This window comes from Runella sp. R0.1_18 (assembly GCF_057652155.1).
In genome coordinates, this window is sequence record NZ_JBYFCK010000014.1 from 114,639 (window position 1) to 172,309 (window position 57,671).

The following is a 57,671-nucleotide window of genomic DNA, read 5'->3' on the forward strand; positions in this document are numbered from 1 at the left end:
GCTTTGGAGCAGAACCCTCCAAAAAGAAAAAGTAAGCATTAAAACCCATTTTTTTTCTGATACAATAACCGACCCTCTTTTAACCAAAGCCGCCAAGGAATTTGCGTCCTTTTTAGGAAAAGAAATGACGTAAGCCTGTTTATCCCTTCTAATTTCCTCTCATTCATCACACATGCAAGCACCCCAAACAACAACTTTTACATCTTACCAAAAAATTGTTATTGCCCTCTTAGCACTTACTCAATTTACGGTAGTTTTAGATTTTATGGTCATGTCTCCCTTGGGAGATTCATTGATGAAATCCATGAAAATATCTCCAACACAATTTGGGTTTGTCGTCTCAAGTTATGCCTTCAGTGCGGGAATTTCTGGCTTATTGACCGCAGGTTTTGCGGACAAATTTGACCGTAAAAAACTCCTTTTATTTTTCTACACGGGTTTTATTATCGGCACACTTTTTTGTGGATTGGCGCCCACTTACGAAACCATCGTCGCTGCCCGAATCATTACGGGTTTATTTGGTGGCGTTATTGGTTCCATTAGTATGGCTATTATTACCGATTTATTCTCGCTCCAACAACGCGGGCGCGTCATGGGTTTTGTCCAAATGGGATTCGGGACAAGTCAGGTTTTGGGAATCCCCATCAGTTTATATTTGGCCAATGGCTGGGGCTGGCAAGCGCCATTTATTATGATTGTCGGTCTGAGTATTATATTGGCCATTGTCATTCTGAAAATACTTCAGCCTATCACCGCTCACCTGGCCATTCAATCGGAGCGAAATGCCCTGTCTCACTTGTGGCATACCATTACCAAACGTAGCTATCGAATTGGATTTTTGGCCACATCATTATTGGCGATTGGTGGTTATATGATGATGCCTTTTGGTAGTGTTTATGCTGTCAATAATTTAAAAGTAAGCCAACAGCAATTGCCCATTATTTTTATGGTAGCAGGCATTAGTACATTGATTACGATGCCCATGATCGGGCGTTTGAGCGACCGAATAAACAAGTTTAATTTATTCACAATTGCCTCCGTTTGGATGGTAATTATGGTGCTTATTTATACGTGCTTACCCGTTATGCCGCTCTGGACTATTATTATTTTCAACGTTTCAATGATGGCTGGGATTATGAGTAGAATGGTACCCGCTACCACCATGACATCCGCGATTCCCAGCCCACAAGACCGAGGTGCATTTATGAGTGTAAATTCATCTTTGCAGCAAATAGCAGGTGGAATAGCCTCGTTTATTGCGGGTTTAATTGTAGTTCAGCCGACAAATTTTAGCCCGCTTGAACACTACGATACACTCGGAATCGTCACCTCAAGTATTACGCTACTTTGTATAGGAATGATGTATCGGGTCAAATTACTGCTGGATACAAGTAAATAAAAAGCGAAAGCCACCTAAACGGTGGCTTTCGCTTTTTGTACAAAGAAATAACTCGACGAGATTAATCTTCGTCTTCGTCATTCCCTTTTTTGGTGCGAGGTTTCTCGTCAACAAGCTTTGCAAAAAAGCCAGTTCCGATTCCATCCAAATCTATTTTTTTAATTGTAAAATGGAATTCAGTTGTTCTGTAAGCCAATCCCAATTTGATAAAAATACCTTTCAACAACAATGAAAAACCACGGCCGATTTTTACAAGTTCGAAGGCAGTTGGATCACTTTCGTCTGAAGGGATAAGGTAAAGACCAACAAATCCTTTTTTGTTTTGATCTACACCTACTTTAAAACGAGCAGTCAAAGTAGATTCAACGCCCAAAAATTCGAGGGTAGGCAAAGGCAAGCTCAATTTACCATTTGAAGTAATATGTGCTTCTGGAACAAAAACTTCCTCTTTAACTACTCTTGTCTTTTCGACAAAATTATCCTCTTGTGTGAAGAATTTAATTTCTTTCTTTTTCATTGTTATTTTTTAATATATGTTAAGATTACTTTAACCACAAAGGTAAAAAAATAACATTTCAAAGCAATTTTTCTTTAAATTAAAATGGAAAGTCAAAAAAATGACTTTCCATTTTGGAGTTTTTCTAAGAAGGTAGTGTTAATCAAATGAGCCATATAATTGGGCTAAAAATTTCTCTCTTGATGCTTCTAAAACAACTTCCATATTGGGTTTAAGCTTGAGAATATTTGTATGATCTACAATGGTTTGTCCACGGGTGAGCCCTTCGCCCAAAACTACTTCCACGTACAGTTTTTTTATGTCAGTTGCGACGGTTCTATCTAGCGCAACAGCCACGGTTATTGGGTCTGGTAAATCAAAGCCAATTTCCCCTGTTATCTCCGATGTAAAGCGCGCTTTTGCGCCTTGAATATCCACTACAAAATCGGCCAAAGGCTTTTGAATATTCCGTAATTCTTGCGTTGCTTTTTGGTCAAACGCTGCATATTTTATTGAAATATCCCACCCTACCATTGTCATATTCATTCCCGATTGAAACACCATTTGAGCAGCTTCTGGATCGACCCAAATGTTGTATTCCGATACAGGCGTGATATTCCCATATCCAAAACCAACTCCCCCCATAATCACACACGATTTTATTTTAGAGGCAATTTCTGGTGCTTTCGCCAGGGCCAGTGCCATGTTTGTCAACGGCCCTAACGTAATGATTTCTATCTCATTAGGAAACTTATTTACTGTATCAATAATGGCATCTACGGCGTGTCCTTCCAACGGCTTACGGCCTTTTAAATCCAACCCAATGTCGCCCATTCCATCGTCTCCGTGAACAAACTGAGCGGTAAATAAAGGGCGAATCAATGGCTTTTCTGCCCCCAAATATACCTTCGTTTCATACTGACATAAATCAACCATATAAAGCGCATTTTGTAGGGCTTTATCGGCTGGCACATTTCCCGCCACAATCGTTATTACTTCTACCTTTACATCAGGCGATTTCATCGCCATCAGCAACGCAACGGCATCGTCCGAGCCTGTGTCTGTATCAATCAACAAATGTCTCATTGGCTATTTCATTAATATACACTAATCTGATTTTTGTTTGTTTTCATTTTCAAGTAAACTAATGCCCAAATCATCAGCCAATGGTTTCACTTTCTCCAACTTGCTGGCGCCACATGGCGTAATAAAGTCCTTTTTGCGCCAACAAATCGTCGTGATTTCCTGCTTCTACCATCTTCCCTTTTTCAAGCACAAAAATTCGGTCAGCGTGCATAATTGTGCTCAAACGGTGGGCAATAAGAACGGTAATATGCTGTTCATTATTCGACAAATCACGAATTGTTTGCGTGATTTCTTCTTCCGTCAAAGAATCTAAAGCTGACGTAGCTTCATCAAAAATCAACAAATTAGGGTTTCTTAACAACGCCCGCGCAATGGATAAACGTTGCTTTTCTCCGCCCGACACTTTCATTCCTCCTTCTCCAATCACGGTATCTAAGCCATTATCAGCACGGTTTAAAAGCGAATAGGCCGCTGCTTTTTTCAACACATCTAAACAATCGGCATCGGTAGCAGATGGTTTTACAAACTGAAGATTTTCGCGGATTGTACCTGAAAACAGCTGGGCATCTTGTGCCACAAATCCTATTTGTTCTCGAAGCTCATCTTTGTCAATTTCTCGGCTATCTATTCCGTTGTATTTAATGTGTCCTTGCTCGGGATCATACAAGCCTACTAAGAGTTTTATGAGCGTAGTTTTACCACTTCCCGAAGGCCCCGCAAAAGCAATTGTTTCTCCTTTTTTAACCTCAAAACTAACATCTTGTAGGGCTGTTCTCGAAGCGGTCAAATGTTTAAATGAAACGCCCCGAAAATCAATTTTTCCAATTTTTGTCAGCGTTGCAGGTTTGGCAGGTTTTGCCTCAATAGGACGACTCAAAATTTCGCGAAAATTATTTAACGACACCTCGGCTTCTCGGTACAGTTGTATCACATTTCCCAACTCTTGAAGTGGCCCGAATATAAAAAATGAATACAATAACAGTGAAAAATATTGCCCAATCGTCAGTACTTCTTTAAAGATAAGCCAAAGCATCAGCGCAACAATACAGCTGCGCAGAAAATTGATGGTTGTACCTTGAACAAACCCGAGCGTCCGTACAAATTTTACTTTACGAAGTTCTAATGCCAGAATTTTTTCAGTATTTCCATTCAAACGCTTTACTTCTTGGTCGGTAAGTCCCAAGCTTTTTACCAACTCAATATTTCGTAACGATTCTGTGGTACTTCCCGCCAATACCGTCGTTTCGGCCACAATTTTGGTTTGAATTTTCTTGATGCGTTTACTTAGCACTGAGCTCAACCACGCAATGATAGGGATTGTCAAAAAATAAACGGGGGCAATGGGCCAATATACACTCAGGGCGTAAAAAATCACAAACGTAATACCAATCACCGATTGAAAAACAACGTTCACGACCGACGTAATCATGCGTTCGGTATCGGTTTTTACTTTTTGCAACACCCCCAACGTTTGCCCACTTCTTTGGTCTTCAAACACTTGATAAGGCAAGGCCAACGAGTGTTTAATCCCGTCTGTATAAATCTGCGTACCAACACGCTGGGTAATCACACTAATAAAATAATCTTGAAAGTTTTTGGCAATCCGTGAAACCATTGCGGCCCCAACTGCCATTCCAACATATTTTAAAACGCCCCATATATAATCGCTTTCGTTGAAATCCTTGATGTGCGACGCATAACGATCGATGACCAAGCGATAAATGTAGGGATCGAGCAGGGAGAAGATTTGGTTGATAGCAGCCAATGTCAAGGCCACAAAAATAAGTTTCCAATAAGGTCGGAGGTAGCGGTAAAGTATATCCATGGGAGCAAAACACCAACCTAGTCCATTATGTTCCTAAAAACACAAAGAGCGGCTATTCATATAACTGAAGTAGCCGCTCTTTGTGTTACTAAACTTTTTATTGCTGAAAATACTGCACCGCACTAACTGCTTCAATGTACTCAGCGCCTACTTTCATGTGCGCTTGGTGTTCGGGAGAAGCACCGTAAAGAGGCAAGTCCTTCTTATCTCCAAACGTAAAAACATAGACATGCTTTACGTGGGCGGGGTCTTTGGTGTCGTCCACGACACCCCATTCGTACGACCGAACCATTTTTAATTTAGCTAATCCTTTAAAAGATTTATCAACCACGCCGATTTGCGTGTCAGACGTTCCTGACTTGAACGTCACCGTTACTGCATGTTTATACAGTTTTTCGGATTGCTGGTAAGAGGCAAATCCGTACAGGCCGAGCAGCAGTGCTAAGCTTAAAGCAAAAGCAACCACCTGAAAACGAGACGGTTTCATTAGAGTAGAGTAAAACATGGGTTAGAACAAAAGAAAATCAAAATTGCCAACTAATGCTCAACTTGGCATTAAAGGGCGTTCCTGGGGTAAAATGGATTTCTTCCACAGGCTCCGTTTCGTTCTGAAGGCGGCTTTCGGTCGCAAATTGGGTTTCTTTCCATTGGGTATTGAACATATTTTGCACCGATAAACCTACTGAAAAACGATTTTTGGAATAATTCACCAAGGCATCCGTCACAAAGTAGCCCTTGGCCACAATGCTATTGTCCTCATTTGCAGGTCGGTTGCCTATATAACGATAACGTAAACTACCACTAAAACCTTGTTCTGTTTTTAAAGTTAATCCACCTACGCTGGTAAAATTAACGGCCAAAGGTAGATAATTCTGTCCCTCGGCTTCGCCTACGGCGCGTGGTTTGGCCCAGTTGGCATCCAAATCAAAGAACAATTTTTTCGATAACTGATAGCGCATCGACACGTCCACGCCTTTGCGCACCGACTTGCCCGAAGGCTCCACTACACCCGCATCACCTACGTAAACAAACTCTTGATTGAGCCACAAGTACCAATACGAGGCGTTCAAAAGCATTCTTGGGAAAGGCTTCCAAATCGCTCCTAAATCAGAACCATAGGCGGCTGGCAAAATCTCTAAGCCGTTTTGCTCAACCACTGCGCGGGTATCGTTAGAGTGAAATCCTTTGCCGAGGTTTACGTACAATTGCACGTTGGGGTTGTAGGTATAATATACGTTCAATTTGGGCGAAACGATGGCGGCGTTGGCTTTAAATTTGGTATTATTTTGAAGTTTGTCGAGGTATTGGTTATTAAAATAATCAAAACGAACCCCTGCCGTTGCCGACAAACGTGGGCTTAACTGGATGGTTTCGTCCACATACACGCCTACATTGGCTTCGTTAACATCGCCTAATTTGATGGCTTCCAATAGTTGCATGCGGTCTTTTGTCCGCGACAATTCCGAACCGTTGGTAAGGTCGTGGCGGTAATTAAGTCCCGCATTAAAGGTGGCTTGTTTGTCGCCAATGGCGTGACCTATGGAATAATTGGAGTTGTAACCCCACAAATTTCTGCCTTCTTTTTGACGAATTTGATCACCATTTACGGGGTCAACCAAGAAGAATGTGAAGTTGGAATAAAGTTCAAAATTGTAGTTCGAGTAAAAAAATTGGTTCTTCCAAACGTGGTTGCGCTTGGTTAATGTCACCAATTCGGCATTCACATTCGTGCGGCTTGTTTCTCCACCTTCATTAGGGTCGATTGCCCCATAAAAACCAATGGAGCCATCGGCCACTGAGCGGTCAGGGATTTGCCCCGAAGCATTCCACTTGCTCCAAAAAGTCGAAGCCGTCAGCGTCAGGTTGGTATTTTGGGTTAAATGCCCGTGGTATTTTCCCAACAAATTGATTCGGTTGAAATTCTGAGGTGCTTCAAAATACGCATCCGAGTAGTTGTATTCACCCGCAAGATAGACATTGTGCTGGTTTGTTTTCAGCACATTAACCCCCGACACCACCCGATAGGTGTTAAACTGACCTATTTCAGCTTTGGCAAAACTGCGTTCTAAAGTCGTTTTGGTACGAAAATTGGCCCAGCCCGCCGTGGCAAAATTTCCTTTGTCGGTATCGTATAGTCCCTTTTTGAAATCCACCCCTTCAATCAATTCTGGAATGATAAAGTGCGCATCGGCATACCCTTGGCCGTGCGCGTGCGACACCATATTGATAGGTACACCGTCCACCGTCAGGCGAATATCAGTTCCGTGGTCGATGTCAAAGCCACGCAAGAAAATTTGTTCGGCTTTGCCTCCGCCCGCGTGTTGACCAATGACCAGCCCAGGCACAATCCGAAGTACTTCTTGGGAATTATTGATGGGTCGGGTTTGAATGTCAAGGCTAGAAATCACTTGTTGGTGCTGCGGATTCGAGGCCGACACTTTCACTTCACTCAATTGCACTTGCGATTCGGACAATCCAAATTCCAAGTTTATACTCACGTCTTCTTTTACTGTTACTAACTGACTTTGAGCCGAATACCCCACGAAAGAAACTTCAATTCGATACGTATTGGGTTCTAAGTTATTGATTTGAAAAAAACCTGTCGCGTCCGTAGTTGCTCCTTTTTTAGAATCTGCCACCACGATGGTAGCTCCTACAATAGGTTGTTTGGTCGATTTATCGATGACCCTTCCGACCACGCTTCCAAGGTGAGCAAATGCGACGTAAATACTTAAATGAAGAACAAGTAGTGTGGAAATGGTTTGTTTCATGTGTATGAAATAATAGTGTTTGTAAATTAATTCGGCAAAGTTAGCTACTGAAGATGTTACTTTTTATACTTAGCATTGTTTTTAGAAAATATTTTCTAAAAACAATGCTAAGTATAACCCAATACTACAAACGAGCCAAGCATTCAGTCACAAAATTGGGACTTTCCTGTATTCGTTCCACCATCCAGGCAAATGCCAAAATCATCATCATAACTGCCCCCACAGTACGTATAGGGCCGTAAAAGGAGGTTTGGGCCAATAAAAACAACAGGGGAAATGCCACCACAATTAGGGCTAGTTGCATCAATTCAATGCCTATATTGAACCCTAAAATGCTCAGTACCATTTGAGTAGTCGATAAATCAAGATTAGTGAGTGTTTCGGCAAACGCTAACCCATGAACCAAGCCAAACAAACCCGCAATGATGACTTCACGTTTAGGATAAATCGGTTTCAACGCATGAAATGCCGACACCAAAATCGTGATAGCGATAAGTACTTCAACAGGTTTAGCAGGAAAATGCAGCCATTGAAGCGACCCAATGAGTAAAGTCAGCGAATGGCCAACGGTAAACGCCGTGATAATTTTTAGAAGGTTCAATAAGCTGGTTTTCAACTCCATGCGTTTACGCCAACGCCCCTCCGAAGCAATCAGCATCGCAGGAAAAAGGAGCGTTAAAACAAACAAAAAGTGGTCGGTGCCTTCGGCGATGTGGTCGATGCCCAAATGCACCATGTTGGTAAATCCTTTCCAGCGGCTTCCTTCCGCTAAACTCACCAAAAAGGGATTCAATTTATTATTGACTACGTCCCACTCAATGACCCCAATCTGTTGGGTCAGGGTATCTTCCCGTACCAACCCCTGCGCCCAATCTTGCTTGACGTGAATCAGGGCTTTGTGGCTCGCCACTTGGTGCAGAATGACGTCATAATCAAAGAAAAAATTGCGCAGGTCGTAGCCCAATGGAGGCACCATGTCAAACTGAACGACCAATTCTTTGTAAGTGCCTACGATGGGGTCGGTACTTTCCAATAGCTGCATCGAGCCAATCCTAACCGTCCAAGGCATTCCCTCAAAACTCTTGGGACGTATATGTTTCACTAAATACCTCCGAAGCGAGTCTCCCAAACGCTCTACGAGGCGTTCTGAATGGTCGTTGACACGCATTCCAATCGCCGATTGAAGTTCGCTTAAAGGCATTAAGACCTCACCTGAAATGTGCTTTTCGTGAATGTTTAATACGACCATAGAACTGGGCATGGGGTGGGCAAAGAGATAGCCCCCTGGCCCCCATTGGAGGAACAATAATGCTAACACCAAAAGCCCCCTGGCCCCTAACGGGGGGAAAATACAAGTTCGCGACTTAGTAAAAAAATCCCCCCATTGGGAGCCAGGGGGCAGGGCTTTAGTTTCCGCCATAATCTGATTTTCTATCTCTCCAAACAGAATGAGGGTGAACGCCATTTCTAATGATGATTCCACTTTGCATCGACCATTCAATCCACACGCTTGGGCCATCAATCAACAAATAATCGCCTTGGGCGGCCATGGTTGTACCTCCGTAGTAAGAAACGTAGGTTTCGTCTAACTCGGATTTGTATTTGGCCAATACTGCCGCCGCCGCTTTATCATCCAAATCATCGACATACGTTTTAATCGCAGCCAACAATAAGTCTTTCTGTGCAGTGGTCAAGTTTCCAGCCTTTACCCCCGTTTTAGTAGTTGGGAAACTACCATCTTTTTGAGGGCCAACAATCAAATCATTTTGCGCCGCCGAACGCTTTGCCGTAGCTAGTTCCGTGGTACTCAAGCTTTTCATGAAATTAGCAAAAGCGGCGGTTTCTTGCACCAAAGGTTGTATAGTTTTGCTCGTATTGGTCGATGTCCACGTTGGATACGGCTCTGTCGAACGAAACGAAGGAGTTCCACCTGTCATTTTGCCTCCACTGTAGGTATAAATAATAGTGCCGTGGTGGCCTCCAATTTGCAAACACCACAAACCTGTTGTACTTGGCGTACCTAAAAGCCCAATGTAGTAATTGCCTGACCCATAGCCACTATCGCCTCCGTTGGCTCTTAGGTAATCGTCAGCATCAATAATCCCTGCATATTCTTCACTTCCTTCGTTGGCACCTGTTCCCGTCGCTACTTTTAACAAGTTATAAAAAGCAGTCCATTGCGCAGTTGAAAACGTACTTGACGCCAACCCAACGCGTCCCCTGTACAAAGATTGGGGCAAATTACTCCAAAGTTTAGCCTGCGCGACGGTATAGGTATATTGTGCTGAGGCCAACTGCGAAGAGGTCAAAGTAGCTTTAAAAGCCTCGGCAGCTGCCACAATCGCAGCTATATCGGTATCCATTGACCAAACCGTACCTGTGCCCGACGACGAACTTGCGGCCGATACAGTCAGCGACAACGTACACGATTGGCCACCTAATGATATGGAAAATGACGCCGTCCCGCTGGCTGAGGGAGTCCCTGAAATGGCATAGGTCACATAACCTGCTCCCGACGCCAACGTTCCTGCTGCTAACGTGGCGGTCAAGCCTGTTACACCCGTAGAGGCAATTCCCGAACCTGCCGAATATGCCACCCCGTTGCCTCCCGTATAGGGCACGGTGGCCGTTCCCGTAAAAGCAGCATTGGCTTGTGGCGTTCCTGAAAAAGTCACCGAAGCACAGGTAAGGGTCGTAACCGTCGCCGTTGAAGTCGTAGGTGTCGGGTCATCGGTTGACTTGTTACAGGCAATCAGAAGTACAATCGTACTTACAAATACACTTGCGAGAAAATGATTCATTTTCATACTAACTTATTGAATTTGGTTTCAATTGCTTAGACGCAACGTTTCTCGTAGGTGTTGAGTAAAAAGGGTAGTTTTGAAGTGAAACGGAAAAAACGGCAGGTGAATCGTCGTTCTTTAATTTTGTTCAAACCATCGCTTGAAGGGCGTCACTTTTTCTTTGCTGATGATAATCGGGAAACTCGCTTCGGGCTGCACTTTTACGTTGACTCGGCTATTAAAGTGCGATTCTATTTCAACTATGCTTTCCCGTGAGAGAATGTATTGACGATTGGCGCGGGTAAATTCTTCGGGGTCAAGCTGCCCTTCCAAGTCCTCCAACTTAAAATCAACCACCAGTTTGCGTCCGTCGTACAACTGACCGTACACCAGCCCATTATCAATAAAAAAGTAAGCAAATTCTTCGGTCTTAATGGGCAAGAGCTTATCTCTAAATTTCACCAAAAAGCTTTTACGGTAAGCTTTGGGCATAAACACCTGCTTCTGAATCAGTTCGTTCAGGCGTTCTTTTTGCATCAACTGTTGGTTTTGAAACTTCTCAATCGAAAAACGCAACGAGTCTTCGTCGATAGGTTTCAACAAATAATCTACACTGTTGTGCTTAAACGCCCGAATGGCGTATTCATCAAAGGCCGTCGTAAAAATGATGGGCGTTTTGATCTGAACTTGCTCGTAGATTTCAAACGAAATGCCGTCGGCCAATTGAATGTCCGAGAAAATTAAGTCGGGATTTGGGTTGGAAGTAAACCATTTTATTCCGTCGGCCACGCTTTCAATTACGGCTACAATAGCATGTAAAACGCCTATCTCTTGCATTAAGAACTTCAACTGACTAACCGCCGCTGGTTCATCTTCAACAATCACTATATTCATGGTATCAGTGGTAAAACTACACAAAACGTTTCGCCTTGTTGGATTTCGATTTCTTGATTGGAAAGTAGTTTAAACCGTTGGTTCAAATTGGCCAAGCCAATCCCTGTCCCCGCCGAATTTGGCCTTAGATTCAACGAATTGCGCACTAACAAACTTCTACTATCTGACTGATAATCAACAAAAATACTCAAGGGAAACGCCGACGAAATGACGTTGTGTTTAATGGCATTTTCAATCAGCAGTTGAATCGAAAGAGGTGGGATTTTTACGGGCGCCTGCTCATCCACGTTTTTATAAATTTTGAGGTTATCACCAAACCGCATTTGTAAGAGAAAAATATAGCTATCCACCAAATCTATTTCTTCTTTGAGCGTCACCAGCGACTGTTCTTGCATCGTCAACGAATAGCGAAGTACTTGCGAAAGTTTCTGTAAATAACGCTGACTTTTGGTTTTGTCTTCGTTGATAAGCCAACTAAGGGTATTGAGAGAATTAAACAAAAAATGCGGGTTGAGTTGATTTTTAAGGGAGTTAAGTTGTACCAATATATTTTCGTGTTTAAGCTGTTCGTTTTCCAGCAAAACCTCGTTTTTCTTTTCCGCTTCGGTCATAAAACGGCTAAAAAAGTAAGCAATAATCGCCATCAATACGCCGCGAACAACCACCGTCCCTCCCGTTTTGAGGGGCAAACCAATGATAAAATAGTTGGCCAATGTCAACCCAACACTATATACCAATAGTATAACCCCCGCTCCTACCCACTGCCTAGTTACGGCTTCGTTTTTCTTTGTCGCTTCGTAAATCCATTGAATAAAACCCATGGCAAAGGCAACACTGAATGCTACTTGCAAAAAAATATCCAGTTGAACGATAGGACGGTTCAAACGAGGAAGGTTAATGAATACGACGGGAAAATTGACAAACGATGCCACAAACAGGGCGATTCCCCACACAAATCTTTTCTTCGTCATTATAAAATATAAAGCCTTTAGCTATAAACTCAAATGTACTATTTCTTATTCTAGCCACGGAAACAAATAAACGTGAAAAGGAAAAATTTGCCAGTGAATCTAATTACGGGGCTGTCCAAAAAGTCTGGTATCACCAAATTATCTTCGGCCTCTGTTCAACCTCACCCCCTAAATCCCCCTCTCCTTTCTGGAGAGGGGGACTTTTAAAGCCCTTCTCATGGAAGGACAGGGCCGCCTGAGCGGAAGGGTTGGGATGAGGTTGAAACCAAAGAATATTTTGTGGCCTGTTACTTTTTAGACAACCCTTCGCACAAAGGGCTATTTTCTAAACTTCGTCACGCGGGCATCTTTAATCACCCCTTTCCAGTTGAGGCCGAAACCAAAATTATAGACATTTCCGTCAGTATCTTTATGGCACACCAAATCGTAAGGCACGTCCTCTGCCTGTTTTTCGACGGTCGTCATGTCCAGCGGCATTTGCATTGGCAACAAAGCCGATGGCTCTGATTTACCCGCAATGGTTTCGATGATGGCCTGGTCTTGTACGCCAAAACTCAACAAAATGGCACTTGCTGAAGGCTCGATTTCCGAAAACACCATCGGATTGGTGGTATTGACCGATACAATCACAGGTTTCCCTTTCATCTTTGTCTTGGTATCTTGTACCAATTTCATATCAGTGTTGTTGGGCGTTTTTGCTGTTTTTCCCTTGTACGACCGATTGGTGAAATTTTCCAGTGCATCGCCTCCCGCAATACTCACTTCGCGAGCGTCGGTAGCCGTATAGTCATTGTACTGCAAACTGATTGGGACATAGCCATTGCCTCCTTTGGTTACATCTTCCTTGTCATAACCAATGTTTGCTTTTGGGTTTTCGATAAAAACAAGGGCAAAGTCGGCCTCGTCGGCATTATCAGTGACATTAAAGTACTTTTTAACAATCTCCATGTTCACAGGATAATCTTCAGAAGCAGGCGTTTCCATTCCTAAGAAATTGCGGCTCGCGGCCACAAATCGTTTGGGTACATACACTGTTTTTTTGGTGGTAATCGGCAACGCCTGTCCGTGGTTTTTCAACAAAACAATCGACTTTAACTGTGCTTCGTAGCCAGCTTTCATAAACTCAGGCTTTCCAACTATGGCTTTTGTTTGTTCGGGATTGAGGTAAGGATTTTCAAACACACCTACTTGGAAAATATTTCTCAACAAACGCACCGCCGATTGCTCCATCCGTGCCCTGATTTTGGCCTCACCGTGTTCTTTTATACCCAATTGGTACGCCTCCAAAATGGGTTTCATGTCGTTGACCCCGCCGTACTGATCAACGCCTGCCATCAAGGCTTTATAGTGGAGTTCGGCCAACGTTAGGTTTTCAACACCCCACGATTTCCCGTCCATAAACGAGTCCATCGACGTGTGCAGTTTGGTTACATTCCAGTCGGTACACACCACGCCATCATAGCCGTATTTGGTACGAAGCAAGTCGGTAATGAGGTATTTATTGTAATTATTGGCCACGTTTTCGTGATTTTTCTTGTCTTGGTTCCACGAAATGGTGTAGTAAGGCATCACCGCCGACGCCATTTTGGTTTTTCCCTTCAACTTAAACGCTCCCTCCGTAAACGGTATCAAATGAGCGTCGAAGTTATTACCAGGATACACCGCAAATTTTCCATTGGCGTAGTGTGCATCGCGGCCTGCTTCACCCGAACCTCCTCCTGGCCAGTGTTTTACCATGGCATTAACGCTCATCAAGCCCCAATCAGCCGACTGAAAACCTTCGCAGTACGCTTGTCCCAAAGCAGCAGAAAGTAAAGGACTTTCTCCAAAAGTACCGTTGAAACGCGACCAGCGAGGCTCGGTAGCAATATCGACTTGCGGTGAAAGGGCAGTGGTAATGCCCAAAGCACGGTATTCGGCCGCCGCAATTTTACCAAATTTTTCAACCAACATCGGATCAAACGTAGCCGCCATTCCTAACGAACTAGGCCACATCGAAATTTCTCCTCCCGATGCCGCATCGTACTCAGCGCGCGAACGGGTATTGTGCCTTGGGTCAGAGCTGTTATTGGCAGGAATCCCCAGTCCAACACCTTCGCAAAACGCCTGCATTTTGTTGTTCCATTTTGCTGCAATTTCAGGACTTTGGACGGTCGTAATCAATACGTGTCGGAGGTTATCGTCGGCCAAAAATTTCTTTTGCTGGTCAGTCAGGTCAGTTGGGTCAGTTTCGCCCGCTTTAAATGGCTTTCCGTTGTAAGTCCCCGAAAAATACCCGCCAGCACGGGCAGGTATCGACTGATGCGAAGAATACAGCATCAGTCCTGCAATTTGCTCCACGGTCAATTTTGAGGCTAAATCCTTGGCGCGGGCATCGTCCGACAAACGCCAATCTTCGTACTTATCGAGTTTTCCGTTTTTGTTTAAGTCTTTGAAAGCCAAACCATCAACCGTCAAAAGTTTCACTCCCGATACAGGAGCATAGCCCAGTGATTTACCTCCCTGATTTTGAACAAGGGTAAAGCCAACTTGAGAAGTTTCCGACCATTTTTGTTGGGCAAAAGTGGTGGTAATGATGCCTAAAAATAAGCAACCTGAAAGGGTAATTTTATTCATTGTTGTTAGGTCAATTTGAATGTATCATTTCGATACAATGATAATTTATATTCTCCAAAAAGCACAATTCTATAATTGGTAAATCCATGATTTGGGGGGATGAATCGGCAGATGGGGCAATTGACTCGACGAGTCTATTCTACTAAAAAGTCGGGTTTTGAGAAACCCTTTGCACAAAGAATCGGGTTTTGAAAAACCTTTGCACAAAGAATCGGGTTGTGAGCACCCCTCAGCCCTGTCACACGGTCACGACAATCTTGCTTTCGTCCCCGCTCGCAGCTTTTTCCAAAGCTGTTTGGAGTCCATCCAACGGAACAAAACTTGATATAATGTTGCTGGGAGTAACCACTTTTCGTTGTATCAATCTGATTGTTCGTTTAAAATCAGTAGGATGATGGTAGATAATCGAGGGTACAAACGTAATTCCTTCGCGCGCTATCCGTAAGGGCGTAAACTCCGCAGGGCGTTCTGACAGCCCCACCAATATCATTTCCGAACCACGCGGTGCCGCCGACGCTGCCAACGTTGCTGTAGCAGCCGAACCCGCACATTCAAACACCGCAACTACCTCATTGTCAGTCCATGTAGAAAACAACATTTCGGCATCACCATTGGCAGAAATTGCCCCTTCTTGCGTAGCTTTTTGTAATTTTTGCGGGTTAATTTCAGTAACAAAAACCCGATAACCCAATCGAATTGCTAAATGACTAAGCAGTAAGCCAATCGCCCCAAGCCCGATGATTGCAATGGCATCGCCAGGTTTGGCTGAAGCGGTAAAAAGGGCATGAACACCCACAGCCATGGGTTCGATACAAACGGCGTCAAGGTCAGAAATATCGTCGGGAACAGCCCACGCAAAGTCTGAAGGAATGCACACATATTCGGCAAAACAACCGTTTTCAAGCAAACCCACTACGCGTTTATTGGAACAAATATACCCTCGCCCACTTTGACAGAAACCACACCGATGACAGGGAATATTGGGCTCTACCACTACGCGCTCTCCTATTTTTCGGCCAACGACGCCTTCCCCCAACTTATCAATCACGCCCAACCCTTCGTGACCGATGACGGTGGGTTTTGTTAGCTTTCGGTGCCCTAAAAACAAGTGAACATCCGATCCGCAAATGCCTACATTGGTGAGTTTTATCCGAACCTCTCCCGCTTTGGGCTCAGGAGTATCAATAGCCCGATGTACAATCTTTCTCGGTTCTTCTAAAAATGCTGCTTTCATTACTTTAATTTATCTGACTTTATGGCCCAAATACAAGCTCCCATGACCAATAATGGAACAGAGAACGCTACAAACAAAGCATTAATGCTCATGCCAGCGTCGGAAAAATAGCCAAAAAGAAGTGGCCCTAAAATTGCCCCTACTCGACCTATTCCAACGGTATATCCGACACCTGTGGCGCGGAGGTGGGTGTCGTAGAGGCGGGATAGCGTTGGCCAAATACCATTAAAACCTCCTTGCACAAAAAAGCCAATCAGGAGTACCAAACCAAAAACCAACCCCGTTGTAAGGGTTGAAAACGCATAGACTTGCATTACCGCAAAAGCAATTAACATAAACATCAGAATGGTTTGACGAAGTCCCAAACGGCTACCAATTCCACCCACGGAGGCCGACCCAAAAGCAGCCCCAATGTTGAGCATAATTCCCACCCAAGTCGCCAATTCAAACGGTAAACCCGAATCTTTGGCGATGGTTGGCACCCAACTCATCAGGGTATAAAGTGTTAGAAAACCAAAGAATGCCGCCACCCACACTTTTATGGTACTATCCTTATAATGAGGCAAAAACAACGCTTTTACTCCCACGTTTTCTTGATTTTTGACGACAACAGGCAGCGCTTCTAAGTTCGGAAGCCGCATTCGTTTCAGCAGTTGATTAACGGAAGGTAACGTGTCCTTAGATGGATTTTGGAGCATGTAGTCAATGGAGTCGGTCATGTAAAAATACACCAATACCCACATCAGCAATGAAATAATACCTGCCACCAAAAAAGCTGTATGCCAGCCGTAAACTGGAATGTATTTTGCACAAAAAAGCCCCGTCAGAATTGCCCCAATGGGCCATCCTGCTTGCACCAATCCTACGTTAAAATCACGGTATTTTTGGTTGGAAAACTCAGCAGCCGTAGCCGCCATGGTGGGTAAAATCCCTCCAATGCCCAGCCCCGTTATGAATCGAAACAAGAGCATAAGGCCATATTGATGACCCAGCCCCACCCCAAACATACCAATCGTAATCATCCCTACCGAAAGGAGAAAAATCAGACGGCGCCCGTGTTTATCGGCCAAAGGAGCAATCAAAAAACAACCCAACGTCATCCCTGCCAAACCCGCGCTAAAGATATACCCCATTTCGACCTTGGAAAGTCCCCATTCCTTGATAATTTCAGTACTGGAAAAGGAGACAATCAGTACGTCGATGCCATCATTGAAATTTAAAATAAAACAAATCGCCACCATGAGCCACTGAAAAGAGGACATAGGGCGCAATGAAAGTTCCTGATTTGGGTTCATATATTCTTTTATTGAGGCAAGCGGCTGAGTAACCTATTCTACAAAGCCAGCTTTTGCTTTTTGACCTGATTTCACCCAAGCCCGTAACTCGTCAAACGCCAGTCCTGTTTGTTTGTCAGTAAAATTGCAGTGACCTTGTCCATTGGTATATTTTACGGTAAAATAAGCCTGTTTCCCTTGCTTTTGAAGCATATTTTCATAGCTCACAATCGCCAAATCAGCAGGGATTAATTGATCGTACATGGTATGCAACGCCAACGCAGGTTTGTTGATGTTGCCCGTTCGGTCGTATTTTTCAAATAACGTATTCTGACTAACGGTAGCGGCTAATCGTTCGGCTTTTTGATTAACTTCTAACGCATTAGGAAAACGGCCATAAACGGTATTCGTATTGTCGTACGGGTTTCCGCCTGCTTTTTGAGCAACGTCACGCAAAACTCCTTCACCAAACGCCAAAGCAAAGGCAAGGTCGTCGGGCTTCATGTCAAAGTGTTTGGCAAATTCCACAGCAAGCAATGAATCCTTAGCGAAAATGGCTTTTTTCATTATGGCTGCTTTCCGAAATGCCGCAAACATAGGCATCGGCTCCTTCGGTTTTGAGACATCAAAAATTTCGTTCAATGAGGTCGCAATGCCAGGAAAAAGGCCATTGAACGTAGCAAACATGTCAAATTCTTTGCGGGTTTGGAGGTAAATTCTTCCCGCCAACGGGCACATGGGAAGCCCCCCTTGGTAGTTTTGGCCAAAATTTTCGAGGGTCGCTAACGTAATTCCTCCCCCCATCGAATGCCCCGCCATAAAGGTCGAGTCAGGCTGACCGTAGTTTTTGACAAAATACTGACGCAAAGCTTCGGTATCGTCCACCCCTTGCGCCAAAGCCAACCCCTGAATTTTATAATCAGAAGCCGCTACCGCATAGCCACGTTCTAAAAAAGGAGTCATTCGCTTGGGCCAAGCAGGGTCTTGACTTTGGCGAGGTTTTGTGCCCATAAATTCGTAGCCATGGGCGTACATGACGAGTTTTCCTTTCCAATTTTCAGGAAAAAGAATACGGTAACGCGCACCGTCGATGGCACCTGAGTCGATTTTGGAGATATTTTGAGCCCCCAAAACTCCTGATAAAAGAAATATGAAGGGAAGTAATAGTTTTTTCATTTTGGTAAATAGTTTTTGAGACGCAAACTTTGTGCTACTCTGTGTCCAGCCTATTTGATAATAACCCCAGCATTTTTATTGCATTTTCTTTGAGAATCAACGGCTTTACTTCTTCTTTAAAACCCGCATCCACAAAGTCTTTCATCCAACGTTCGGGCGTAATCAACGGAAAATCTGTTCCAAACAACATTCGGTCTTTCAACAAGGTATTGGCGTACTGAATGAGTTGTTTGGGGAAATATTTGGGCGACCAGCCACTCAAATCAATATAGACATTGGGCTTGTGCATGGCCACCGACAAGGCTTCATCTTGCCAAGGCCAACTTGGGTGCGCAATGATGATGGGGCAATCAGGAAAATCAATGGCCACGTCGTCGAGGTGCATGGGGTTGGAATACTCCAGTCGCAAGCCACCACCGCCTCTTACGCCACTTCCAAAACCAGAATGGCCGCTGTGAAAAAGCATGGGAAGTTTATATTCGGCAATCACTTCGTACAAATGGTACGCCATTTTATCTTGCGGGTAAAAACCCTGTACCGTAGGGTGAAATTTAAAGCCTTTGACGCCATAATTTTCAATTAAATCGCGGGCTTCGCGGGCGCCCATACGGCCTTTGTGCGGGTCAATGCTCGCAAAGGCAATCATCACGTCATCGTTTTTGAGTGCGGCTTCAGCCACCTCAACATTTGGAATTCGCCGTTTGCCCACATTATGCTCTGAGTCAACCGTAAACATCACAAACGCCAGGTTATTCTCCCGATAAAAATCGGCCGTTTCTTGAATCGTCGGACGTTTGTCTGACTTAAAATACTTCGCAAATGCCTCGTCCAACTCGGGTCGATAGTCATCATGCGGCTGACAACACGACACTTCGGCGTGTGTGTGTACATCAATAGCGATTACTTTCTGAATATCTATCATATCAACCTCGCAGCGGCAAACCGCCCTAGCCCCCAATGGGGATTTTTTTAATTTAGGTTTATATCATCTAAAACTCAGCGCTGTCCCCCAATTCAAATTGGGGGACACACTGGATTCGCGTCTCTGACGCCTTTAGGCCGTTCCCCACACTTTAATAGCCGTATTTACGACCAACTCCATTTTACGCCATTGGTCGTCGTGGGTCATGTCGTTGCCGTGGTGGGTCGATGAAAAACCACACTGTGGACTCACGCACATCTGCTCCAACGGCATGTACTGCGCCGCTTCGTCGATGCGTTTGGCTAGGTCATCAATGCTTTCCAAGGCTTTTACTTTGGAAGAAATAATGCCGAGCACCACCATTTTATCTTTGGGAACAAAACGCAACGGGGCAAAATCGCCCGAACGTTCGTCGTCGTACTCCAAGAAATAGGCGTCCACGTTGATACTATTAAATAAAATATCGGCTACAGGCTCATAGCCCCCTTCGGCAAACCATGTACTGCGATAATTGCCTCGACAAAGGTGAATACCCACCGTCAGGTCTTTGGGACGTCCATCAATGACCGAATTAATCAAAGCCGCATAAGTACGGGGCAATTCATTGGGGTCTTCACCACGCTCAACGGCCGCTGCCCGCATTTTAGGGTCGCAGAGGTAAGCCAAGTTGGTATCATCCAACTGCAAATACCGCAAACCTGCTTTATACAAATGATCAATTTCTTGGCGATAGGCCGCCGCCAAATCGTGAAAAAATTCGTCCATATCTGGGTACGAATTGATGTCGATGGACTTGCGACCTCCCCTAAAATGCACCATCGTTGGTGAAGGGATTGAAACTTTGGGCGTCTGGCTTACGACCGATTTGAGGTAGTTAAAATCCGCTACTTGAATGTCTCTCACATGCTTTAATTTGCCCGTCACACTCAATTTTGGTGGGGTAAAACCATCTTCGGCTACTTTAGCGTTAGGATTGGCTTCAATTCCACCCGTTACGGTAACACCGTCCAGTTCTTTCAAAAAATCGAGGTGAAAATAATCCCGACGAAACTCGCCGTCAGTGATGGCTTTCATCCCCGTAGCTTCCAATTTTTTTACCGTTTCAGCAATTCCTGCATCTTCAATAGCACGGAGTTCCTCGGCCGAGATTTCGCCTTTTTTCCACTTTAAGCGGTTTTCTTTAACTGCTGGCGTACGCAACAAACTACCGACGTGATCGGCTCTGAAAGGAGGGTTCATAGTTGTATAGCCCCCCGCCCCCAATGGGGGAGTTTTTTGTTAAAAATAGCCCCCATTGGGGGTTAGGGGGCTTGTTATTTTGCAGCCATACGAATGGCACCGTCGAGGCGAATTACCTCTCCGTTAAGCATTTGATTTTCAATAATGTGTTTTGCCAAAGCAGCATACTCATGCGGCTGTCCCAACCTCGACGGGAATGGTACTTGTTGCCCCAAGGAGGCCTTTACGTCGTCGGGCATTCCCATCAACAGTGGCGTTTCAAAGATGCCAGGCGCAATGGTCATCACGCGAATACCCATCTTGGCCAACTCACGAGCAATGGGCAAGGTCATTCCGACAATGCCACCCTTAGAAGCCGAATACGCTGCTTGCCCGATTTGCCCGTCAAAAGCAGCGACAGAAGCCGTATTGATGATGACTCCCCGCTCGCCGCTTTCGCCAGGTTCGTTTTGTTGCATCGCCGCCGCCGCCAATCGGATGACATTGAAGGTGCCAACTAGGTTGATTTGAATAACTTTTGAAAATAGATCAAGTGTATGTGGCCCGTTTTTTCCTACGACCCGCTGAGCTGGGCCAATCCCCGCGCAGTTGGCTACTCCATTAATACTTCCGAAAGTCGTGATAGCCAATGCAATGGCCGCTTGTACCTGTTCCTCGTTACTAACATCGGTTTTCACAAAGCGAGCATTGACACCTAGTTGTTCTTGTGCCTTCTGTCCTGCTTCTTCGTTGACATCTAGTAAAACGGCATTTCCACCGTTTTCGACAATCATTTTGGCCGTTGCCAGCCCAAGGCCCGAAGCTCCACCTGTTACGAGAAAAGTTTTTTGTTGTATGTTCATGGTTATACAATTTTTTGGAACGCGGATAACGCGGATTCTTACGAAACGCAGATATGCACAGATTCTTATCCTTATTTCAATTATCAGTTCGTTTCAATTTCTTTCTAGAATTTTCAAAAACCTTCCTTCTAAATTCAGGCTTTTTCCCAAAATTCAATAAAAGACCAACTTCTTTATTAACCTTTATGACTGATACAATTTTTCCACCAAGTTAGCTCGATATTTCAAAACTGCGCGTTGATTCAATGAACCTTTATCGGTGATTTCACCCAAATCAATCGAGGGTGGATCAATGGCGATGATGTACTTTACTACGCGACTAGCACTACCCGTCGCTTGATGTTCAAGCCGTACGAGCATTTCATCCAAATAATTCCGAACACTCACATGATTAAAAGCCTCTTCATTGTTAGACGTTGGCGATAAGCCCGCTAACCCACGACAAGCCTCTGGATTTAAAAACAAAATCGCTCCAACATATTCTCGATTTAACCCCGTCAAAACCACATCTTGCACAATGGGCGAGCCTGCCGTCAACACTTTTGCTTTTAAAACACCTACATTCACCCATGTTCCTGTCGAGAGCTTGAAATCTTCACCGATACGTCCGTCAAAAATGAGTCCTTTATCGGGGTTATTTTCATCTAAAAATTTGACACCATCCCCCGTTTTGTAATACCCTTCTTCGTCAAAAGACATCGCCGTCACTTCGGGATTTCGCCAATACCCAGGGGTTACGTTGGGAGCTTTGTAACGTGCCTCTAGTTTGTCGCCATCGGGTACTAGTTTCACTTTCATCCCTGCGACAGGAACGCCCAACAAACCCGAAAAACTTCCTCCCCAATTGGCAAACATCGCCGAAGGTCCCGATTCCGTACAGCCCAACCCCGTAATGATAGGTACTATTTCACCCGTGTTTTCGACGGCTAATTCCTCCCAACGGTTCCAAACAGGCTGCGCCAGCGAAGCCCCTGCGTAAAACAGAATTTGTAACTTCTTAAAAAAGGTCGCTCGAAGCTGAGGCTCACGATCAAAATACGGAATCAACATCTCAAACCCTTTTGGCACGTTGAAATAAGCCGTTGGAGAAATCTCGCGGAGGTTTTGAACTGTCGTTTCAATGCCTTGGGGCGTTGGCTTTCCTTCGTCGATATACAGCGTCCCTCCGTTGTAAAGAGCCAATCCAAAATTATGATTTCCTCCAAACGTATGATTCCAAGGTAGCCAATCAATAAACACGGGCGGCTCGGTTTTCAAAAAAGGAAATGCCTGCGTTATCTGCTGTAAATTAGCACACCACATTCGTTGGGTATTAATCACCCCTTTGGGCAAGCCCGTTGAGCCTGAGGTAAAAAGCACTTTGGCAACGGTATCGGCATCAACTTTCTCAAACGCTTGCTGCACCTGCAAAGTTGGTTCAACAGAAAGTATCTGTGCAAAATCAACTCCTTTGCTTCCATCGACGGTTACAAAAGTAGCCTCAGGAAAAAGAGCCTCTGCCCACTCCAAGGCTTTGGCATAAATTCGTCCGTTTTGAGCAAAAATCAGCCCTGGGGTCATCAATTGGAGCGTATGACGGAGCTTTCCAAAATCATCTGACACCAACGAATAAGGGGGAGAAATCGGCGAATAAGGGATTCCCACGTGTACGGCGGACAAGGCTAAAAGTGCATGTTCAAGGCTGTTTTCGGACAAAATCACCAAGGTTCTTTCTTCCGACAGCTCTAAATTCAGTAAATACTGCGCAATACGCTCTACTTTTTGGAGGGTTTCGGCATAGGTTAATTTCACCCAAACTCCGTCTTCATTTCGCCTTGCAATGAAGACAGATTCAGGCTTTTCTATCGCCCAATAGCGCAGTTTCTCCGTTAGTTTTACAGGATATTCTTCTAAAGGAGCCAAAAGTTCAAACTCAACAATGCCGTCTGAATAAACGTTTTTTCGAGTTTGATTGGGGCCAAAATGGACGTTTTTAAACTGCATCATTCCCCCACTTTTTTAGCTCGTCCTTCCAAAAAATCGCGCAATCTTTCTTTGGCTTCGGGGGCACTCTGGGCAATGGCGGCCATCAGTGATTCCATCAGCAACCCTTGTTCTGGCGAAGCATCCACAATTCTTGGCAGCACCTGTACCAAGGCAAAATTGGTCATTCCTGCGTTAGAAGCGACTTTTTCTGCCAATTCAAGGGCTTTTTCTAGGCTTTTTCCTGTTTCTACTAAATATTGAGCAAGTCCAATTCGCTCACCTTCTTCGGCAGAATATACACGCCCTGTGAGCATCATATCGGTCATACGTGCCAGGCCAATCAACTTGGGTACACGCACCGAAGCGCCTCCACCGACAAATATTCCCCGCTGTCCTTCGGGCAAGGCATACATGGTGGTAGCATCCGCAACTCGTAAGTGACAGGCACTCGCAAGTTCCAAACCTCCGCCCACGACCGCCCCATGTAAGGCTGCAATCACGGGCACAGCCCCAAATTGCACTTTGTCCAATACCCGATGCCACATTCGGGAATGGTACACCCCTTGGGATGCGTTGCGTTCTTTGAGTTCGGATAAATCAAGTCCTGCGGAAAAATGTTTTCCTTCGCCGTAAATAACCATGCACCTAATAGACGCAGGAATGGCATCCATCACTTTTTCTAGGTCTAGCAGCAGAGCATCGTTAAAAGCATTACGTTTTTCGGGTCGGTTGAGTCCTACCAAAAGTGTACTTTCTACGACGCTTATTTTTAGAAGTTCTGAGGGAGAAGGGAAGTCAATCATTATTCAGCTTTGAATTGATTTATTTCAACACAAAATTGAACAATAAAAAGAAATTAAAATAGGAAAAATGCAGGCATTAGTATGCAATATCAATCTTTTTCTAATTTAGCAACCATATAAGAACATATAGAGTCTTTTATAATCCCTTATTTGTCCTAATATGGTTGCACAAAAAAGCAAGAAATTATTTCTTAAAAATACGGTACAAACGACCTTGGTCAGTCACGGCGTAGATAGCCCCGTCTTTGCCTTGTGTTACGTCGCGGAAACGTTGGTATTCTTGCGAAAGAAGACGCTCTTCGCCTACCACTTTGTTGTTTTCAATCACCAAACGCGCAATGTGCATCCCGCTCAAACACCCCACAAACAAGTTGTTTTTCCACTCAGGCATCATGTCTCCACTGTAAAACGTCATTCCGCTTGGTGATACCGATGGATCCCAATAATAAACAGGTTGCTCCATACCTTCTTTTTGCTGAATCACCTCCCCAATCTGTTTGCCACTGTATTCGATTCCGTAAGTAATCACAGGCCAACCGTAGTTTTTACCCGATTGCACGCGGTTGATTTCGTCGCCGCCTCTTGGGCCAAATTCATTCGACCATAAATCGCCCGAAACAGGGTTAAATGTAAGCCCTTGCACGTTGCGGTGTCCGTACGAATACAACTCTGGTTTGGCTCCCGCTGTGCTGGCAAATGGCCCATTGGCAACGGGTTTTCCATCGGTAGTGATGTGGACAATTTTTCCTAAACTAGAGTTCAATTGTTGCGCTTGAGGGCGGGTTACCATATCCGAGCGCTCGCCTGTACTCACAAACAAATCGCCTTTTTTATCAAACAAAATACGACCTCCGTAGTGAAGATTTCCCTTGTGGGCAGGCGTGGCACGGTAAATGACCGTCGCACCTTCAATCTTTGTCTCATCGGCCGAAAGTTTTCCTTTCGCTACCGAAGTAAGCGTTCCACCGTCAAAATTTTCGGCGAACGTCCAATATATCATTCGGTTTTTGTCAAAATTAGGGTCGATGGTAATTCCCAAAAGTCCACCCTGACCACTGGTATTTACGGCAGGAAGCCCCGTAATGGGCTTACTCAATTCGCCGTTGGCTTTGGCGATACGTAAATTCCCCGCTTTTTCGGTAATAATCAAACGTCCGTCTGGCAAGCTTTTTACGCCCCAAGGAAACGTCAAGCCTTCCGAGAGAACCTTAAATTCGTACGGTGTTTGGGTTTTTACGCCGCCAATTCGGGTTTGTCCAGCAAAGGCCGATTTGTAGGTCGAATTGGGAGCTTTTGTTTCAACTGGTTCAGTTTGACCCCACGAAGCGTACGCCAATGAGCCAAATACCATCGAAAAAAGTGCTGTTTTTTTCATTTTAGAATCGTTTGTCTTTTGTTTAAAAAGTTAAAATTAGAACACTGATTGAACTGATAATCAGCGATTAAAATCCGCCAAAATCTGTTTTATCCGTTCTATCTGTGTTCTATTAAATATTAGCCTAAAATCTGATTAATTTTCTGTAATTCTTCCGCTGAAAACTCCTTATTTTCAAGGCATTTCAACGAATCTGTGAGTTGCTCTGGTTTACTTACCCCCAAAATAACCGACGTAATACGCGGGTCTTTCAGTATCCACGCCAACGCCATTTGGGCTAAGTTTTGCCCTCTTTGTTGGGCAATTTCGTTCAATTGAAGTACTTGATTAAGTTTCTCTTCAGTGATACGGCCACTTTCCAACGCCCCATTTCCGCGTCCCGACGCCGCTCTTGAGTCAGACGGAATGCCCTTTAAGTACTTATTGGACAACAACCCTTGTGCCAATGGCGAAAACGCAACGCACCCTGCGCCGTTTTGTTCCAACACATCGAGGAGGCCACCTTCCACCCAGCGTTCAAACATCGAATATTTCGGCTGGTGCACCAAGCAAGGTGTACCCATTTCCCGTAACATCTTTACGGCCCTTTCGGTTTCGGCGGCGTTGTAATTTGAGATACCCACATAAAGCGCTTTCCCCTGGCGAACAATCAAATCCAAGGCTGCCATGGTTTCTTCTAAAGGCGTTTCGGGGTCGGGGCGGTGGTGATAAAAAATATCCACGTAGTCTAAGCCCATGCGTTTCAGGCTTTGGTCGAGGCTCGATACCAAGTATTTTTTAGAACCCCATTCGCCGTATGGGCCTTGCCACATATAATAGCCTGCTTTGGTGGTGACAATCATTTCGTCGCGGTAAGGCAGCAGGTCTTTTTTCAAAATGCGACCAAAGGTTTCCTCGGCCGATCCCGCAGGCGGTCCATAATTGTTGGCCAAATCAAAATGGGTAATGCCTTTATCAAACGCCATCGTGATCATGTTTCGAGCATTTTCGAACTGGTCGATTCCCCCAAAATTGTGCCACAAGCCCAACGAAAGGGCAGGAAGTTTAATGCCACTTTTGCCGCATCGGCGGTATTCCATGGCGTCGTAACGCTGCGGAGAAGGTAAAAAAGCCATAGTATGTTATTTTTGCGTTGATTTTAAAAACGATGCGCAAAAGTCGGGGTTATAAATCAAATAAAAATTGAACTGGAACAAGAAGTTTTATTCCATCCACTTTTTTATAACACAAAGTACCGCAGAGGTTTTCACAGAGTTACTCAAAGTTTTTCCCCTGTCAAACTCTGGGCTAACTCAGTGCAACTCTGTGACACCAATTTTTGTACTGATACTAAAAGTAAAAATGCACGCTCAACTCCAACAATATATTTCTCGCTTTGTCCAACTTACGGAAGAAGAAACGCAAGTAGTCGCCGACTGTTTGAAATGGAAAACTTTTCCCAAAAAAACGGTGCTGCTGCAAGCGGGCGATGTCTGCCATTTTGAAGCCTACGTCATTAAAGGTTGCATTCGAGAATATTTTACTGACAAAGACGGCACTGAACTCACCCTTGAATTTGCCGTTGAAGATTGGTGGGTGAGCGATATTAGTAGTTTTGAACACCAAACTCCCAGCAGGATGACGATTGAGACGCTCGAAGACTGTGAGCTATTGGTACTATCTCGGGAATCTAAAGACGAATTGCTCCGACGCGTCCCTAAACTCGAACGTATGTTTCGCCTGATGATTCAACGTCACTTGGCCGTTATTCAAGCCCGGTTGCTCCGCACAGTCTCTTATTCGGCCATGGAGCAATTAGAGGAATTTTTGAAACGCTATCCAACCCTTCCCAACCGCGTGCCACAGCAGTACATTGCGTCGTATTTGGGAATTACACCCGAGTTTCTTAGCAAATTAAGAAAGCGGCAAATGATGGGTAAAAGCTGATTTTACGCTGTAATAAACGGCAAGTTCCAAAGCTCAGGATAACTCCCATATGATTGGGAATAAGCCGCTCAATCAACGTTTTTTCAATTGTCCTATCAATATCCATTTTTGTTAATTTCTTCAGTATAATGACAAAATTAATAAAAAAACATTCAGTATAATGAATAAATTAACTCTATATACCTAAAAAAACCCTTGCAAGAGTCAGACTCCTACAAGGGAAATAAATCGGGGTTACGTGAAGGCGTTTTGCTTGTCGGCTATTCGTATAATTCAAACATTGCTTCAATTTCTACGGGAATGTTGTCGGGTAACGTGCCCATTCCAACCGCGCTCCTTACGCCAATGCCATTTTCAGTGCCCCACACTTGGGCAAATAACTCACTGCATCCATTGATGACGTACGGATGGCGCAAAAAATCGGACGTGCAATTCACCATTCCTAATACTTTCATTACCCGCTTTACTCGGTCCAACGAACCTACGTGGGTTTTGATGGTTGAAAGCATGGTAAGCCCCACTTGACGGGCCGCTAACTTGGCTTGCTCTATGTCTAACTCCTCGCCTACTCGCCCAATTATCAAGCTTTTATCGTCTTGTACTGGCCCGTGCCCCGAGAGAAACAAGTACTTCCCATCAATCAAATAAGGCTTATAGACCCCAAGCGGTGCGGGTGCAGGAGGTAACGATAATTCGAGGGCTGCAAACGCCTCTTCGGGGCTCAATGTTTCAATCACTGTCATGTTGTTGATTACTTTTGTGAATTATTGCTTATCCCACCAAACGCGTGTCAACAAATCGTCCGCTCCTTGGCGTTGAACGGCTTCATTGTACGAAGCTCGGTTGAGGGTTTGTTCTAAAACTGGGTACAAGAAACGACGGAAAATTTTTCCACCCGTGGCGTTTCCAGGATATACGTTTGGCACCAACGCAGGGTAGCCAGTACGACGGTAGTTGTTGTAAACCTCCTGAGCATCAGGAAAAATACCTGCCCAAAACTGGTAATAAATTTGTTCGGTTTGCTCGGCCACCGTTCCCGACGTTTTCAACGCATGGGCTGTGATATAGCTATCAATGCGGGCTTTGTCGATGACGTTGGTGACGCCACTGATTAAATCCCACTGCTGCATGGCGGCACGAATACCTGTTTCGTACAAAGCAGAAGCCGTTTCGGTTTTGTACCAACCTTTGATGGCTGCCTCCGCCAACAAGAAGTTGGACTCTGCCACCGTGAAGAGCAACAAAGGCGCATCTACTTTAAGTACGGTAGTTTGTTTGGGTTCTGAGTAGGTTATAAAGTCGGAAGGTTTGGTACCGTTGATGGTCGCAGGTAGTCCTTTTTGAATGCTCTCATCCGAACTTGCCACTCCATTGACATACACCACCGACAACACCCCTAAACGCGGGTCTTTGTTGGTTTTCAATGAGTTAATAAACACATCTTGGTATTTTCCGCCTTCAGTATTGTTTGTTCCGTCAGCACGAAGGTAATTGTCGTTCAACAACTGCCACGCAATTGGGTTTTTGTTGATATTTTGTCCTGAAGCCAAATAGCTTACCTTGGCAATGTCGGCATAGTCACGAATAACTCCGCCCGCGATGGCTTTTGTCACCCAGTTCTGAGACGCAGCCGCGTCCACTTTCGACAAACGCATTCCCAAACGTAGCATGAGTGAGTAGGCAAATTTTTTCCATTTCGTACTATTGCCGTGATAAATCAAATCTGAATTACCGAAAGTCGTGGTGTTTGAGGCATCAAACGAATTCGCCGCCGTTTCCAACTCCTTCAACATATCGGCATAAATCGCACTTTGAGCGTCGTATTTGGGCTGAAATATCGAAAGATTGTATCCCTGTGCTGCTTCTGAATACGGAATATCACCGTATAAATCCGTCAGGCGACTATAACAAAACACGCGCCAAATACGCGCTGCGGCGTAAAGGTTTACTTTGGAGGGGTCATCTTTCACTGCTTTGATGACCTCTCCGATTTGATTGATTTGAGTAGGGTAAGAATTGGAAAAAACACCACCCGTGGCATTTACTTGCGACGCGGTATATTTCGAGCCGAAGCCCTCTACGTCGTTGTAGCTGGTGGTATATTGCATCAGTCCAAACAACAAACTGCCTTTGTTTCCGCTGTTGGCAGCACCGTCGTAGATGGCCTTGCTAAAAATGTAAGGGGTTGTCGGTACCGAAACCGCATTAGGGTTGGTGTTGATTTCAACAAAATCTTTATCGCACGAGGCAAGGATAGCCATGCTACTCAATGCAAAAACGGGAAGTTTATATCTTGACAATAACTGTTTCATTTTCTTGTGCTTGGGTTAAAATTTCAGGTTCAAGTTAATCCCGTACGAGCGTGTACGTGGCAAACCAATCGACTCAATCCCTTGAGCAGAACCATTGGTCAATCCTTGTTCGGGATCAAAATTGTCGGTCTTTTTGAAGAGAATCAACAAGTTACGACCCACCAACGACACGCTTGCCGATTTTACGCCCACTGCTTTCAGCAGCCCCGCAGGCAAGTTGTACGATACGATGATTTGACGTAGCTTCACAAAGCTTGCATCGTGGACAAACAGCTCGGTGTAGCGGTTTAAGTTGTTGTAGTAAGCACTACGTAGATTGGCAACAGGCACGGTATAAGAATAGGCGTCTCCTTTGGCCGTTACCCCCGTCAACAACAACCCGTTTTCGCGTCCTGGCAGCGTCGATTTCATCAATCCCAAACGCGTAGCATACACTTCCATTACAGAGAAAATACTCCCGCCAAATTTTCCATCCACCAAGGCATCGAACGTAAAGTTTTTGTACTTAAAAGTGTTATTTAATCCCATCGTATAAGGATGTACGCCATTTCCTAAGTACTGATTGTTGTCGGTTTGCAACGGAAGGTTAGAATTGGTATCATAAATGATGTTTCCTGCGGCATCCTTCTTCATGCGATAACCGTAAATTCCACCAAAAGGCATTCCTACTTGGTTGTTGATAAACGCATTTCCATTGGCTGAGTTTCCGATGGAAAAGGTCGAAATTCCGTCAGCCAATTTTAAGACTTCACTTTTGTTATACGCAAAATTGAAGCTTGAATTCCACGAAAAGTCGGTTGTTTTGATAGGAGTTCCTTCAATCAATAACTCAACCCCTTTGTTGCTCAACTCCCCCGAATTTAAAATGGCACTCGTATAACCCGAAGCCCCCGAAATAGGCACACTTACGATGTCATTGGTTGATTTTTTGTTGTAAACAGCCGCGTCAATGTTGATTCGTCCGCCAAACAAACGCGTGGTAAAACCAAACTCAGCCGTGGTAGAAGTAAACGGTTTAAGCTCGGCATTGGTGATGGAATTTGAGCTTACGTTTTGCAACGGTACCGAACTAGCACTTGGCACGCTACTGTAGGCAAGGTTGATAGCGTAAGGATCAGGGCCACCACCACCTACTTGCGCCCACGAAGCCCGCAATTTTAAGAAATCCACCGCATCGGGCATTTTAACAATATCCGAAAGCATCAAACTTGTCCCAACGCTTGGGTAAAAAATTCGGTTGTTTTTAGGACTCAAGGTCGAAAACCAGTCTTGACGCCCCGACAAAGTCACAAACCAGCTATTTTTCAAATCCAAATCCACCGATCCAAACACCGAATTTGTCTTGATTTTACTAGCAACAGGCGTGGCAATGGACGTTGCTAAATTTGAATAACTGTAGAAATACGGAATCGTATAACCTTGGCCAAAGAAATCGAACTGGTTGTTTTCAAATTGGCGGGTATTGGCTCCCGCCAACGCCGATAAGCCAATCAATTCTCCAAAACGGGTATTGTAAGATGCCGTAACCATGCTATTGGTTTCTGATACATCCGACTTAATACCATCATACTGCCCTTGCGGAATATACTGTCCGCCCGTTGGCATGATACTCGTAAAATTATAATTGTAAAAATCGCGCGTAGTCGTTGCCTTCAGCGTGAGGTTTTTTAAGAGGTCGTACGACACCGACGCTTGTCCAATAAAGCGGTCTTTGGTATCGGTCTGTTTGAACTTATTGATAAAGAAATACCCGTTGGTCACAATCCCTGCGTCATTCCAGAAAATTTCGTTTCCGTTGGCATCATGGCCTGGATCCAACCAACGCACATCCACCGTATTGGCCACTTCATAAGCCATCCAGTTGGGGTTTCCGAGGGCATCCCCCGCAATCGGGCGGTTATGGCCCTGTTCGCGATTATACTGCATCACGGCCTCTGCACGAAGTCGGCTACTCAAATTGGCAGAGATACTCAAATTGGCCGATTTACGGTTATACGTATTGGATGGCAAAACGCTTTTAGCGTCCAAATCAGACACCGATAAACGATACACAACGGCATCGTTTCCGCCAGATAGCGCAATAGAGTTGGTGAGGTTAATGCCCGTTTGGTAGAAATTTTTCAAATTATTTTTTTGGGCAACATAAGGGTGCGTTTTTCCGTCGGCAGCTACATAATCCGTGGAACCATCAATTTTTGAGCCAAACGAACGGCGACCTGTGGCCTGTGCCTGAGCGAGCGTTGTAGGTTTTACGCCACCATCGCCTTGGCCATATTCGTACTGAAAATCAGGGAATACCGATACGTTTTCCATCGTAAACGTTCCGTTATACTCTACTCCCACTCCCTTTTGAGATTTCCCTTTTTTAGTAGTAATCAAAATAACCCCATTGGCACCACGAGAACCATAAAGCGCCGCAGCAGCGCCGCCTTTGAGCACCGTCATCGACTCAATATCATCGGGGTTGATGGCCGCAATCCCATCCCCACGGTCGGTACCTGCTTTTGTTCCTAATCCATTGACCAGCGAGCTTCCACCTGGTACGCTGTTGTCAATCGGCATCCCGTTGATAACGTACAAAGGCTGACTATTGCCTGTCAATGAGCCATTTCCACGAATCACCACACGACTAGACCCGCCAGGCCCCGTTGAAAGTCCCGTCGCATTTACCCCCGCAATTTTACCCGTCAAGGCATTGGCAACGTTGTTTTCACGCGCTTGGGTAAAACCCGTCCCTGCAATTTCGGTGACTGAATACGACACCGCTTTTTTGTCCTTTTTAATGCCAAGAGCAGTGACGACAACTTCGGCAAGTTCTTGCGCACTTTCTTTTAGTTGCACCGTAACAGACGTTTGCGAAGGACTGAGGGTTAGTTCGTAGGGTTCATAACCAATAAAACTCACCACAATTGTTACGTTTGTCGCACTTAGTGATTCGGGAAGGGTCAATTTAAAGTTACCCTCTGCATCCGTACTTGTACCAATTCGCTGATTTCCTTTCACAATGACCGAAGCACCCACCACAGGCATTGCATCTTTTGCGGACACAACAGTGCCCTTTAGCTCGCCAATAGCCGCAAATTTTGCAGCATTTTGCAAATTCACCCTTCCTCTCCCATGTGCATCAGAAGGGAAAAAAGGGCTAAAAGTCAAGCACCCTGCCAGCGAAAGCCACAGATAGCGTTGATTTTGCTTAATAAGTCGATTTTTTTTCATATAGAGTTAAAACAGTTTGATAAGAACAAGGTGTTGGTAGTAACAGCGCTAAATATTTGCAATATTTGCACAATGTTAAAAGATTATTATTTATTTACCGCAAAATTTGCAATTAAATTTTATTAAACCCCGCATAGTGCGTATTTTTACTTAATAATTTTGCTGTTTTTGCAATATTCTAGTTAAAGCTTTAGTAGCCATTTAGAATTTTACTTATCTTTGTATCGTACAATCGTTTGTTAATTTTTTGCAATAAAATGCCTGTCAATCTGCTTAAAAAAGAGCGGAAGGACCTGATTTTGAAAGAAATCAACGTCCATACGCGTATTTCATTAAATGAGTTAGTGGATAAACTCAATGTCTCGGAGGATACTGTTAGAAGAGACATCAATGAGCTTTCGGAAGAGGGAGAAATCATTAAGATTCGGGGAGGCGCCATGTCAAAGGCATACCACCATACCTCCAATCTCAAAGAAACCTACGCACATTCTCAGAAGGAAATTATTGGCCGCAAAACGCTCAATTTACTGAAGGAAGGAATGCTGGTCATCATCGGTGGCGGAACCACCATCCGCGAATTTGTCAAGCTCATCCCCGATGATTTTTCGGCAACGTTTATGACGGTTAACCCGCTGACTGCTGTAGAGTTGCTGGATAAACCTAACCTTGAAATTATCTTAATTGGGGGTCAATTGTCACGCTACAGCCAAATGTCGGTTGGTGGTGAAGTACACCATCGGCTATCAGAAATGAAAGCCGACCTTTGTATTATTGGTACCAACGCCATTGATGTACAAACGGGTTTAACCGATTCGGATTGGGAGACCGTGCAAGTGAAGAAAGCCATGATGAAAGCCTCTGATAAGGTGGCGATTTTGGCAATTTCTGAGAAATTAAATTCGGTAATGAAGATGAAAATCGCCGATTTAGACGAAATTGATTACCTCATTACCGAACTTCCCGCCGATGCTGCGATGATGGCATCGTACCAAAATAGCAAATTGAACGTGTTGTAGAAGGGGGAGTTTTAGGCTATATTTTAGATAAACAAAGATGGTATTCCATCATTCTCTATCAATTTTATACATTCTTCCCCCGTCGGTAATCGCATAAAGCGCACCATCCGTTCCTTGGGCAAGGTCCCGAAACCGTTGTCCTTCAGAAGTAAGAAGCCGCTCTTCTCCCGTGACTTTGTTGTTGGTAATAACCAGCCTTGCAATGTGTTGACCACTCAACGCAGCTACAAAAAGATTATTTTGCCATTCGGGAATGCGATTTCCTTGGTAGAAAGTCATCCCGCTGGGAGATATGACAGGATCCCAATAATAAACGGGCTGTTCCATTCCATTTTGTTGTTGAATGCCCGAACCAATGGTTTGCCCACCGTATTCAATACCGTACGTAATGGTAGGCCAACCGTAGTTTGCTCCTGGCAGCACCCGATTGATTTCATCCCCGCCCCGAGGACCGTGTTCGCTTTGCCACAACTCTCCCGTAGTTGGATGCAGTGCAATGCCTTGCGGGTTTCGGTGCCCGATGCTAAACAACTCAGGGAGGGTACCTGTTCCATTAAATGTAGGATTGCCAGAGGCAGGGCCACCATCGGTCGTGATGCGAACGATTTTCCCCAAAGCTCCCGAAACCGATTGTGACAGCGGACGAGTAGCTAAGTTGGAGCGTTCGCCCGTACTGACGAGTAAATGTCCCGTTTTATCAAACAAAATACGACCACCGTAATGCAAGGTGCTGTTGGCCGCAGGACTGGCTCGGTATATGACGGTTGCATTTTCAATGGCCGTCTCACCCGTCGCTAATTTTCCTTTGGCTACTGCGGTGACTGTTCCCCCCGTTACATTTTCCGAGAATACCCAATAGACCATTCGATCGGTTGCAAACGACGGCGAAACGCAAACGCCAAGCAAGCCACCCTGCCCGCCTGCGTTGACGGTTGGGATACCCGTGATAGGCGCGCTCACCGTTCCTGAAGCCGTAATGATACGCATTCTTCCTGACTTTTCGGTGACCAACAATCGTCCATCGGGCAGCGAAGTGATGCCCCACGGCGCGCTAAGCGAAGACGTGAGAAGGGTAACTTTATATAGCGTAGAGGTTTTCACTCCTCCAACCCGAGTTTGCCCCGAAAAAGCTGGTTTGTAGCTCGTATTGGCAGGATTGGTTTCAACGGGTTGCGCAGCTACGGGAAGTTCGGGCTCGGGTACGGTCGTAGTGCTTCCGTCTTCATTTTGTTTTTCGGTGCAAGCACCTAATAAACTGAGGGTTACAATAATGATAGCAAGAGGTGTGGTCTTTTTCATGTTCGTTAATTTTAAAGTAAAACCAGAATCATGTTTTGGTATATTAACGATAGTAACGATGAGCTTGTTTGATTTAGTGGTTGAAAACGGGGAAAATTACAAGATTTCAATCATTCTTTCACCTCAAAACGCACCTTCACATCCCCCACCCCAAGGGCTGTGGCTAGTCCATTGACGTCATCAATTTTACCAATTTTAGTGTAACTATAAGAGGTAGAAAACGCTTTGTAAAAAAGCACTAACGTACTTGACCCGTACATCATCAAATCCCCCGTTTGAATACTCGCAGGCACTGATGCGTTGGTAGGTACACTTTTGGGCAGTTGAGCATATTTTTCGTTGTTATTGAGTTCGTTCATAGTTAACGTCAACGGCAATTGCGCTACAAAAGCCTTTGCAGCAGGAGTATCGGTAAGGGTCGCAGAAAAGGCATTGTTTCCTATTTTAATGCTTATTTTATTGGTGGTTGTTTCAGGTTGTAGTGACTCAGTCATTGGAAGTTCAACTTGATTAGTGATTTGTTCGGTTTTACAAGCAATTGAGACAATTACTGTTACAAAAAGTGAGAATGTTATGTTTTTCATTTTCATCGTTGCTTACATGGTTCTTGAAGTATTTTTCACAATCATTTTTACAAAAGGTTAGCCCGTTAATTCAACTTTTTCAGGTTTTTACTAAAATTGTAACTCACGCCTATGTTCCACATAAACACCTTGTTTCCAGGCACATCAGCTTTAATCGTTTGGTTAATGGTAGAACTTAGGCTAATGGGAAGTTTCTTATGGGCTAGAACTGTAGTTAGCATAACATAATCTCCTGTGTAGCCATCGGTATGTAAGAAAAATGCCGATGGAAAAAGGCTGAGTCGAACATTTTTTGATAGCCCCAAATCAGTCAAAGCCGTATTTAGGAACAAGACATTGGTAAACTGTGGCCCCCACTTTTGAAAGGCATGGCCTTGTAAATACACGGCGCTTATTCCAAATCTCTTGCTAAATTGATAACTTGGCACAATCTCAAACGCTCCGAAGCGAAGCATTTCAGTAATTTCTTTGGTAATTCCTGGTTCGGTATCTTCTCGGCGAATTAAATTGAAAGCGGGGTGTACGCCCACTCTCAAACCAAACCTTTTAGCATCAATTACCTTGTAGCGAAGCCAAAGAAGAATACCACCTTTACTGGCGTTGGGTACCAAGCGAATATCTGGCTCGAAACTCAATCGTTTTTTACGCCAAGATAGGTTCGTAATGAATGCTGGGCTATTGAGCGAAAACGAAGGAATAATCGAAAAACCATTGTTGGTAATGCCCACCGAACCCGAAAATTTGGTTATATTTTTTGTACTGTCAGCCGTTTGAGCTGAGACGATTTGGGTTAAAAAAGTAAAAAGACTGGGAAGAACAAGTCGGTTTAAAAACTTCATTGATAGGCAGTTAAAGTAGATACGGAAGAATTATTTTGCAAAATTACTTCAGCCCCTACTTACTCCTTTTATACATTTTACAGTTTTACCTACCATTTTCACCGACGCTTTTTCAATTTGTGTTTGAAGGTGGTAGTTTTGAAAAAAAGCCCATGTTAATCTTCGATACCATCAAAACCTACAGCGAATTTTTTAAAAATAAAACGCTGCATCCACTCATCAACTATGTCGATTTGAATAAATCGGATATGATTCCGAGGCACAAAGCTCGTATTGATTTTTATGCCATCATCACCAAAGAAACGCTTTGCGGTGAGTTCAGGTACGGCAATAAATCGTATGATTATTCTGACGGTTCAATGATTTTTATCGGGCCTAATCAGATTGTGGGCAGCGAACCCGAAGGCGAGATACATCAACCCTACGGCAAGGCATTGGTATTTCATCCTGACCTCATTAAGGGGACGAGTTTGGGGAAGCAAATTCATGAATATACCTTTTTCAGTTATGAGCTACATGAATCGTTACACCTATCGGACAGAGAAAGGGAAATTGTGGATCACTGCTACACAAATATCATCACAGAAATCAGTCAGAATATTGATAAACACAGTAAAAAACTGATTGTAGCCAATTTAGAGTTATTGTTGAAATACTGTTCTCGTTTTTATGATCGCCAGTTTATCACGCGCGAGCACGTCAATCATGGCCTGATTGAACAGTTTGAACATAAGATTAACGATTACTTGTGGAGTGAGCAATTGAAGAGCGACGGTTTACCAAATGTAGCTTACTTTGCTGACGAGCTACACCTTTCGGCCAATTATTTTGGTGATTTAGTCAAAAAAGAAACGGGAAAATCTGCTTTAGAATTTATTCATTTGAAACTCCTCGAAGTGGCGAAAGAACGAGTGCTTGATTCGACCAAATCAATCAGCGAGGTATCGTACGAACTTGGTTTCAAATACCCCCAGCATTTCACTCGATTTTTCAAGCAAAAAGTGGGGATAAGCCCGTTGGAATATCGAGGAGTGAATTGAGATTAACGAAAGTCGAATAAAAACTGCTGCAACGTGAGGTGATGGATTCCTTTGTACGTATTGGTCGTAGCAAAGCTATTTTGACTAATAACGTATTTCGGGTAGTTATCGTTGATAAGCAGTAGATTGCCAAATTCTCGGTCGATAGTCGCTTGTTCATGAAGCAAGTACGCCACTTGAAAATTTGTATTTGTTGTGACTTGAGATAATCACTGATTTTTTTGGCAGAAAGCTGACTACCTACGTTGTCGGCGATGTAATTGACCAAATTCTCTAAAAAAGCGACGTTTCGTATCTGATTGCGCTTAATAATGTCTCTGTACAAAATCGAATTGTAGATATTTTGCAAATATTCGCGCTTTACTTTGTCGTCGTCTGGTAGTATTAAAAGGCCCGCTAATCCACCAAATTGCAAGAATTTTTGAAAATTAGCTTCATTATTTTCGACTTCGTTAAGCTCTAAAAACTCTCGATAATCCAACGGGAATACTTCTACCTCGATGAAGCGCCCACTGAGCAAGGTAGCCAATTCGCCCGAAAGTAGATTAGCATTGCTTCCCGTGACGTAAATATCGTCTAAGTATTTTCATTATACTGAAATTTTACTGTAAAAATAGACATACTTTCAGTATGATGAAAATACCTGCAAATTCGTATTAAAATACTCCCATTTTCAAGCAAAAAGTGGGGGTAAGTCTGTTGGAGTATCGGGGAGTGAAGTGAAGTTACACTTCAATCACAGGCACATCGCCTTCCACAATCAGTTTTCCTTCTGTCACTGACTGAACATATTCGATGGTGATGCCTGGGGCAATTTCTAATAATTTGAAGCCTCCTTCGGGTACTACCTCAAATACACCCAATTCGGTCACAATTTTTTTGACACAGCCAATACCCGTCAGCGGCAACGTACAGCGTTTGAGAAGTTTAGACTCGCCCGCTTTGTTGACGTGCTGCATGGCTACGATGATGTTTTTGGCCGATGCCACCAAATCCATTGCACCGCCCATGCCTTTCACCATCTTACCAGGGATTTTCCAGTTGGCGATGTCTCCATTTTCAGCCACTTCCATGGCACCCAAAATCGTTAAATCGACGTGCTCGCCGCGAATCATGGCAAAACTCTCGGCCGAACTAAACAACGACGAACCCTCTTGCATCGTTACGGTTTGTTTGCCCGCGTTGATGAGATCCGCGTCCACGTTGTCTTCGGTCGGGAACGGCCCAATACCTAACAATCCATTCTCCGATTGAAGCACTACGTTGATACCTTCGGGGATATAATTGGCAACTAAGGTGGGTATTCCAATCCCTAAATTGACGTAATATCCATCGCGGAGTTCTTTAGCAATGCGCTTGGCGATGCCAAATTTGTCGAGCCCTCCAGCCCCCGATGGGGGAGTAATGGCCTTAGCTCCCCCATTGGGGGTTAGGGGGCTGCTTACTGTCCGCTGCTCAATGCGTTTTTCGTAATTTTTTCCTTCAAAAATGCGCTGAACGTAGATGCCTGGTACATGAATTTCGTTGGGGTCGAGAGTGCCCGCAGGAACTAATTCTTCCACTTCGGCAATACAAATCTTACCCGCTGCGGCCATCATTGGGTTGAAGTTTCGAGCGGTGCCTCTAAAGACTAAATTTCCAGAAGTATCCCCTTTCCAAGCCTTTACAATAGAAAAATCGGCACGTAGCCACGATTCCAGCAAGTATTTTTTCCCATTAAATTCACGCGTTTCCTTTCCTTCGGCTACCTCAGTTCCAACACCCGCAGGGGTAAAAAATGCGGGAATACCTGCTCCTCCAGCCCGTACACGTTCGGCCAATGTCCCTTGGGGAATCAGTTCCACTTCCAACTCACCTGAAAGCAACTGCCGTTCAAATTCTTTATTTTCACCGACATACGACGAAATCATCTTTTTGACTTGGCGCTGTTGGAGCATCAAGCCAATCCCAAAGGTATCGACTCCTGCGTTGTTAGAAATACAGGTCAGTTCTTTCACTCCTTTCTCTACCAATGCTGAAATGCAGTTTTCGGGAATACCGCATAGGCCAAATCCTCCAAGCATTAGTATCGCTCCATCTTGTATATCGGCCACGGCCTCAACCGCGCCACTTACAACTTTATTTATCATTGTTTATTGTCTGTTAATCTGTTTCTGGATACAATCGAGTCTGACTATCGTCTGGGATGTAATCGGGTCTGACTATCGTCTGGGATGCAATCGGGTCTGACTATCGTCTGACCCTGTCCCCTGCCTTGGCTCACGGTCAGACGGTAGTCAGACCGATACCATTGCTTGTAAAACGACCCACGAATGGCTTTAGTTTATTTTATACACCTGAATCAGCACTTTATCGGGCTTGCGAATCCCCGTTGCGACAAACACCGATTGCGACAGCCATACATACTTTGGGTCGGCGGTTTCAAAAATAGGAATCGAGCGAAAATAATACTCCGACGGATCTACATCTTTGCCTTCGGACAGTCGTTTCATCACCTCAGCAGGGCCACGCCGAAGTCCTTGATTAACAATCGTAATCAAAGCACCATCATCGGTTTGAAGTACGTAACGAGCGTCCAATTCTGCCACGCCATCAGGGCGAATTACCTGCCAATCGTACCCTCCTGCTTGAACCTTTCCTTTGATTGCAGGTCCTTCAAACGTACCTCCCGTGATTGGAATCATACGACGATTGCCACGGTGGGTGTCGCCCATAAACTGTATTTCTGCGACCTCTACCCGCAACTCAAATGCAAATTCTAATTCCATCATTGATTTCTTATTTAAAGTCACCCTCATACCCTCCATTCATTCACTTTTTCAGTTTTAAATTTATGGGTTTTGCCGTTTTACGGTTCATTTACTTCTTTTGATTGAGCGTCTGCACATCAAAGCCCGCAATTTTTTTATAATGCTCCATCACGTTTGCCAATTCTTCGTGGGGAATTTCGTCAGGCGTAAACCCTTGTGGAAAACGTTCCTCCATCAAATCCATGATTTGGTCGGGGCCTTTGGCTCGGTTTTGCAGCACCACTTTTGCCGCGGCAGGAACCCGCTCCTGGTCGTAAGCCTCAAACGCCTCCAATGGATTTTCAAATTTGACCAAACATTCCATCAAATAATCAGCATCTAAAATCGCTTGCGATGCCCCGTTTGAGCCGATTGGGTACATCGGGTGTGCTGCATCGCCCAAAAGTGTTACTCGTCCAAACGTCCAGCGGTCGAGCGGGTTACGGTCCGACATAGGAAACTCATACACTGCCTTCGCTCCGTTAATCATGGCGGGAACGTCCAACCAATCAAACGTCCAATCTTTGTAAACTTCCACCAATCGTGCTTTGTCAGCTTCGCGGTTCCAATCACGTGCAGTGAGTTTCGATTTTCCTTCTTTCAAATTTCCCACCCAATTAATAAGATAATCTCCATTTTCGTCGGGCGTAGCATCAATGGGATACACTACCATTTTTTGCTGCATACTTCCAATCATCGCCATCGAAGTACCGTTCAAAAATGGTTTCATACGAGTCGTACCTCGATAAAGTACGTTTTCGGAATAAACAGGTGGGCCTTCGTTGGGGTACAATTGTTGACGAACAACAGAGTTAATACCGTCAGCACCAATCAGCATATCACCCGTTTCTTGGCGAATAATTTCACCCGTTTCCCGATTGATAAAAATTGCTTTTACCTCCGCTTCATTTTGCTCAAAATGCGATAAATGGTGATTTGAAATGAGCTTATCCTCACCGAGCACTCGTTTCGCCTCCTCCCACAAAATCATTTGTAAAGTACCTCGGTGAATGGAGAATTGAGGCCATTTATATCCTGCAAAACGTCCGCGAGGCTCCGTCCAAAACTGCTGTCCAAACTTATTAAAATACACCAAATCAGTGGTTTCAATGGCATTTTTTGCCATCGTTTCTTGCAAACCAAGGTGGGTGAGTACTCGTACCGAATGAGGCAGCGTATTGATTCCTACACCAAGGGGTTTTACGTCTTTGACCGATTCAAAAACATGGACATCAAACCCTGCTTTGTGCAGACAGAGGGCAGTAGTAAGTCCTCCAATTCCTCCGCCGATTATAATAATTTTCATCTTAATTTTTAAAATAAGGCAGTCTGATTTTTAAACAGCATAAAAAATTAATGATCTCCCGCGAAAACAGTTTCGTCATTTTTGTCGAATGTCTGAATTTGATTAGCACCAAACCATAATCCCAACAACCCTATAAATGCCACCCCTGCCATGACGCCAACCATAGGCATTGCAGTTCCGTTGTCAAAATAACTACAAATAGCAGAAGCCACAGCCCCCGCCCCCATCTGAAAACTCCCCAACAATGCTGTGGCCGAACCTACATTTTTGGAAAAAGGGCGAATCGCCAAGGCCATCGCATTTGCGCCAATCATGCCTAAACAGAGCGTATAAACGGCCACTAGGCCCATCAACGAGCCCAACGAAAGGTACGAAAATGCCACGACCATCACCAAAGCAACTCCCATTACCGCTTGTACCAGCAGCCCTCTTTTGGCAATGGTTTCGCTGGAATGGTATTTCAATAACCAACGATTAAGCTGACTTCCGACCACAAAAGAGGCGGCATTGAGACCAAATACCCAGCCAAAAGTTTGTTCGTTGAGCCCAAGCAATTTCATATAAACAAAAGGTGCGTTGGCAATAAAGGCAAAAATCCCCGCCGTGTTCATGGCAGCGACTAAGGTGAAGCCTAAAAACGCGCGGTTTTGAAAAATGGAATAAAAGTCCGTTAGAACGGCTTTGGGTTTCAGTGATACGCTTCGGTCTTTTCCGCGTGATTCGGGCAAAAAGAGATAAACCAAAACCAAAATGAGGCTAGCAAAAGCTGCCAATACCCAGAAAATAGCCCGCCAACCCATACCAACCACGACGAATCCACCCACTGAAGGCGCAATGATGGGGGCAATGCCCATCACCAACGTCATGGTAGAAAAGACCTGTGCCAAGCGGTTGGCAGGAAACACATCCCGAACAATGGCGCGATTAGCCACCATTCCCATGCTTCCACCAATGGCTTGAAAAAAGCGCAGGATAATCAATCCCTCGACGGTATCTACCATGGAACACCCAACACTCGCTATGATATAAACGCCTAACATCAGCAATAATGGGGTTTTACGCCCAAAACGGTCAATGAGAGGGCCGTTGAGAAGCTGTCCCAAGCAAATTCCAACGAAGTAACTACTCATCGAATAAGCGACTTCAGCGATGGTTACGTTCAGTTCTTGGGCAATGGTAGGGAATGCCGCCAAGTACATATCGGTCGAGAAAGGCCCGATACCTTGCAAAGCTCCTAATAATAAAATGATGTTTTGTTCTTGTTTTTTTGTCATGAAGAAGGGGTTGCAAACCTATGAGGTTTCGTACTCGTTTAATTTTCAAACCTCATAGGTTTATTTAAACCAAAATTGACTAATTATTGGAATAGTGCAAATTTCCAATAATTAGTCAAAAAATGGATAGGCGAAATACGTTTTATTTTATGCAGAATCAATCAACAACTTACTCAAAAGCCTCCTTAATGATTTCAATTAATGCTTTTTTAGTAACAACGCTCTCCTCAGATCTGTCAAAATAAGGAGTTGTAAAAACCTCATTTTTCATTCGCTATTTCCCTTTTTTTTCTTTCTCAGGCAAATGAGTGTAAAGTTCGTATAAGGCGTGTGCTTGTGACATGATTTTTGAATGTTAACATTCAAAAATTCAAACCTCACCTTTTTTCCCCTACACCCGCTCAATCACAACCGCGTACCCCATTCCTACGCCTACGCACATGGAAGCCAAGGCATAACGCTGATTAGCACGAATAAGCTGATTTACTGCTGCTTGCACAATACGCGTCCCCGACATACCGAGCGGATGCCCAAGGGCAATGGCTCCTCCGTTGGGATTGATACGGGCGTCGTCATCGGCTAATCCAAGGTTGCGAGACACAGCCAAACATTGAGCCGAAAACGCTTCGTTAAACTCAATGACAGCCATATCATCGAGCGTCAATCCTGCTTTACGAAGGGCTTTTTGCGAAGCACTTACGGGGCCAATTCCCATAATTCGAGGCTCAACGCCTACCACCGCCGAGCTAACAATTCGCGCTTTGGGGCTGAGATTATAGCTTTTTACGGCCTCTTCCGACGCAATAAACATGGCAGCAGCACCGTCGTTTAAGCCTGAAGCATTGCCCGCCGTGACCGTTCCACCTTCTTTTTTGAAGGCAGGTTTTAGCTTGGCTAACCCTTCCAAAGTGGTATTTGGCTTGATAAATTCGTCTTTGTCAAAAACAGTTACGTTGCCTTTGAGGTCGGTCATTTCAACGGGAATAATTTCTTCCGCTAAAATCCCATTTTGCTGTGCTGCTGTTGCTTTTTGTTGAGAACGCAACGCAAACAAATCTTGGTCTTCGCGGCTAATGTTGTACATTTCAGCCAAATTTTCAGCCGTTACGCCCATGGCATCGGTGCCGTACATTTTTTGCATTTTTGGGTTAACAAAACGCCAGCCAAAACTCGAATCAAACATTTGAGCGTCGTTCCCAAAGGGTTTTGAGGTCTTTGAAATCACCCAAGGCCCACGCGTCATGTGCTCCATTCCTCCAGCAATAAACACCTCACCATCACCTGCTTTGATGGCGCGGTTGGCGTGCACTACCGCCGACATCCCTGACGAACACAGTCGGTTAACGGTTTCGCCTGGAACTGTGTAGGGAAGTCCTGCCAAGAGTAGTGCCATACGCGCTACGTTGCGATTGTCCTCCCCCGCTTGATTATGGCATCCCAAAATGACGTCTTCAATCACCTCAGTTGGAATCGAAGGGTTTCTTTTTATCAATTCAATGATTGGTAGGGCCGCTAAATCATCGGCTCTTACGGGTGACAAACTGCCACCAAAGCTACCAATCGGAGTACGAATGGCATCTATGATAAATGCGTCTTTCATATAACTATACGATTGTTCTTATAATGAGATAAAAAACCGAAGGACACAACAAACATCCTAGTCCCGTGTAAAATGTAGCAGTGAGTGCGCCATAAGGCACCAATTTGGGATCAGTAGCGGCTAATCCAGCCATTACTCCTGCATTTGTTCCCATAATCCCCCCAAATACCATGGCAGTGTGCGGATTGTCTAAGCCTATACGCTTGGCAAGCAGCGGAGTGGCAATCGCTACCACTGTCGCTTTTACAACGCCCGTGGCGATGCTCAACGCAATCACTTCCGAACTCGCGCCAATCGCAGCTCCCGTCACAGGGCCAACAATGTACGTACAGGCACCTGCCCCAATGGTGGTGAGGCTGACGGCGTCGTGGTAGCCCATGACCCACGCAACACTCAGTCCGACAGCAAAAGCAACGATAATTCCTATAATCAACGAAATAGCTCCGACTATACCCGATTTTTTCATGAGCAAAATACTTGCCCCAAATGCCGTGGAAACAATGGCAAAATCACGAAACATAGAACCTCCCAATTGACCCATTCCCGAAAGAAGTTTCACATCGGCAATGCCCTTTTCACCTCCCGAAATTGTTCCACCTACGTAGGCCAATAATAGTCCAAAAACAATGGCAACCGCTGGGGTCGGCACTTTTTTATTGAGCAATCGCTTGGATACGTTATCAGCCACCAAAATCATCAACCCAACCACCAAAAACGCAACGACTAACCCATTTTTTTCCAAAAACTTGAGAAAGATTTCCATGTTATTGTTCCGTTGAAGGTTTAAAGGCTTTCGTTAAATAAGGGATGATAAAGTAACAAACCGCAACGGGCAACGCCCCTGCCAACAAGGCCACCGCTCCACTCGAAACGGCGAGTTTGACGTTTTGGGTAGAGGCCATCGCCACGATAATAGGGATATACATTTGGTTCCAAAACTGAATACCAGATTGCGTTAAGTTATCCAGTTTACCCTGCTTTTCTAACCAACTGTTGACGACAATCAGCAAAAGCATGGCAAAACCAACGCCACCCACGTTGGCCTCTACACCGAGCCAACTACCGAGGTATTCGCCGAAAATTTGTCCGACGAGGTAACAAAATGCAAGAAGGGCTACGCCGTAAATGACCATGGAATAATTGTTTTGTTAATCGTTATCTGTTAATCGTTAACAAGATGAAAAATCTCTTTTAACTCCAGCCTTCAGGCTGGAGTTAAAAGAATGACGACTTTTTACCTCTCACAAAAACAAAGGCTTCAAGTCATTTTTGGTCACTTTGCCCATGGCATTTCGCGGAAACTCATCCACCACTTTGTACTGACGAGGGGTTTTGTAGGCTGGCATTTTTTCACGAATCCACGTATTTAATTCCTTCATATCGACCGCTACGCCATCAGTTATGATAGCAGCTACGACCAACTCTCCCCATTCTTCGTTGGGAATGCCAATCACGCTGCAATCTTTGATGGCAGCGTGGGTTCGGAGCACTTCTTCGATTTCGAGCGCTGAAATTTTATATCCACCCGACTTGATAATATCAATCGAATCGCGACCCAAAATACGGTAATAGCCTTTTTCTTTAACGGCTACATCTCCCGTTTTGAACCAACCATCTTCGGTGAAGGCTTTTTGGGTCGCTTCGGAACGACGCCAATATTCCAGAAAAACGTTATTGCCTTTTATTTGAATTTCGCCCGGGGCACGGCCTTTTACTTCGTTTCCTTCATCGTCCACCAACCGAACTTTCACCCCCGCCAACGGTTTTCCGATGTAGCCCGCTTTCCGTTCACCGTCGTAAGGATTGCTAATTCCCATGCCAATTTCGGTCATACCGTAGCGTTCCAAAAGCGTGTGCGTGCTTATCGTTTTCCACTTTTCCATCACCGTCACTGGCAATGCCGCCGAACCCGAAACCATCAAACGGAACTTCGATAGGGCTTCAGTGATTTCTTGTTGGCGTTCAGCAGGCAACCCTTCCCAGTACGAAATGAGTTTGAAATAGATTGTCGGGACGGCCATAAACAAGTTGACTTTCCCTGCCAAAAAAAGCGTAAACAAGGCTTCTGCGGAAAACGAAGGCAAAAACTGCACCGTCGCTCTCGACCATAATGCACATGAAACGACATTGATAATCCCGTGAACATGGTGCAGCGGCAACACACATACGATGTGGTCGTTTTCGCTCCACTTCCAAGATTTTATTAAGGTTGAAATCTGGGCTTCGAGGTTTGCGTGGGTCGTCACTACACCTTTGGGAAGGCTTGTCGTTCCGCTGGTGTATAAAATCATCGCTCGACGACTTTTCTCCAACGTTGGTAGCCCTACTGGTGAGTCATTTACCTCTTTTTCATCGCCCAAAACAATGAATCGAAGCCCTTTTTCCAAGACCCAGTCTTTCAATAAAGCAACGTATTCAGGGCCAACGACGACTATTTCGGCTTGAGTATCTTCAATGACGTACTGCAACGATGGCAGCGGATAGGTAATACACAGTGGCGCCGCGACGCCCCCCGCCAACCAGATTCCCCACTGTACACGCACGTAATCGAAGCCAGGCGATACCATAAAAGCGACACGAGTTTCGTTGAGGTCAGCGGATGCTTGAAGTAGTTCATGCGCAAACGCCCTTGCTGAATCAATGAGCGATTGATACGTATAACTTTTTTCCTCAGCGAGAATGGCTATTTTTTCGGGAGATTTTAGCGCATTTTTCGTAATTTTCAACATTTGAGTTTTGGCTTTAGGTATCTTTTATTTTTTGTGTAAAAATAGAACGCAGATGACACAGATACTACCGTAACGCTGATTATCACGGATTTGTAATATCTAGTCCTCCTCATCACTTATCTCTCCTCTCTCATCACTTATATCTTATCTCTCTAAGAAAGTTTTATCTCAAAAGCAGCACTTGTTTTGGCAACTACTTCTTCGAGGATGACGTTTGGCATTAAGCCTGTCAAAGTAAGTTTACCATTTGGAAATTCAAATACAGCCAATTCTGTAATCACCATGTCCACCACGCCTGATGCCGTGAGAGGCAATGTACATTGGGGTACAATTTTAGAAGAGCCATCGGGGTTGGTGTGGGTCATGGTAATGATAAGTTTTTTGGCACCTTTAGCCAAATCCATCGCCCCTCCCACGCCCAACAACGGCTTTCCAGGCACGGCCCAGTTGGCCAAATTGGCGGCTTCGTCCACCTCTAATCCTCCCATAATAGCCACGTCGATGTGCCCTCCGCGAATCATGGCAAAGGAATCAGCACTGTCAAAATAGCTACTTCCTTTTAAGGCTGTGACAGGAATTTTCCCTGCGTTGACAGGGTACTCCATCGCTCCGCCGCCGTCGGTAGGCACGGGACCAACGCCCAACATTCCGTTCTCGGTGTGCAAAATAACCCCATGTTCTTCGGTAATTAAATCGGCTACCAACGTTGGTATCCCAATACCCAAATTGACAACATTTCCTTTCTGGAGTTCGGCCAATGCGCGTTTGGCCATGTTCATACGGCTTTCGTCCACTTTCTTGGACGACGAAACCGAGGCAGAACTGCCCAAATCTTCCAACGTAAGTTTTGCCTCCACAAGGTAATCGACAAAACAGCCAGGTGTATGTACATTTTCGGGCGCAATTTCACCCACAGGAACTACTTCCTCCACCTCCACAATCACCAAATCCGCAGCAGTTGCCATCGCTTTGTTGAAGTTATTTTCCGTCATACGATACTGCAAATTACCTGCGGTATCGGCTCTCCACGCTCGAATAAACGCTACGTTTCCCCGTAGAGCTTTGATAAACACCTGTTCTTCACCGTCTATGACCTTGGTTTCACGCCCTTGGGCGATAAGCGTCCCCGCCGACGTAGGTGTATAAAACCCACCAATACCTGCTCCACCTGCTCGAAGCGCCTCAGCCAAAGTTCCTTGCGGAAGTAACTCATACTCCACCGCCCCCGATTGAGCTGCCTTAACGGCATCAGGATTGGAAGTAAAAAAAGAACCTATCATTTTTTTGAGTTGGCCATTACGAAGCAAACGCCCTCCTCCCAGCCCAGGTTCTCCTGTATTGTTGCCAATAAATGTCAGATTTTTGGTTCCAATTTCGGCCAAAGCGTGCATCAAATGCACGGGATTGCCCGTCATGCCAAAACCTCCTTGGAGCAAAATATCACCTTCTTTGACCATACTAGCCGCAGTATGAAGGTCTATTATCGGTACTTGTTTCATTTCGTTATGCGAGAACTTTGTATATTCGTAAAAAAAACAGACTATGATTACGCTACGCCCAATTGACGAAGTGATTGACTTTATTACTTCATTTCCAGAACCACAGCAAATCCTTGATTATAAAGCCTCCCCTGCTTTACAAGAGCGTGTAGAAGACTTAGTTTATAAAAAGAAAACTTCTGAACTTAGTTCAGAGGAAACACTCGAATTAGAACGGTACCTCTTACTTCAGCATATCATGATTATGGCTAAAAAACGAGCCCAAAAGCAACTAAATTCATGAGCCGTTACATTCCTGATTCACTCAAGAAACAAGTAATAGAAAGGGCTAACTATCGTTGCGAATATTGTTTACAGCCCGATTTATTTGCTTACATCGCCCATCAAATTGACCACATTATCAGTATAAAACATGGAGGCCAAAACAATTTAGACAATTTGGCTTATGCTTGTTTTCAGTGCAATATCAATAAGGGTAGCGATATTGGAACTATGCTTCTCCCTGATAGAACTTTTATTAGACTCTTCAATCCCAGAGAAGATAATTGGCACGACCACTTTGAAATCGACAACGGCGTTATTTATGCTAAAACTACCATTGGGCAAGCCACTACCAAAGTACTAAACCTTAACGACCTTAACCGAATCATTGAACGTAACGATTAATTAATTTCTCATCCACTAATTCCCCCACTGGGACGGGTGGTGCGCCACTGCGACGCCGCGCGGGTTAGGGGGCTAAACGCTTCAAAAGGCAGCCCTACGTAGTTTTCAGCGATCATAGTAGCATACGCTTTCGATATGCTGATGTAATCAAATTTCGCTTTTTGTAAGTGGTACTGAAACGACCCGTGTGCATCTTGTTTGTGGAAAAGTGTCGTCATAAAGTTAGAGAAATCTTGCGCTCTCCAAATTCTTTTCAACGCAATCTCCGAATACGCATCCAACAGCTTCATGGAGTTGTTTTTATAAAAATCCACAAAGCCATCCACCAAATGTTTTACGTCGGCTACGGCCAAATTAAGCCCTTTTCCGCCCGTAGGTGGCACAATGTGCGCCGCATCTCCCGCCAAAAACAATCGCCCCGCTTGCATGTTATCGGTAAAGAAACTACGCATCGGAGTAATACTTTTCTCAAAAATGGATCCCGATTTCAGCGTCCAACCCTCCGTTCCCAAGCGTAGCGAAAGTTCTTCCCAAATACGATCATCTGACCAGTTATCGACGTGGTCATTGTTGTCAACCTGAATATACAAACGACTTACTTTTTCCGAACGAAGACTGTGCAAGGCAAAGCCATTTTGGTGGTAGGCGTAAATCAGTTCTTCCGAAGATGGAGCCACGTGTGCCAAAATCCCTAACCAACTGAATGGATACGTAATGGAAAATTCATTAAAGGTATTTTTCGGTAACGTTTTACGACCTACACCGTGGAAACCATCGCAAGCGGCTACAAAATCACACTCAATCACTCCTGCTTGTTCTTCGTGCACAAAGTGGATTTTGGGCGAAGGAGTGTCAAAACCTTCAATTTGAGTGGCCGTTGCTTCAAAATACAGCTCACCTCCACCCGCCAACCACGCATCGGTCAGGTCTTTAACCACTTCTTGTTGGCCGTAGATAGTGATATTTCGTCCATTGGTATATTCTCCAAATGGTACCCGAATGCGGTTTCCATCAAAACTCAAATACACACCATGGTGCTCTTGTCCTTCTCGAACGAGTCGGTCGGCCAAGCCCAATTGTTTGTAAATATCAACGGTATTTTGCTCCAGCAATCCCGCACGAACACGAGCTTGAACGTATTCACGACTTCGGTTTTCGATAATCACCGACTCAATGCCGTGTTTTCGGAGCCAATGGGCAAGCGTTAAACCCGCTGGCCCTGCGCCAATAATACCGACTTGGGTTTTAGCCCCCTTGCCCCCAATGGGGGAATTTATCTTTGCCATAATTTTGATTCAAACAAATATATTAAAATGGTAAAGTTTAATACTTACTCTACCTTTACCCCATTGGGTCGGGCCCTCGCAGGGTTAGGGGGCTATTTAACACCTCTTCTGCCGTATGAAAGGCTTCATTGGCAGCGGGTAAACCACAGTACAACGCGGAGTGCATAATGACCTCTTTGATTTCGGTCACCGTAACGCCATTGTTCAAGGCCGCTTTGACGTGCATTTTGAACTCGGCTTTGCGATTGAGAGCTATCAACATTGCCATCGTAATCAAGCTCCGATTATGCTTCGACAAATCGGGGCGAGTCCAAATTTCACTCCACGCATAACGAGTAATAAAATCCTGAAAATCAGCATTAAAATCATTGATTTTGGCCGTTGCACGGTCAACGTGCTCATCGCCAAGCACCGTTCGACGAACGTGAAGTCCCCTAGCCCCCAATGGGGAAAAATTAGTGTTACTGGTAAAAAAAGAAATCAATGTCTCAGCATATTCTTTAGGTAATTCGGTGCTAGCTAAATGACGCGCATGGAGGATGTAAAGCGTGGCGTTGGGAATATGATTGACCAGAAACTGCGCTTGTTCGACGTTAGTAACAGGGTCTTCGTCACCCGTTATGACGAGTGTTTCAACCAGCATTTTATCGAGTTGTTCGCGAAAATCGGCATCACGAATTGCTTCACAACACTTCGAGTAACTTTTGATGTTGCTCCGTAAAAACATCGCTTTGGTTTCAGCGACACGGGTTGGATTAGTCTGCCGAAAGGATTCCGTAAACCACCGCTCCATCGTATCCTCAACGATGGCCTGCATTCCATTTTTGGCGATGGTCTCAATTCGACCATTCCAACGTTCGTCGTTGCCGATTTTGGCTCCTGTATTGCTCAAAACTATTTTTTTGAAACGCTGTGGATAATGTATTCCCAACCATTGGCCAATCAAACCGCCCATCGAAAGCCCACAGTAATAGGCTGTTTCAATGTTCAACTCATCCATCAATTGAATGACTTGTTCCCCTAACTCATCAATGGTACAGGAAGTAGCTTCATCATACGTGTCTGGGGGGCTGGTATGGTAGCGTAACACCCTAAAATAAGGCAGCAAATACGGCACAAGTTCGTCCCACATCATCATTTCTGACCCTAGCGAGTTCGAAAATATCAAAACAGGGCTGTTGGGCGTGCCTTCCAGTTGGTAGTTGGTGTTCATTTTCTTACATGGGTTGTTTTTTCTCACAAATGTTCTGTGTGGATTTAATCCGCCTTTATTTGTGTGCAACAGTTACACTTGTCGAAGCACTTCATCAATAAGTTCTAAACTCAATCCAATTGAATTTTCTGGCTTAAAAAGTTCCTCTAAATCAGGCAAATCCAATTGGAGTTCAAGCAGGATTTCTTTTAAATGTTTCTGTTGTTGAATAGCCGTTTTGCACGCCTTTTCTACCAATTCGTGGGCCTGCATTTTGCCCATTTTGGGCGCTAAAGCCAAAGACACATTTTCGGCATAAATCAGCCCTTTGGTCACTTCTAAGTTGGTCAGCATTCGTTTTTCATCCACTTCCAAACCACTCACCAATTCCAAAGCACGTTCGACCGAACCCGCCGTTAGCGTCATCAACTCCACCAAAACCTCCCACTCAGAATGCCACAACCCTGCCGAGCGCTCGTGTTCTTGGGGCATGGCCGAAAGAATCGTCGCCACCAAGTGAGGAGTTCGAGTAGCATTGGCTAATAAGGCGGCGCAGGTCACAGGATTTCGTTTGTGAGGCATGGTGCTTGAGCCTCCTTTTCCCTCTCCAGCTCCCTCCAGCACTTCTCCTACTTCGGTTTGCATGAGGAGAGAAACGTCTTTCGCAATTTTCCCAAGACTTCCCACCAAAACCCCCAGCAACCCTGCCCACTCGGCGAAGCTATCACGCTGGGTTTGCCACGAAAAACTAGGCGTTAAACCTAACTCCTGGGCCATTGTCTGGTGAACTTCTTGACTGATAGACGCATTTCCGCTGCCCACGGCTCCGCTTAATTGTAGCTTCAACAAGCGAGGCAGAATCTCACTTAGGCGGTTTTGTGAACGTACAATTCCCTCCAACCACCCTGCGGTTTTTAGCCCAAACGTAATCGGACGGGCTTGCTGAAGTAAAGTTCGACCAATCATCAAGGTCGAACGGTGTTTTTGAGTTAAAGCGACCAACAGCTGACGTAATTGATTGAGTTTTGACTCCAACCACACTAAAAACGCTTTGATTTGAAGCACCATTGCCGTATCAACAACATCCTGACTGGTGGCTCCTAAATGTACCATTTTCGAGGCTTCTACATCGTTGTTTTTGACGATACGGGTCAATTGTTTCACCAGCGGAATAGCCGCGTTTCCTCCAAGTTTGACTTCTACTTTAAGCTTCTCTATGTCAATTAGGTACGAATCGCAACAATCGACAATAATGGCGGCGGAGGTTTCCGAAACAATCCCATTTTTAGCTTGGGCTTGGGCCAAAGCAGCCTCAAAACGCAGCATCTCTGCAATGGTGTTTCTGTCAGAAAACAATCCATTGATTTCGGTCGAGTAAAATATTTCGGAATATAGAGACATACCTACAATGACCCAAAGGGCTAAATATCAAAAAATACGGTTTCTTTTTCGCCTTGCATCCAAATGTCAAATTCGTAGCCTGACGGTGTTTTTTGAGCAATTAGAGTAGTGCGACGTTCTTCGGGGACTAGGTTCAGAACCTCATCGGTTGCGTTTAATTCGGTTTCATCAGAAAAATACAGGCGGGTATATGAGTGTATCAGCTGCCCACGCATAAACACGATGATACTCAAATGAGGTGCTTGCCCATTGACCGATGCAGGCTTTTTGGTATAAAAAACAAAGCGATTTTGTGGGTCTGTTCCTGTACCAAAGCGGCCAAAAAGCTGTTGTTGTCCATCGTTTTGCCATACTTCAATCATCGCATCAGGAATAACAACTCCCTCTCCGTCAAACACTTTGCCTGTGATGGTGATTACTTCTTTTTCGTCAATGGGGCTTACCATTTGATTCCCTACCAACTGTTTAAAATCGTATAAATATTGCTCGGGCGAAAGGCCGTAGGCAAAATAAGGGCCAACCGTTTGAGAGGGAGTCTGAAAAACAGCCCCCCTGCCCTGCGAGGGTCCGACCCCAATGGGGGAGTTATTTTTTTGTTGAAATGTATTTTGTTCCATTTGCGTAACTTTTTATTGGTAAATATCTCCCCGTCGGGGTTAGGGGGCTTGGACGTTTTGATTGTGACCTCTTAACACAAAATCAAAACGATAGCCCAAAGCAAAATGCGGTTCCGTAATGCTCAAATCAAATTGAGAAATAAGCAACTCCCGACCTTTGGGTGGCACCCCCAAGAAAATAGGGTCGTATTGTAACAATGGGTCTCCTGGAAAATACATTTGTGTTACCAAACGATTGGTAATATTAGCGCCAAACAACGAAAAATGGATGTGGTTAGGCCGCCATGCGTTGTAGTGATTTCCCCAAGGATACGCGCCTGGCTTAATGGTATAAAATTTATAATTTCCGTCTTTGTCCGTCATACATCGACCCGCGCCTAAGAAATTGGGATCAAGCGGGGCATCGTGTTGATCCACTTTGTGTACGTAACGACCCGCAGCGTTGGCTTGCCAAATTTCAATGAGTGTTTGCGGAATCGGCTGACCGTTTTCGTTTACAACCCGACCATGTACCACAATTCGTTCTCCCAAAGGTTGCCCATTGACCATCGAATTTTTGGTTAAATCATGGTCGAGGGGGCCTAAATTAAAATCACCAAAAAGCGGCCCTGTCAATTCACTAAGCGACTGCTTCACTACAATCAAAGGCTTGGTAGGAGCCCGAAGGACGGTAGATTTGTAGTCGGGAGATAAACGTGGAGGGTGTACCTCTTCATCAAATCGGTTATAAATAATATTGCTCATGTTGTGCAACGATTGGGAAAATATCTGCTTAAATGACACAACAAAAGTAGCGGGAAGGTGAAAGATTATCTTGGATAAATCAAAATATAACTTGTACAAAACAAACATTTTTTCTTCCTTCAAAATTTACTTTTTACAATTATTTTCCAAGAAGCTTGAATCCATTTGAGTAAAAAGTCCCAGAATCATCAAGAATTAGGCAAAAAGTATTAGCACACGGATGAAACGGGTGTTCCATCACGGATTTTAACGATTTCATTAGCGAAGATTAGCATTTTCAAAGAAACTTGAGTTATCCCAAGTTTTATTTTCTAAAGTTCTCTAAAACATATGTTATCATTTTATAGTCTTTCTGCGGCAGTTTGTGTAAAAATCTGTGCAATTCTGTGTAAAATTGTTTTCTAAAACTGTTCTTTTGTAAGCTAAAATCACCAATTTTATACTAGCAATTTTCAAACATCCATGATGCAAAAGGCATTAGTCCATTTTAAAGGGCTTTACGGCGACAACCCTCATTCTCTTTTACCCAACTTTATCCATTTTGAAGCCCTCGAAACTCGTAGTAAAATATACGATTGGGAAATCAAGGAACACTTGCACACGGATTTATTTCAGGTGTTTTTGATTAAAAGTGGGGAAGGTTTGCTTGTTTCTGAACAAAAAGAATGGGCGCTCACGGGACCTTGCATTGCGACTATTCCCGCGCATAGCCTTCACGGTTTTGTGTTTCAACCCAACATCAACGGTGAAGTGCTGACATTTTCTGACTCTTTTTTGGAGGGGTTATTAAAAATCTCGCCCAAAACATTACTAGAAATCAATCATTTACGAGTACTTTCATTTGATGAAGATTTTGAAACATTTGAACGACTCATGGGATTTAAAAACCTCATTATCAAAGAGCTATACGAAGACTTTACCGAAAAACAGGTGGTTTTACAGTCGTTATTTCAACTCTTTTTTACGCATCTTTACCGTTTTTCCCTTCGACTAAGCAACGCTTCTACTTCGTCCGATAATCGGACATTACGTTATTTTCAGCTTTTTCAGAAAAGCATTCGGAAGTCGTTGCAAGAATCAAAGTCTATTCGTGAATATGCCAAAGAGTTAAATATCACGCCTGTCCACTTGAATCGCATTTGTCAGGCGGTTGTCCAAAAATCGGCTTTGCAAATTGTCCATGAACATCTGATTAATGAAGCAAAAAAATACCTCCTTAATACGAACTACTCAATTTCGGAGGTTTCTTATTTTCTAAATTTCAAAGACCCTGCGTATTTTACACGGCTTTTCAAAAAAGTAACGGGGGTTTCTCCGAGTGAGTTTCGGAAAAATTAGCGCGCTTCATTTTTTGAACCATATAAGACATATAAGGGCATATAAGTGTTTCCAGATGCCGCCTTAACTAACCCGTTTTGAAGAAATATACATCGTAATCACACCCGCAATGACGGTCGGGACGGAAAAAATCAAGAAATTAACCGTCATTGAAAGTCCCATTCCAATGAGGACACCTCCTAAAAGCGGCCCAATGATGCCGCCCAAGCGTCCCGAACCGATGGCCCAACCTACGCCAGTTGTCCGAAATTCGGTGGGGTACATCCGCGCCGCTACGGCATAAAGCCCCACAAAACCGCCTTGAATACCAAAACCAATCAGTCCAAAAATAACCAACAACCACGAAGAACCTTTGAACCACCCAAAGGCGACCATCAGTACACCCGTCAAAATCAGGAAAGTGCCGATGGTGCGTTTTAGGCCATATTTGCTTGAAAAATAGCCTTGAATGACAATCCCCACAAAAGCACCAAGATTAAAAACTGTGCCCGCATAAATCGCCAATTCCATCGAGAGTCCAGCGTTGGTGGCGAGTTTCGGAATCCAGTTGGTCAAAAAATAAAGGGTAGCAAACGCCATAAAAAGCGCCCCCCACAGTTGGAACGTCGGCAGTTTAAACTCTTCCGTCAACATTGATTTGAACGACACAGCTGCTTGTTCGGCAGGTTTTGTTGGAAGTTGAGACAAACCAGTTACCCCCATTTTACCCAAAATCTCGTTGGCTTTACCAAGGGCATTGGCGGGTTGTGCTTTAAAGTAAAAATCAAGCGACTCCGACAACAAAAAGTGAATCAAGGGCACCGAAAGTGTAGTGAAAAAACCTGCCAATTGAAACATCGTACCCCAGCCCAATTGCGGTATTACTTTCGCTGCAACTAACCCCGACAAAACCGCCCCAATTGGGTAACCCGAAATCACAAAACTTACCCAAAAATCTTTGGTTTTATTCGGTGTATATTCCGCCGTCAGCGTAGCGGTACTTGCCAACATCGCCCCAATCCCTATCCCACTAATGAGCCGAATAACTACCAAAAACTCAATGGATTGGGCAAAAGATGTACTAAAAATGCTGATTCCCATCAGTACAGCACTTAACAAAATCATGTTTTTACGGCCAATCACATCTGCTTTTGGGGCCAAAAACATCGCTCCCAAGGTCATACCGACCAACCCTGCGCTAAAAACAATGCCGAGAGCTTCGGGCGTTATGCCCCATGCTTTTACAATGGCAGGTGCGGTGTAGGAAATTACCATTACGTCCATGCCGTCGAGCATGTTCATTAGGAGGCAAATGAAAACAGTTGCGTACTGCAGCCGTGTCATTTTA

The 57,671-nt window shown here is 44.5% G+C and carries 50 protein-coding genes and 2 pseudogenes (1 of these 52 only partly in view); 8 read left to right on the forward strand and 44 right to left on the reverse strand.

The window, feature by feature from the left end; genetic code table 11:
• Both AC23P2_RS21935 and AC23P2_RS21940 read left to right on the forward strand, forming a co-directional pair.
• Positions 1–133, forward strand: partial view of a winged helix DNA-binding domain-containing protein gene (locus AC23P2_RS21935; RefSeq protein ID WP_487775187.1) — the 3' portion only. The gene continues 917 nt to the left of window position 1, outside the view; the window shows 133 of its 1,050 coding nt (coding positions 918–1,050); the start codon falls outside the window, past its left edge; it ends in the stop codon at positions 131–133.
• Positions 134–172: 39 nt separating this feature from the next.
• Positions 173–1,399, forward strand: coding sequence for an MFS transporter (locus tag AC23P2_RS21940; protein ID WP_487775188.1), 1,227 nt, complete (start codon positions 173–175; stop codon positions 1,397–1,399).
• A 61-nt stretch (positions 1,400–1,460) separates the two neighbouring features.
• Here the strand turns inward: AC23P2_RS21940 and AC23P2_RS21945 are convergent, their stop codons facing one another.
• From AC23P2_RS21945 to mgrA, 20 genes are all read right to left on the reverse strand, one after another.
• Positions 1,461–1,916: a hypothetical protein gene (locus tag AC23P2_RS21945; RefSeq protein WP_472487380.1), complete on the reverse strand. Its 456-nt coding sequence runs from the start codon at positions 1,914–1,916 to the stop codon at positions 1,461–1,463.
• A 138-nt stretch (positions 1,917–2,054) separates the two neighbouring features.
• On the reverse strand, positions 2,055–2,981 hold the full coding sequence (locus tag AC23P2_RS21950) for a nucleoside hydrolase (protein ID WP_472487379.1): 927 nt from the start codon (positions 2,979–2,981) through the stop codon (positions 2,055–2,057).
• 73 nt (positions 2,982–3,054) lie between these two features.
• On the reverse strand, positions 3,055–4,806 hold the full coding sequence (locus AC23P2_RS21955) for an ABC transporter ATP-binding protein (protein WP_487775189.1): 1,752 nt from the start codon (positions 4,804–4,806) through the stop codon (positions 3,055–3,057).
• A gap of 97 nt (positions 4,807–4,903) precedes the next feature.
• Positions 4,904–5,293, reverse strand: a complete 390-nt coding sequence (locus AC23P2_RS21960) for a Dabb family protein (protein WP_487775190.1) — start codon at positions 5,291–5,293, stop codon at positions 4,904–4,906.
• Between the two features lie 37 nt (positions 5,294–5,330).
• Entirely contained in the window at positions 5,331–7,577 is a 2,247-nt protein-coding gene (locus AC23P2_RS21965; protein WP_487775191.1) for a TonB-dependent receptor, read from the reverse strand.
• A gap of 124 nt (positions 7,578–7,701) precedes the next feature.
• Positions 7,702–8,838, reverse strand: coding sequence for a HupE/UreJ family protein (locus AC23P2_RS21970; RefSeq protein ID WP_487775192.1), 1,137 nt, complete (start codon positions 8,836–8,838; stop codon positions 7,702–7,704).
• 145 nt (positions 8,839–8,983) lie between these two features.
• Complete coding sequence (locus tag AC23P2_RS21975) at positions 8,984–10,378, reverse strand: DUF3500 domain-containing protein (protein WP_487775193.1); 1,395 nt, start codon at positions 10,376–10,378, stop codon at positions 8,984–8,986.
• A gap of 120 nt (positions 10,379–10,498) precedes the next feature.
• Positions 10,499–11,254 carry a LytR/AlgR family response regulator transcription factor gene (locus AC23P2_RS21980; protein WP_487775194.1) on the reverse strand — a complete coding sequence of 252 codons (756 nt, stop codon included), beginning with the start codon at positions 11,252–11,254 and terminating at the stop codon, positions 10,499–10,501.
• The gene (locus AC23P2_RS21985) at positions 11,251–12,225 is read right to left on the reverse strand and encodes a sensor histidine kinase (RefSeq protein ID WP_487775195.1); all 975 of its coding nucleotides are present in this window, start codon (positions 12,223–12,225) and stop codon (positions 11,251–11,253) included. The genes AC23P2_RS21980 and AC23P2_RS21985 overlap by 4 nt, the downstream gene beginning before the upstream one ends.
• 318 nt (positions 12,226–12,543) lie before the next feature.
• Positions 12,544–14,841 (reverse strand): glycoside hydrolase family 3 protein, encoded by a 2,298-nt coding sequence (locus tag AC23P2_RS21990; protein ID WP_487775196.1) that lies wholly within the window; start codon positions 14,839–14,841, stop codon positions 12,544–12,546.
• 238 nt (positions 14,842–15,079) lie between these two features.
• Positions 15,080–16,075: a zinc-dependent alcohol dehydrogenase gene (locus AC23P2_RS21995; protein ID WP_487775197.1), complete on the reverse strand. Its 996-nt coding sequence runs from the start codon at positions 16,073–16,075 to the stop codon at positions 15,080–15,082.
• A complete protein-coding gene (locus AC23P2_RS22000) occupies positions 16,075–17,370 on the reverse strand; it encodes an MFS transporter (protein ID WP_487775198.1) in 1,296 nt (431 codons plus the stop codon). Before AC23P2_RS22000 ends, AC23P2_RS21995 begins: the two co-directional genes overlap by 1 nt.
• Positions 17,371–17,403: 33 nt before the next feature.
• Complete coding sequence (locus AC23P2_RS22005; protein ID WP_487775199.1) at positions 17,404–18,525, reverse strand: alpha/beta hydrolase family protein; 1,122 nt, start codon at positions 18,523–18,525, stop codon at positions 17,404–17,406.
• Positions 18,526–18,559: 34 nt separating this feature from the next.
• A complete protein-coding gene (locus tag AC23P2_RS22010) occupies positions 18,560–19,447 on the reverse strand; it encodes an amidohydrolase family protein (RefSeq protein ID WP_487775200.1) in 888 nt (295 codons plus the stop codon).
• A gap of 132 nt (positions 19,448–19,579) precedes the next feature.
• Complete coding sequence (locus AC23P2_RS22015; RefSeq protein ID WP_487775201.1) at positions 19,580–20,686, reverse strand: 5-methyltetrahydropteroyltriglutamate--homocysteine S-methyltransferase; 1,107 nt, start codon at positions 20,684–20,686, stop codon at positions 19,580–19,582.
• A 74-nt stretch (positions 20,687–20,760) separates the two neighbouring features.
• On the reverse strand, positions 20,761–21,528 hold the full coding sequence (locus AC23P2_RS22020; protein ID WP_487775202.1) for a 3-hydroxyacyl-CoA dehydrogenase: 768 nt from the start codon (positions 21,526–21,528) through the stop codon (positions 20,761–20,763).
• 183 nt (positions 21,529–21,711) lie between these two features.
• Positions 21,712–23,511, reverse strand: coding sequence for a feruloyl-CoA synthase (locus tag AC23P2_RS22025; RefSeq protein WP_487775253.1), 1,800 nt, complete (start codon positions 23,509–23,511; stop codon positions 21,712–21,714).
• Positions 23,511–24,296 carry a crotonase/enoyl-CoA hydratase family protein gene (locus AC23P2_RS22030; protein WP_487775203.1) on the reverse strand — a complete coding sequence of 262 codons (786 nt, stop codon included), beginning with the start codon at positions 24,294–24,296 and terminating at the stop codon, positions 23,511–23,513. Before AC23P2_RS22030 ends, AC23P2_RS22025 begins: the two co-directional genes overlap by 1 nt.
• Positions 24,297–24,480: 184 nt before the next feature.
• On the reverse strand, positions 24,481–25,647 hold the full coding sequence (locus AC23P2_RS22035) for a PQQ-dependent sugar dehydrogenase (RefSeq protein ID WP_487775254.1): 1,167 nt from the start codon (positions 25,645–25,647) through the stop codon (positions 24,481–24,483).
• Between the two features lie 143 nt (positions 25,648–25,790).
• Entirely contained in the window at positions 25,791–26,786 is a 996-nt protein-coding gene (gene mgrA, locus AC23P2_RS22040) for an L-glyceraldehyde 3-phosphate reductase (RefSeq protein WP_487775204.1), read from the reverse strand.
• A 190-nt stretch (positions 26,787–26,976) separates the two neighbouring features.
• On the opposite strand from mgrA, the gene AC23P2_RS22045 reads away from it, so the two are divergent.
• Positions 26,977–27,597: a Crp/Fnr family transcriptional regulator gene (locus tag AC23P2_RS22045; protein WP_487775205.1), complete on the forward strand. Its 621-nt coding sequence runs from the start codon at positions 26,977–26,979 to the stop codon at positions 27,595–27,597.
• A gap of 260 nt (positions 27,598–27,857) precedes the next feature.
• Here AC23P2_RS22045 and AC23P2_RS22050 read toward each other — a convergent pair whose 3' ends face one another.
• Genes AC23P2_RS22050 through AC23P2_RS22060 form a run of 3 tightly spaced genes read right to left on the reverse strand, consistent with a single transcriptional unit; the run spans position 27,858 to position 33,125 of the window.
• The gene (locus tag AC23P2_RS22050) at positions 27,858–28,340 is read right to left on the reverse strand and encodes a RidA family protein (protein ID WP_037302101.1); all 483 of its coding nucleotides are present in this window, start codon (positions 28,338–28,340) and stop codon (positions 27,858–27,860) included.
• 21 nt (positions 28,341–28,361) lie between these two features.
• Entirely contained in the window at positions 28,362–29,909 is a 1,548-nt protein-coding gene (locus AC23P2_RS22055; RefSeq protein ID WP_487775206.1) for a SusD/RagB family nutrient-binding outer membrane lipoprotein, read from the reverse strand.
• Positions 29,910–29,924: 15 nt separating this feature from the next.
• The gene (locus tag AC23P2_RS22060; protein ID WP_487775207.1) at positions 29,925–33,125 is read right to left on the reverse strand and encodes a SusC/RagA family TonB-linked outer membrane protein; all 3,201 of its coding nucleotides are present in this window, start codon (positions 33,123–33,125) and stop codon (positions 29,925–29,927) included.
• 257 nt (positions 33,126–33,382) lie between these two features.
• On the opposite strand from AC23P2_RS22060, the gene AC23P2_RS22065 reads away from it, so the two are divergent.
• Positions 33,383–34,141, forward strand: coding sequence for a DeoR/GlpR family DNA-binding transcription regulator (locus tag AC23P2_RS22065; protein WP_487775208.1), 759 nt, complete (start codon positions 33,383–33,385; stop codon positions 34,139–34,141).
• Positions 34,142–34,189: 48 nt separating this feature from the next.
• Here AC23P2_RS22065 and AC23P2_RS22070 read toward each other — a convergent pair whose 3' ends face one another.
• The 3 genes from AC23P2_RS22070 to AC23P2_RS22080 form a co-directional block, all read right to left on the reverse strand.
• Positions 34,190–35,440 (reverse strand): PQQ-dependent sugar dehydrogenase, encoded by a 1,251-nt coding sequence (locus tag AC23P2_RS22070; RefSeq protein ID WP_487775209.1) that lies wholly within the window; start codon positions 35,438–35,440, stop codon positions 34,190–34,192.
• A gap of 110 nt (positions 35,441–35,550) precedes the next feature.
• On the reverse strand, positions 35,551–35,934 hold the full coding sequence (locus tag AC23P2_RS22075; protein ID WP_487775210.1) for a cyclophilin-like fold protein: 384 nt from the start codon (positions 35,932–35,934) through the stop codon (positions 35,551–35,553).
• A gap of 155 nt (positions 35,935–36,089) precedes the next feature.
• On the reverse strand, positions 36,090–36,863 hold the full coding sequence (locus tag AC23P2_RS22080; RefSeq protein ID WP_487775211.1) for a hypothetical protein: 774 nt from the start codon (positions 36,861–36,863) through the stop codon (positions 36,090–36,092).
• Positions 36,864–37,015: 152 nt separating this feature from the next.
• On the opposite strand from AC23P2_RS22080, the gene AC23P2_RS22085 reads away from it, so the two are divergent.
• Complete coding sequence (locus tag AC23P2_RS22085) at positions 37,016–37,903, forward strand: helix-turn-helix domain-containing protein (RefSeq protein ID WP_487775212.1); 888 nt, start codon at positions 37,016–37,018, stop codon at positions 37,901–37,903.
• Positions 37,904–37,905: 2 nt separating this feature from the next.
• Here AC23P2_RS22085 and AC23P2_RS22090 read toward each other — a convergent pair whose 3' ends face one another.
• The 12 genes and pseudogenes from AC23P2_RS22090 to AC23P2_RS22145 form a co-directional block, all read right to left on the reverse strand.
• Positions 37,906–38,079, reverse strand: coding sequence for a hypothetical protein (locus AC23P2_RS22090; RefSeq protein ID WP_487775213.1), 174 nt, complete (start codon positions 38,077–38,079; stop codon positions 37,906–37,908).
• A 56-nt stretch (positions 38,080–38,135) separates the two neighbouring features.
• Positions 38,136–38,474, reverse strand: a pseudogene (locus tag AC23P2_RS22095) (AAA family ATPase); the annotation flags it as partial.
• A 154-nt stretch (positions 38,475–38,628) separates the two neighbouring features.
• Positions 38,629–39,363 (reverse strand): 3-oxoacid CoA-transferase subunit B, encoded by a 735-nt coding sequence (locus AC23P2_RS22100; RefSeq protein ID WP_487775255.1) that lies wholly within the window; start codon positions 39,361–39,363, stop codon positions 38,629–38,631.
• Positions 39,343–40,032, reverse strand: a pseudogene (locus tag AC23P2_RS22105) (CoA transferase subunit A); the annotation flags it as partial. The gene AC23P2_RS22100 and the pseudogene AC23P2_RS22105, both read right to left, overlap by 21 nt.
• Before the next feature lie 189 nt (positions 40,033–40,221).
• Complete coding sequence (locus AC23P2_RS22110; RefSeq protein WP_487775214.1) at positions 40,222–40,674, reverse strand: DUF3237 domain-containing protein; 453 nt, start codon at positions 40,672–40,674, stop codon at positions 40,222–40,224.
• An 88-nt stretch (positions 40,675–40,762) separates the two neighbouring features.
• The gene (locus tag AC23P2_RS22115; RefSeq protein WP_487775215.1) at positions 40,763–41,998 is read right to left on the reverse strand and encodes a flavin-dependent oxidoreductase; all 1,236 of its coding nucleotides are present in this window, start codon (positions 41,996–41,998) and stop codon (positions 40,763–40,765) included.
• A 47-nt stretch (positions 41,999–42,045) separates the two neighbouring features.
• Positions 42,046–43,272 (reverse strand): multidrug effflux MFS transporter, encoded by a 1,227-nt coding sequence (locus AC23P2_RS22120; protein WP_487775216.1) that lies wholly within the window; start codon positions 43,270–43,272, stop codon positions 42,046–42,048.
• Between the two features lie 391 nt (positions 43,273–43,663).
• Positions 43,664–44,872 (reverse strand): 3-oxoadipyl-CoA thiolase, encoded by a 1,209-nt coding sequence (pcaF, locus tag AC23P2_RS22125; protein ID WP_487775217.1) that lies wholly within the window; start codon positions 44,870–44,872, stop codon positions 43,664–43,666.
• Positions 44,873–44,876: 4 nt separating this feature from the next.
• Entirely contained in the window at positions 44,877–45,635 is a 759-nt protein-coding gene (gene madM / locus AC23P2_RS22130; RefSeq protein ID WP_487775218.1) for a malonate transporter subunit MadM, read from the reverse strand.
• A gap of 1 nt (position 45,636) precedes the next feature.
• Positions 45,637–46,005 (reverse strand): malonate transporter subunit MadL, encoded by a 369-nt coding sequence (gene madL, locus AC23P2_RS22135; RefSeq protein WP_487775219.1) that lies wholly within the window; start codon positions 46,003–46,005, stop codon positions 45,637–45,639.
• A 108-nt stretch (positions 46,006–46,113) separates the two neighbouring features.
• Complete coding sequence (locus tag AC23P2_RS22140; RefSeq protein WP_487775220.1) at positions 46,114–47,601, reverse strand: acyl-CoA synthetase; 1,488 nt, start codon at positions 47,599–47,601, stop codon at positions 46,114–46,116.
• A gap of 152 nt (positions 47,602–47,753) precedes the next feature.
• On the reverse strand, positions 47,754–49,100 hold the full coding sequence (locus tag AC23P2_RS22145) for a 3-oxoacid CoA-transferase (RefSeq protein ID WP_487775221.1): 1,347 nt from the start codon (positions 49,098–49,100) through the stop codon (positions 47,754–47,756).
• 43 nt (positions 49,101–49,143) lie between these two features.
• Between AC23P2_RS22145 and AC23P2_RS22150 the strand changes: the two genes are divergently transcribed.
• Positions 49,144–49,383: a hypothetical protein gene (locus AC23P2_RS22150; RefSeq protein WP_472487333.1), complete on the forward strand. Its 240-nt coding sequence runs from the start codon at positions 49,144–49,146 to the stop codon at positions 49,381–49,383.
• The gene (locus AC23P2_RS22155; protein WP_487775222.1) at positions 49,380–49,766 is read left to right on the forward strand and encodes an HNH endonuclease; all 387 of its coding nucleotides are present in this window, start codon (positions 49,380–49,382) and stop codon (positions 49,764–49,766) included. Before AC23P2_RS22150 ends, AC23P2_RS22155 begins: the two co-directional genes overlap by 4 nt.
• A gap of 8 nt (positions 49,767–49,774) precedes the next feature.
• On the opposite strand, the gene AC23P2_RS22160 is transcribed toward AC23P2_RS22155, so the two are convergent.
• The 5 genes from AC23P2_RS22160 to pcaH all read right to left on the reverse strand — a co-directional run bounded on the left by AC23P2_RS22160 (position 49,775) and on the right by pcaH (position 55,006).
• Positions 49,775–51,052 (reverse strand): 4-hydroxybenzoate 3-monooxygenase, encoded by a 1,278-nt coding sequence (locus AC23P2_RS22160; protein WP_487775223.1) that lies wholly within the window; start codon positions 51,050–51,052, stop codon positions 49,775–49,777.
• 55 nt (positions 51,053–51,107) lie between these two features.
• Positions 51,108–52,265, reverse strand: a complete 1,158-nt coding sequence (pcaDC, locus tag AC23P2_RS22165; protein WP_487775224.1) for a bifunctional 3-oxoadipate enol-lactonase/4-carboxymuconolactone decarboxylase PcaDC — start codon at positions 52,263–52,265, stop codon at positions 51,108–51,110.
• A gap of 72 nt (positions 52,266–52,337) precedes the next feature.
• Entirely contained in the window at positions 52,338–53,645 is a 1,308-nt protein-coding gene (gene pcaB, locus AC23P2_RS22170) for a 3-carboxy-cis,cis-muconate cycloisomerase (RefSeq protein WP_487775225.1), read from the reverse strand.
• A 20-nt stretch (positions 53,646–53,665) separates the two neighbouring features.
• Positions 53,666–54,262, reverse strand: a complete 597-nt coding sequence (gene pcaG / locus AC23P2_RS22175) for a protocatechuate 3,4-dioxygenase subunit alpha (RefSeq protein WP_487775226.1) — start codon at positions 54,260–54,262, stop codon at positions 53,666–53,668.
• A gap of 39 nt (positions 54,263–54,301) precedes the next feature.
• The gene (gene pcaH, locus AC23P2_RS22180) at positions 54,302–55,006 is read right to left on the reverse strand and encodes a protocatechuate 3,4-dioxygenase subunit beta (protein ID WP_487775227.1); all 705 of its coding nucleotides are present in this window, start codon (positions 55,004–55,006) and stop codon (positions 54,302–54,304) included.
• Positions 55,007–55,468: 462 nt separating this feature from the next.
• Between pcaH and AC23P2_RS22185 the strand changes: the two genes are divergently transcribed.
• A complete protein-coding gene (locus tag AC23P2_RS22185; protein ID WP_487775228.1) occupies positions 55,469–56,344 on the forward strand; it encodes a helix-turn-helix domain-containing protein in 876 nt (291 codons plus the stop codon).
• Positions 56,345–56,407: 63 nt separating this feature from the next.
• Here the strand turns inward: AC23P2_RS22185 and AC23P2_RS22190 are convergent, their stop codons facing one another.
• Positions 56,408–57,667 (reverse strand): MFS transporter, encoded by a 1,260-nt coding sequence (locus AC23P2_RS22190; protein ID WP_487775229.1) that lies wholly within the window; start codon positions 57,665–57,667, stop codon positions 56,408–56,410.
• Positions 57,668–57,671 lie beyond the last annotated feature (4 nt).

Excerpts from the sequence above, each read along its gene's own strand:
- AC23P2_RS21940 (WP_487775188.1), top strand. The coding sequence starts at position 173 with ATGCAAGCACCCCAAACAACAACTTTTACATCTTACCAAAAAATTGTT.
- AC23P2_RS21945 (WP_472487380.1), bottom strand. The coding sequence starts at position 1,916 with ATGAAAAAGAAAGAAATTAAATTCTTCACACAAGAGGATAATTTTGTC.
- AC23P2_RS21950 (WP_472487379.1), bottom strand. The coding sequence starts at position 2,981 with ATGAGACATTTGTTGATTGATACAGACACAGGCTCGGACGATGCCGTT.
- AC23P2_RS21955 (WP_487775189.1), bottom strand. The coding sequence starts at position 4,806 with ATGGATATACTTTACCGCTACCTCCGACCTTATTGGAAACTTATTTTT.
- AC23P2_RS21960 (WP_487775190.1), bottom strand. The coding sequence starts at position 5,293 with ATGAAACCGTCTCGTTTTCAGGTGGTTGCTTTTGCTTTAAGCTTAGCA.
- AC23P2_RS21965 (WP_487775191.1), bottom strand. The coding sequence starts at position 7,577 with ATGAAACAAACCATTTCCACACTACTTGTTCTTCATTTAAGTATTTAC.
- AC23P2_RS21970 (WP_487775192.1), bottom strand. The coding sequence starts at position 8,838 with ATGCCCAGTTCTATGGTCGTATTAAACATTCACGAAAAGCACATTTCA.
- AC23P2_RS21975 (WP_487775193.1), bottom strand. The coding sequence starts at position 10,378 with ATGAATCATTTTCTCGCAAGTGTATTTGTAAGTACGATTGTACTTCTG.
- AC23P2_RS21980 (WP_487775194.1), bottom strand. The coding sequence starts at position 11,254 with ATGAATATAGTGATTGTTGAAGATGAACCAGCGGCGGTTAGTCAGTTG.
- AC23P2_RS21985 (WP_487775195.1), bottom strand. The coding sequence starts at position 12,225 with ATGACGAAGAAAAGATTTGTGTGGGGAATCGCCCTGTTTGTGGCATCG.
- AC23P2_RS21990 (WP_487775196.1), bottom strand. The coding sequence starts at position 14,841 with ATGAATAAAATTACCCTTTCAGGTTGCTTATTTTTAGGCATCATTACC.
- AC23P2_RS21995 (WP_487775197.1), bottom strand. The coding sequence starts at position 16,075 with ATGAAAGCAGCATTTTTAGAAGAACCGAGAAAGATTGTACATCGGGCT.
- AC23P2_RS22000 (WP_487775198.1), bottom strand. The coding sequence starts at position 17,370 with ATGAACCCAAATCAGGAACTTTCATTGCGCCCTATGTCCTCTTTTCAG.
- AC23P2_RS22005 (WP_487775199.1), bottom strand. The coding sequence starts at position 18,525 with ATGAAAAAACTATTACTTCCCTTCATATTTCTTTTATCAGGAGTTTTG.
- AC23P2_RS22010 (WP_487775200.1), bottom strand. The coding sequence starts at position 19,447 with ATGATAGATATTCAGAAAGTAATCGCTATTGATGTACACACACACGCC.
- AC23P2_RS22015 (WP_487775201.1), bottom strand. The coding sequence starts at position 20,686 with ATGAACCCTCCTTTCAGAGCCGATCACGTCGGTAGTTTGTTGCGTACG.
- AC23P2_RS22020 (WP_487775202.1), bottom strand. The coding sequence starts at position 21,528 with ATGAACATACAACAAAAAACTTTTCTCGTAACAGGTGGAGCTTCGGGC.
- AC23P2_RS22025 (WP_487775253.1), bottom strand. The coding sequence starts at position 23,511 with ATGCAGTTTAAAAACGTCCATTTTGGCCCCAATCAAACTCGAAAAAAC.
- AC23P2_RS22030 (WP_487775203.1), bottom strand. The coding sequence starts at position 24,296 with ATGATTGACTTCCCTTCTCCCTCAGAACTTCTAAAAATAAGCGTCGTA.
- AC23P2_RS22035 (WP_487775254.1), bottom strand. The coding sequence starts at position 25,647 with ATGGTATTTGGCTCATTGGCGTACGCTTCGTGGGGTCAAACTGAACCA.
- mgrA (WP_487775204.1), bottom strand. The coding sequence starts at position 26,786 with ATGGCTTTTTTACCTTCTCCGCAGCGTTACGACGCCATGGAATACCGC.
- AC23P2_RS22050 (WP_037302101.1), bottom strand. The coding sequence starts at position 28,340 with ATGACAGTGATTGAAACATTGAGCCCCGAAGAGGCGTTTGCAGCCCTC.
- AC23P2_RS22055 (WP_487775206.1), bottom strand. The coding sequence starts at position 29,909 with ATGAAACAGTTATTGTCAAGATATAAACTTCCCGTTTTTGCATTGAGT.
- AC23P2_RS22060 (WP_487775207.1), bottom strand. The coding sequence starts at position 33,125 with ATGAAAAAAAATCGACTTATTAAGCAAAATCAACGCTATCTGTGGCTT.
- AC23P2_RS22065 (WP_487775208.1), top strand. The coding sequence starts at position 33,383 with ATGCCTGTCAATCTGCTTAAAAAAGAGCGGAAGGACCTGATTTTGAAA.
- AC23P2_RS22070 (WP_487775209.1), bottom strand. The coding sequence starts at position 35,440 with ATGAAAAAGACCACACCTCTTGCTATCATTATTGTAACCCTCAGTTTA.
- AC23P2_RS22075 (WP_487775210.1), bottom strand. The coding sequence starts at position 35,934 with ATGACTGAGTCACTACAACCTGAAACAACCACCAATAAAATAAGCATT.
- AC23P2_RS22080 (WP_487775211.1), bottom strand. The coding sequence starts at position 36,863 with ATGAAGTTTTTAAACCGACTTGTTCTTCCCAGTCTTTTTACTTTTTTA.
- AC23P2_RS22085 (WP_487775212.1), top strand. The coding sequence starts at position 37,016 with ATGTTAATCTTCGATACCATCAAAACCTACAGCGAATTTTTTAAAAAT.
- AC23P2_RS22110 (WP_487775214.1), bottom strand. The coding sequence starts at position 40,674 with ATGATGGAATTAGAATTTGCATTTGAGTTGCGGGTAGAGGTCGCAGAA.
- AC23P2_RS22115 (WP_487775215.1), bottom strand. The coding sequence starts at position 41,998 with ATGAAAATTATTATAATCGGCGGAGGAATTGGAGGACTTACTACTGCC.
- AC23P2_RS22120 (WP_487775216.1), bottom strand. The coding sequence starts at position 43,272 with ATGACAAAAAAACAAGAACAAAACATCATTTTATTATTAGGAGCTTTG.
- pcaF (WP_487775217.1), bottom strand. The coding sequence starts at position 44,872 with ATGAAAGACGCATTTATCATAGATGCCATTCGTACTCCGATTGGTAGC.
- madM (WP_487775218.1), bottom strand. The coding sequence starts at position 45,635 with ATGGAAATCTTTCTCAAGTTTTTGGAAAAAAATGGGTTAGTCGTTGCG.
- madL (WP_487775219.1), bottom strand. The coding sequence starts at position 46,005 with ATGGTCATTTACGGCGTAGCCCTTCTTGCATTTTGTTACCTCGTCGGA.
- AC23P2_RS22140 (WP_487775220.1), bottom strand. The coding sequence starts at position 47,601 with ATGTTGAAAATTACGAAAAATGCGCTAAAATCTCCCGAAAAAATAGCC.
- AC23P2_RS22145 (WP_487775221.1), bottom strand. The coding sequence starts at position 49,100 with ATGAAACAAGTACCGATAATAGACCTTCATACTGCGGCTAGTATGGTC.
- AC23P2_RS22150 (WP_472487333.1), top strand. The coding sequence starts at position 49,144 with ATGATTACGCTACGCCCAATTGACGAAGTGATTGACTTTATTACTTCA.
- AC23P2_RS22155 (WP_487775222.1), top strand. The coding sequence starts at position 49,380 with ATGAGCCGTTACATTCCTGATTCACTCAAGAAACAAGTAATAGAAAGG.
- AC23P2_RS22160 (WP_487775223.1), bottom strand. The coding sequence starts at position 51,052 with ATGGCAAAGATAAATTCCCCCATTGGGGGCAAGGGGGCTAAAACCCAA.
- pcaDC (WP_487775224.1), bottom strand. The coding sequence starts at position 52,265 with ATGAACACCAACTACCAACTGGAAGGCACGCCCAACAGCCCTGTTTTG.
- pcaB (WP_487775225.1), bottom strand. The coding sequence starts at position 53,645 with ATGTCTCTATATTCCGAAATATTTTACTCGACCGAAATCAATGGATTG.
- pcaG (WP_487775226.1), bottom strand. The coding sequence starts at position 54,262 with ATGGAACAAAATACATTTCAACAAAAAAATAACTCCCCCATTGGGGTC.
- pcaH (WP_487775227.1), bottom strand. The coding sequence starts at position 55,006 with ATGAGCAATATTATTTATAACCGATTTGATGAAGAGGTACACCCTCCA.
- AC23P2_RS22185 (WP_487775228.1), top strand. The coding sequence starts at position 55,469 with ATGATGCAAAAGGCATTAGTCCATTTTAAAGGGCTTTACGGCGACAAC.
- AC23P2_RS22190 (WP_487775229.1), bottom strand. The coding sequence starts at position 57,667 with ATGACACGGCTGCAGTACGCAACTGTTTTCATTTGCCTCCTAATGAAC.